Origin of the sequence: Shewanella violacea DSS12, from assembly GCF_000091325.1 — a bacterium.
Classification (GTDB): domain Bacteria; phylum Pseudomonadota; class Gammaproteobacteria; order Enterobacterales; family Shewanellaceae; genus Shewanella; species Shewanella violacea.
The window spans coordinates 4,440,706-4,498,376 of sequence record NC_014012.1 but is presented as its reverse complement, the minus strand read 5'-3'; the positions used below and the strand labels follow the sequence as shown (position 1 = coordinate 4,498,376).

Annotated in this window: 50 protein-coding genes and 1 tRNA gene (1 of these 51 running past the window's edge); 29 read left to right on the top strand and 22 right to left on the bottom strand. The window is 45.5% G+C overall.

The features are described 5' to 3' along the window. Both SVI_RS18525 and nhaC read left to right on the top strand, forming a co-directional pair. Positions 1–1,829: the 3' portion of an aminotransferase class III-fold pyridoxal phosphate-dependent enzyme gene (locus tag SVI_RS18525; protein ID WP_157608729.1), read on the top strand. The gene continues 571 nt to the left of window position 1, outside the view; 1,829 of the gene's 2,400 nt are visible here — the last part of the coding sequence; its start codon lies beyond the left edge, outside the window; the stop codon is at positions 1,827–1,829. A 219-nt stretch (positions 1,830–2,048) separates the two neighbouring features. After that, positions 2,049–3,542, top strand: a complete 1,494-nt coding sequence (gene nhaC / locus SVI_RS18520) for a Na+/H+ antiporter NhaC (RefSeq protein WP_172634446.1) — start codon at positions 2,049–2,051, stop codon at positions 3,540–3,542. A gap of 391 nt (positions 3,543–3,933) precedes the next feature. Here nhaC and fre read toward each other — a convergent pair whose 3' ends face one another. Then, positions 3,934–4,644 (bottom strand): NAD(P)H-flavin reductase, encoded by a 711-nt coding sequence (gene fre / locus SVI_RS18515; RefSeq protein ID WP_013053185.1) that lies wholly within the window; start codon positions 4,642–4,644, stop codon positions 3,934–3,936. 191 nt (positions 4,645–4,835) lie between these two features. Further along, complete coding sequence (gene ubiD / locus SVI_RS18510; RefSeq protein WP_013053184.1) at positions 4,836–6,305, bottom strand: 4-hydroxy-3-polyprenylbenzoate decarboxylase; 1,470 nt, start codon at positions 6,303–6,305, stop codon at positions 4,836–4,838. A 229-nt stretch (positions 6,306–6,534) separates the two neighbouring features. On the opposite strand from ubiD, the gene SVI_RS18505 reads away from it, so the two are divergent. Next, on the top strand, positions 6,535–7,065 hold the full coding sequence (locus SVI_RS18505; protein WP_013053183.1) for a hypothetical protein: 531 nt from the start codon (positions 6,535–6,537) through the stop codon (positions 7,063–7,065). Positions 7,066–7,218: 153 nt separating this feature from the next. After that, a complete protein-coding gene (locus tag SVI_RS18500) occupies positions 7,219–8,202 on the top strand; it encodes a chemotaxis protein (protein ID WP_041420089.1) in 984 nt (327 codons plus the stop codon). Here the strand turns inward: SVI_RS18500 and SVI_RS18495 are convergent, their stop codons facing one another. Then, positions 8,203–8,727 (bottom strand): GNAT family N-acetyltransferase, encoded by a 525-nt coding sequence (locus SVI_RS18495; RefSeq protein ID WP_013053181.1) that lies wholly within the window; start codon positions 8,725–8,727, stop codon positions 8,203–8,205. Positions 8,728–8,854: 127 nt separating this feature from the next. Here SVI_RS18495 and SVI_RS18490 point away from each other — a divergent pair, with 127 nt between their 5' ends. Continuing rightward, positions 8,855–10,294 (top strand): aminotransferase-like domain-containing protein, encoded by a 1,440-nt coding sequence (locus tag SVI_RS18490; RefSeq protein ID WP_013053180.1) that lies wholly within the window; start codon positions 8,855–8,857, stop codon positions 10,292–10,294. 47 nt (positions 10,295–10,341) lie between these two features. On the opposite strand, the gene SVI_RS18485 is transcribed toward SVI_RS18490, so the two are convergent. Together SVI_RS18485 and lepB are read right to left on the bottom strand one after the other, a co-directional pair. Further along, a complete protein-coding gene (locus tag SVI_RS18485; RefSeq protein WP_013053179.1) occupies positions 10,342–10,839 on the bottom strand; it encodes a TlpA family protein disulfide reductase in 498 nt (165 codons plus the stop codon). A gap of 122 nt (positions 10,840–10,961) precedes the next feature. Then, a complete protein-coding gene (gene lepB / locus SVI_RS18480; RefSeq protein WP_041420088.1) occupies positions 10,962–11,612 on the bottom strand; it encodes a signal peptidase I in 651 nt (216 codons plus the stop codon). Positions 11,613–11,812: 200 nt separating this feature from the next. Between lepB and SVI_RS18475 the strand changes: the two genes are divergently transcribed. From SVI_RS18475 to SVI_RS18465, 3 genes are all read left to right on the top strand, one after another. Beyond that, positions 11,813–12,754, top strand: a complete 942-nt coding sequence (locus SVI_RS18475) for an ABC transporter substrate-binding protein (RefSeq protein WP_013053177.1) — start codon at positions 11,813–11,815, stop codon at positions 12,752–12,754. A gap of 180 nt (positions 12,755–12,934) precedes the next feature. Beyond that, on the top strand, positions 12,935–13,621 hold the full coding sequence (gene yjjG, locus SVI_RS18470) for a pyrimidine 5'-nucleotidase (RefSeq protein WP_013053176.1): 687 nt from the start codon (positions 12,935–12,937) through the stop codon (positions 13,619–13,621). A 138-nt stretch (positions 13,622–13,759) separates the two neighbouring features. Beyond that, positions 13,760–13,850: transfer RNA gene (locus SVI_RS18465), tRNA-Ser, on the top strand. 399 nt (positions 13,851–14,249) lie between these two features. On the opposite strand, the gene SVI_RS18460 is transcribed toward SVI_RS18465, so the two are convergent. Further along, the gene (locus SVI_RS18460) at positions 14,250–14,726 is read right to left on the bottom strand and encodes a DUF3859 domain-containing protein (protein ID WP_013053175.1); all 477 of its coding nucleotides are present in this window, start codon (positions 14,724–14,726) and stop codon (positions 14,250–14,252) included. Positions 14,727–14,803: 77 nt separating this feature from the next. Between SVI_RS18460 and SVI_RS21720 the strand changes: the two genes are divergently transcribed. Beyond that, positions 14,804–14,974, top strand: coding sequence for a hypothetical protein (locus SVI_RS21720; RefSeq protein ID WP_005496049.1), 171 nt, complete (start codon positions 14,804–14,806; stop codon positions 14,972–14,974). A 240-nt stretch (positions 14,975–15,214) separates the two neighbouring features. Next, entirely contained in the window at positions 15,215–16,150 is a 936-nt protein-coding gene (locus tag SVI_RS18455; protein ID WP_013053174.1) for a carbon-nitrogen hydrolase family protein, read from the top strand. 308 nt (positions 16,151–16,458) lie between these two features. Here the strand turns inward: SVI_RS18455 and SVI_RS18450 are convergent, their stop codons facing one another. Further along, positions 16,459–16,926 carry an Rsd/AlgQ family anti-sigma factor gene (locus SVI_RS18450; RefSeq protein WP_013053173.1) on the bottom strand — a complete coding sequence of 156 codons (468 nt, stop codon included), beginning with the start codon at positions 16,924–16,926 and terminating at the stop codon, positions 16,459–16,461. 502 nt (positions 16,927–17,428) lie between these two features. Between SVI_RS18450 and hemE the strand changes: the two genes are divergently transcribed. Further along, positions 17,429–18,493, top strand: coding sequence for a uroporphyrinogen decarboxylase (gene hemE / locus SVI_RS18445; protein ID WP_013053172.1), 1,065 nt, complete (start codon positions 17,429–17,431; stop codon positions 18,491–18,493). Positions 18,494–18,598: 105 nt separating this feature from the next. Here hemE and SVI_RS18440 read toward each other — a convergent pair whose 3' ends face one another. The 4 genes from SVI_RS18440 to SVI_RS18425 form a co-directional block, all read right to left on the bottom strand. Further along, the gene (locus SVI_RS18440) at positions 18,599–20,065 is read right to left on the bottom strand and encodes a sensor histidine kinase (RefSeq protein WP_013053171.1); all 1,467 of its coding nucleotides are present in this window, start codon (positions 20,063–20,065) and stop codon (positions 18,599–18,601) included. A gap of 62 nt (positions 20,066–20,127) precedes the next feature. After that, positions 20,128–20,868, bottom strand: coding sequence for a response regulator transcription factor (locus tag SVI_RS18435; protein ID WP_013053170.1), 741 nt, complete (start codon positions 20,866–20,868; stop codon positions 20,128–20,130). 79 nt (positions 20,869–20,947) lie between these two features. After that, positions 20,948–21,676, bottom strand: a complete 729-nt coding sequence (locus tag SVI_RS18430; RefSeq protein WP_013053169.1) for a spondin domain-containing protein — start codon at positions 21,674–21,676, stop codon at positions 20,948–20,950. Positions 21,677–21,686: 10 nt separating this feature from the next. Next, positions 21,687–22,388 carry a spondin domain-containing protein gene (locus SVI_RS18425; protein WP_013053168.1) on the bottom strand — a complete coding sequence of 234 codons (702 nt, stop codon included), beginning with the start codon at positions 22,386–22,388 and terminating at the stop codon, positions 21,687–21,689. A 352-nt stretch (positions 22,389–22,740) separates the two neighbouring features. Between SVI_RS18425 and SVI_RS18420 the strand changes: the two genes are divergently transcribed. Together SVI_RS18420 and SVI_RS18415 are read left to right on the top strand one after the other, a co-directional pair. Continuing rightward, positions 22,741–25,317: a putative bifunctional diguanylate cyclase/phosphodiesterase gene (locus SVI_RS18420; protein WP_013053167.1), complete on the top strand. Its 2,577-nt coding sequence runs from the start codon at positions 22,741–22,743 to the stop codon at positions 25,315–25,317. A 111-nt stretch (positions 25,318–25,428) separates the two neighbouring features. Then, positions 25,429–26,232, top strand: coding sequence for an SDR family oxidoreductase (locus SVI_RS18415; protein ID WP_041420087.1), 804 nt, complete (start codon positions 25,429–25,431; stop codon positions 26,230–26,232). A 93-nt stretch (positions 26,233–26,325) separates the two neighbouring features. On the opposite strand, the gene purD is transcribed toward SVI_RS18415, so the two are convergent. Both purD and purH read right to left on the bottom strand, forming a co-directional pair. Continuing rightward, positions 26,326–27,633, bottom strand: a complete 1,308-nt coding sequence (gene purD / locus SVI_RS18410) for a phosphoribosylamine--glycine ligase (protein ID WP_013053165.1) — start codon at positions 27,631–27,633, stop codon at positions 26,326–26,328. 188 nt (positions 27,634–27,821) lie between these two features. Then, positions 27,822–29,444, bottom strand: a complete 1,623-nt coding sequence (gene purH / locus SVI_RS18405) for a bifunctional phosphoribosylaminoimidazolecarboxamide formyltransferase/IMP cyclohydrolase (protein ID WP_013053164.1) — start codon at positions 29,442–29,444, stop codon at positions 27,822–27,824. 322 nt (positions 29,445–29,766) lie between these two features. Between purH and zntR the strand changes: the two genes are divergently transcribed. The 3 genes from zntR to SVI_RS18390 all read left to right on the top strand — a co-directional run bounded on the left by zntR (position 29,767) and on the right by SVI_RS18390 (position 33,886). Further along, positions 29,767–30,246 carry a Zn(2+)-responsive transcriptional regulator gene (gene zntR / locus SVI_RS18400; RefSeq protein WP_013053163.1) on the top strand — a complete coding sequence of 160 codons (480 nt, stop codon included), beginning with the start codon at positions 29,767–29,769 and terminating at the stop codon, positions 30,244–30,246. A gap of 2 nt (positions 30,247–30,248) precedes the next feature. Continuing rightward, on the top strand, positions 30,249–31,610 hold the full coding sequence (locus SVI_RS18395; protein ID WP_013053162.1) for an SO_0444 family Cu/Zn efflux transporter: 1,362 nt from the start codon (positions 30,249–30,251) through the stop codon (positions 31,608–31,610). A gap of 302 nt (positions 31,611–31,912) precedes the next feature. Further along, entirely contained in the window at positions 31,913–33,886 is a 1,974-nt protein-coding gene (locus tag SVI_RS18390; protein ID WP_013053161.1) for a S9 family peptidase, read from the top strand. A gap of 123 nt (positions 33,887–34,009) precedes the next feature. On the opposite strand, the gene SVI_RS18385 is transcribed toward SVI_RS18390, so the two are convergent. Both SVI_RS18385 and SVI_RS18380 read right to left on the bottom strand, forming a co-directional pair. Beyond that, a complete protein-coding gene (locus SVI_RS18385; protein ID WP_013053160.1) occupies positions 34,010–35,041 on the bottom strand; it encodes a DUF4382 domain-containing protein in 1,032 nt (343 codons plus the stop codon). 236 nt (positions 35,042–35,277) lie between these two features. Continuing rightward, positions 35,278–36,003, bottom strand: coding sequence for a YebC/PmpR family DNA-binding transcriptional regulator (locus SVI_RS18380; RefSeq protein ID WP_013053159.1), 726 nt, complete (start codon positions 36,001–36,003; stop codon positions 35,278–35,280). 471 nt (positions 36,004–36,474) lie between these two features. Between SVI_RS18380 and SVI_RS18375 the strand changes: the two genes are divergently transcribed. After that, positions 36,475–36,930, top strand: coding sequence for a GNAT family N-acetyltransferase (locus SVI_RS18375; protein WP_013053158.1), 456 nt, complete (start codon positions 36,475–36,477; stop codon positions 36,928–36,930). 69 nt (positions 36,931–36,999) lie between these two features. Here the strand turns inward: SVI_RS18375 and SVI_RS18370 are convergent, their stop codons facing one another. Continuing rightward, complete coding sequence (locus tag SVI_RS18370) at positions 37,000–37,245, bottom strand: hypothetical protein (RefSeq protein ID WP_041420086.1); 246 nt, start codon at positions 37,243–37,245, stop codon at positions 37,000–37,002. 221 nt (positions 37,246–37,466) lie between these two features. On the opposite strand from SVI_RS18370, the gene SVI_RS18365 reads away from it, so the two are divergent. Next, on the top strand, positions 37,467–38,351 hold the full coding sequence (locus SVI_RS18365) for a radical SAM protein (protein ID WP_013053156.1): 885 nt from the start codon (positions 37,467–37,469) through the stop codon (positions 38,349–38,351). A 41-nt stretch (positions 38,352–38,392) separates the two neighbouring features. Here SVI_RS18365 and SVI_RS18360 read toward each other — a convergent pair whose 3' ends face one another. From SVI_RS18360 to SVI_RS18345, 4 genes are all read right to left on the bottom strand, one after another. Then, positions 38,393–39,334 (bottom strand): LysR family transcriptional regulator, encoded by a 942-nt coding sequence (locus SVI_RS18360; protein ID WP_013053155.1) that lies wholly within the window; start codon positions 39,332–39,334, stop codon positions 38,393–38,395. Further along, on the bottom strand, positions 39,331–40,290 hold the full coding sequence (locus tag SVI_RS18355; protein WP_013053154.1) for a LysR family transcriptional regulator: 960 nt from the start codon (positions 40,288–40,290) through the stop codon (positions 39,331–39,333). Before SVI_RS18355 ends, SVI_RS18360 begins: the two co-directional genes overlap by 4 nt. Before the next feature lie 611 nt (positions 40,291–40,901). Continuing rightward, positions 40,902–41,906, bottom strand: a complete 1,005-nt coding sequence (locus tag SVI_RS18350; protein WP_013053153.1) for an outer membrane beta-barrel protein — start codon at positions 41,904–41,906, stop codon at positions 40,902–40,904. Between the two features lie 1,432 nt (positions 41,907–43,338). After that, positions 43,339–44,172 (bottom strand): mechanosensitive ion channel family protein, encoded by an 834-nt coding sequence (locus tag SVI_RS18345; RefSeq protein ID WP_013053150.1) that lies wholly within the window; start codon positions 44,170–44,172, stop codon positions 43,339–43,341. A gap of 234 nt (positions 44,173–44,406) precedes the next feature. Between SVI_RS18345 and SVI_RS18340 the strand changes: the two genes are divergently transcribed. After that, positions 44,407–44,871 (top strand): hypothetical protein, encoded by a 465-nt coding sequence (locus SVI_RS18340; RefSeq protein ID WP_013053149.1) that lies wholly within the window; start codon positions 44,407–44,409, stop codon positions 44,869–44,871. Between the two features lie 110 nt (positions 44,872–44,981). On the opposite strand, the gene SVI_RS18335 is transcribed toward SVI_RS18340, so the two are convergent. After that, positions 44,982–45,194, bottom strand: a complete 213-nt coding sequence (locus SVI_RS18335; protein WP_013053148.1) for a YdcH family protein — start codon at positions 45,192–45,194, stop codon at positions 44,982–44,984. 326 nt (positions 45,195–45,520) lie between these two features. On the opposite strand from SVI_RS18335, the gene udp reads away from it, so the two are divergent. Next, positions 45,521–46,279 (top strand): uridine phosphorylase, encoded by a 759-nt coding sequence (gene udp, locus SVI_RS18330; protein WP_013053147.1) that lies wholly within the window; start codon positions 45,521–45,523, stop codon positions 46,277–46,279. 76 nt (positions 46,280–46,355) lie between these two features. Here udp and SVI_RS18325 read toward each other — a convergent pair whose 3' ends face one another. Then, a complete protein-coding gene (locus tag SVI_RS18325; protein ID WP_013053146.1) occupies positions 46,356–47,108 on the bottom strand; it encodes an ion channel protein Tsx in 753 nt (250 codons plus the stop codon). A 414-nt stretch (positions 47,109–47,522) separates the two neighbouring features. On the opposite strand from SVI_RS18325, the gene SVI_RS18320 reads away from it, so the two are divergent. The 9 genes from SVI_RS18320 (at position 47,523) to cysE (ending at position 57,225) form a co-directional block, all read left to right on the top strand. After that, positions 47,523–47,993, top strand: a complete 471-nt coding sequence (locus SVI_RS18320; RefSeq protein WP_013053145.1) for an NfeD family protein — start codon at positions 47,523–47,525, stop codon at positions 47,991–47,993. 38 nt (positions 47,994–48,031) lie between these two features. Continuing rightward, positions 48,032–48,979 carry an SPFH domain-containing protein gene (locus SVI_RS18315; protein WP_041420085.1) on the top strand — a complete coding sequence of 316 codons (948 nt, stop codon included), beginning with the start codon at positions 48,032–48,034 and terminating at the stop codon, positions 48,977–48,979. Next, positions 48,976–49,917, top strand: coding sequence for an SPFH domain-containing protein (locus SVI_RS18310; RefSeq protein ID WP_041420084.1), 942 nt, complete (start codon positions 48,976–48,978; stop codon positions 49,915–49,917). Before SVI_RS18315 ends, SVI_RS18310 begins: the two co-directional genes overlap by 4 nt. 142 nt (positions 49,918–50,059) lie before the next feature. Next, on the top strand, positions 50,060–50,413 hold the full coding sequence (locus tag SVI_RS18305) for a RidA family protein (protein WP_013053142.1): 354 nt from the start codon (positions 50,060–50,062) through the stop codon (positions 50,411–50,413). 101 nt (positions 50,414–50,514) lie between these two features. Next, a complete protein-coding gene (uvrD, locus tag SVI_RS18300; RefSeq protein ID WP_013053141.1) occupies positions 50,515–52,680 on the top strand; it encodes a DNA helicase II in 2,166 nt (721 codons plus the stop codon). A gap of 123 nt (positions 52,681–52,803) precedes the next feature. Continuing rightward, entirely contained in the window at positions 52,804–53,667 is an 864-nt protein-coding gene (gene ubiA / locus SVI_RS18295; RefSeq protein WP_013053140.1) for a 4-hydroxybenzoate octaprenyltransferase, read from the top strand. A gap of 542 nt (positions 53,668–54,209) precedes the next feature. Continuing rightward, a complete protein-coding gene (locus tag SVI_RS18290; RefSeq protein WP_013053139.1) occupies positions 54,210–54,767 on the top strand; it encodes a signal peptidase II in 558 nt (185 codons plus the stop codon). A 151-nt stretch (positions 54,768–54,918) separates the two neighbouring features. Next, complete coding sequence (locus SVI_RS18285) at positions 54,919–56,022, top strand: hypothetical protein (RefSeq protein WP_013053138.1); 1,104 nt, start codon at positions 54,919–54,921, stop codon at positions 56,020–56,022. A 417-nt stretch (positions 56,023–56,439) separates the two neighbouring features. Beyond that, positions 56,440–57,225 (top strand): serine O-acetyltransferase, encoded by a 786-nt coding sequence (gene cysE / locus SVI_RS18280; protein ID WP_013053137.1) that lies wholly within the window; start codon positions 56,440–56,442, stop codon positions 57,223–57,225. The last annotated feature ends 446 nt before the right edge of the window (positions 57,226–57,671 follow it).

Here is a 57,671-nt window from a genome sequence, read left to right as displayed (position 1 = left end):
TCGAGCAACAGGTGATCCCTTTCATGGATGAATTGCCACAGGGGGTGATCCACAATGATGTGAATGACTATAACCTGTTACTCACCAGCGCTAGCTTAGATGCTGAGGTGATAGGCTTGATAGATTTTGGTGACATGGTGCATAGCCATCAAATCAATGAGCTGGCCATCGCCTGTGCCTATGCCATCTTAGGCTCAGATTCGCCGCTGACAATCATCCAGGCCATAACCTTGGCTTATCACCAGCAGCGCCCGCTTAATGGCGCCGAACTCTGGGTCTTGCTGCCGCTGATTGCCGCGCGCTTAGCGGTCAGTGTGTGTAATTCTTCCGAAGCCATTCTTACCGAGCCGGATAATGAATACCTTTTGGTGACGGCTGAACCTGCCTGGGCAGCCATAATTAGCTTGCTTAAACTGGATGCCAAGAGCGTCGGCTTTGAGTTGCAGCGCCTATGTCTGACACCAAATAAAGGGGCACAAGCTAGCTGCTTACCGGTAAATGAGTCCGGTGAAAGCGGCGCTGATAACGCCTCATCTGAGCGACGCAGAGACATTCTCAGCCAGAGAGCCAAGCGCTTATTTAAGACCTTGAGTGTCTCTTATGAGCAGCCGTTAATTATCGAGCGCGGCCAGGGGCAGTTTCTACTGGATGAAAACAATATTGCTTACTTAGACATGGTCAATAATGTCTGTCATGTGGGTCACTGTCATCCAGCTGTGGTTGCTGCCGGACAGGCACAAATGGCCAAACTTAACACCAATACCCGTTATCTCAATGACAATATACTCGATTATAGCCAGACCTTATTGGACACCTTTCCCGAGTCTCTGTCAGTGGTCATGTTCGTCAACTCAGGCAGCGAGGCTAACGAACTGGCCATGCGTTTGATGCGCTGTAAGACGCAATCCGATGAACTTGTGGTGGTGGATGGTGCTTATCACGGCAATACCAACAAGGCGATTGAGATCAGTCCCTACAAGTTTAATGGCCCGGGAGGTGAAGGGGCGGCGGAGCATATTCATATAGTGCCTGTGCCAGATCCCTATCGCGGCCCGCATAAAGGCATGTCAGTAGAGTCTGGCCTTGCCTACGCCGAGCCGGTGCAGCAGGTGATTAGCAAGTTACAACGAGAGGGTAAGCAGTTAGGCGGTTATATCTGTGAGTCTTTGCAGGGTGTTGGCGGCAACTTGATTATGCCAAGTGGTTATCTTGACGCCGTTTATCAAGCGGTGCGCGCGGCCGGAGGGGTCTGTATTGCCGATGAAGTGCAGGTGGGCTTCGGGCGTGTAGGCACTCATTGGTGGGCATTTGAGACCCAAGGTGTGGTGCCGGATATTGTCACCTTAGGCAAGCCTATCGGTAATGGTCATCCCATGGCGGCAGTGGTCACCACTAAAGAGATAGCCGCGGCCTTCGTGACTGGCATGGAATACTTCAATACCTTCGGTGGCAACCCAGTTTCATGTGCTATCGGCAAGGCGGTACTCGATACCATAAAGGCTGACAACCTTATGCTAAATGCCCAGGATACCGGCGACTATATGCAGCAGTGTCTGGTTAAGTTACAGCAAGAGTTCGACATCATAGGCGACGTCAGGGGGCTAGGTTTATTTATCGGTGTTGAGCTGGTGAAGGATGAAAATTTGACCCCGGCGACCCAAGAAGCCCAAGCCTTAATCGAGTGGTTTAAGTCACGTAATATCTTGCTCAGCCTCGACGGCCCTTTCAGTAATGTGCTTAAAATTAAGCCGCCAATGGTTTTTAATAAAGATAATGTCGATTATTTTATCAGCCAGTTTGTTCTGGGGTTATCTCATTTAAATGCATAACTAGTGGGTATTTACCCTTGTGGTTGAATATTTAGGCGTTAGCTAGGCAGGGAAGCCTAGACAGTCTACTTGAGGTCCACGCTCACAGATTATGTGATCTGGATCTCATTGTTAATTTTATGTAACTATGTTCGACCCGGACTAAGAATAAACCATCGGATGAATGGTATTCGTTTATCGATCTAGTTGGGCCTGAGAATACATAACCACAAGGAACAAATGATGACCTCGACATCAGATCCCCAACCAAACACCCACAAGCTCCCCAGCCTGTTCGACGCCCTCATTCCCATCTTTGCCCTAGTGCTTATGCTGGCTGGTGCCGTCTACCTGTACTCGTCTGACAGCTCTTATGGAGCAAACCAGATCGCTCTTATCATGGCCGCCTGTATTGCCTTAGTGATAGGCGTGAAGAATGGCTATAGCTGGAAGGAGATGGAAGCGGGGATCGTCAAGAGTGTCGGCGTGGCTACTGGTGCCTTGTTGATCTTATTTGCCGTGGGATCTTTGATCGGCACTTGGATACTCGCGGGTACAGTGCCGACCATGATCTATTACGGCATGTTGGTGCTCAATCCTGAATATTTTTATGCCGCATCTTGTCTCTTATGTGCCGTCGTTGCCCTGAGTATAGGCAGTTCATGGACTGTGGCTGGTACTTTAGGTATCGCCTTGGTTGGCGTTGCTGCAGCCATGGGATTAAGTGTGGAGATAACTGCCGGTGCCATCATCAGTGGTGCCTATTTTGGCGATAAGATGTCGCCCATGTCCGATACTACTAATCTGGCTCCTGCGGTAGCGGGAACCGATATATTCAGTCATATTCGTCACATGGTATGGACCACAGTGCCGAGCATTATCATCGCCATGATAGGCTTCTTGATATTAGGTTTCACCAGTGAGGCCAGCGGCGAGGCGAGTGATCTACAATTGACCATGGATCTACTGCAAACTCAGTTTAATCCTGGCGCTCACCTCTTGTTACCCCTGCTGGTGGTATTGGTGTTGGCGTATAAGAAAGTCCCCGCTTTTCCCACTGTCATTCTCGGTACTCTCGCAGGTGCGTGTTGCGCGGCCCTATTCCAGTTTGATGGCATCATAGCTTTTGCCAATGATGATAGCTTGCCGCCAATTGTAGCCATGGTTAAAGGGATCTGGACTGCCATGTTCGATGGCTATGTGGCCAATACTGGCGATGAAGTGCTCGATAGCCTGCTCAGTAGAGGTGGCATGAGCAAGATGATGAATACTGTGTGGTTGATCCTTTGCGCCATGGCATTCGGCGGTATTATGGAAGTTACCGGTCTGCTTAAGCGTATATTGCAGAGTATTCTTGGCTTAGTGACTTCTAGCGGTAGCCTGATAATTACTACTTTGGCGACCTGTATCGGTGCCAACCTTATCACTGCAGATCAGTTTATCGCCATCATCTTGCCGGGACGTATGTTGAAGATTGAATATACTAAGCGCGGCCTTGCGGCAGTTAACTTGAGTCGTGCTCTGGAAGATTCTGCAACCATCACCAGCCCACTCGTGCCATGGAATACTTGTGGTGCATACATGGCCAGTACATTAGGTGTCGCCACCATAGCCTACCTTCCTTATGCCATCTTTAACTTAGTCTGCCCCTTAGTCAGTGGCACCTATGCTTACTTCAACTTTAAGATAGAGAAGCTAGAAGATATGCCAGCTCTCGAAGAGGTGAGTGCGTAAACAAGGTTTTTAGACATTAGCGCTTAGACCAATCGGTTTGCAACAGACTGGTCTAGGTGCTTAAGCCTGCAATATATTTCCCTCTGTAATCCCCCCGTAATCCATCTCCTCCAAGTGCTTTATTATCGTATCTATAAGGATGAAAATACTAAGATTTGGAATGCGTATCTGAAGGGCGATATTGCCATCTGGAGTAAAGATGAAGGACTTGGGTTATAGAGGAGTTCCTAGGTTCTAGCGCTTAGAACCTAGGAAGGATAACAAATTGATAAGGATAAAAACTTGTCGGCTTGTTAGTGTTTCTCGTAGCCAACTTGTTGGCGTCCTCGAAGGCGTTTTCAGCCGTCTAGCGGTGAGCGCGTGAACGGCCTAGTAGCGACATTGTTCTGTTTTACTTTATAAATGCAAACGCATCACCGTAGAGATGCTCTTCCTCTACCCCTATGGCGCGGAAGACTTCTCTGGCTGCACCCACCATGTCGAAACGGCCGGCAATATAGATATCATAACCATGCAAGCTAACGAAGTCGGTCTTGATCTGGGCTAACAGGTTAGCCTTCTTACCTTTCCAATCTCCGCCCGCTTCTTCCAGTACAGGAACGAAATGCAACCAGGGATGGGCATCGTGCCATTCACGGGCTATTGTCTCGTAATACATGGCATCGGCGTTGCGACAACCCCAATAAAGGGTGGTTTCGATCTTCTGCCCAAGTGCAATCTGCCCTTCGACGATACTCTTGATATAAGAGAATCCAGTGCCACCGGCGATGAGTAATCTCGGACGTTGGCTCTCGTGACGAAGGTAAGCTTCACCGCCTGGTGCTTCAATTTCAATCAGCCCATCGTTTGCCAAGCACTCTTTCATGCGCTCGACTACCTGCATAGGGTAGCTTTCGCTAACAGCGGCGCCGATATGCAGTTCGATATATTCTGCATTCGGTGCGGAAGCAATTGAGAATGGGCGTTTATCTTTCTCACCCATGACAACACAGAGGTACTGACCGGCTTTGAAGTCGAACGCTGTTTCAGGTTTTAGAATTATTTGATAAACCGCATCATTGAATGGGGTAACAGTTTCGATTTTACAACTTATGGTGTTCATCTAACGTCCTTTTCGACCCCACTCTGCGGGAGTTTTACTATTTTATTGTTCGAAGTTAACAGTATAAATTGGTTAAGAGCACTTGCTGTATAACCAAGTTAAAACAGATACATTAATCATAGTCATTTCCGGCAGATTAAGCGGGAAATAGCCTAGATGCCAGCAGTTTGGCTTAAAGCCCAAACCGCTGCTTAAGTATCTAAGCCTAAGTCGGCCCACATATCATCGACTTTCTGTTTTACAGCTTTATCCATCACGATAGGTGTGCCCCATTCACGATCAGTTTCGCCTGGCCACTTGTTCGTCGCGTCCATGCCCATCTTAGAGCCTAGTCCTGTGACCGGGGAAGCAAAATCAAGATAGTCGATAGGTGTATTCTCTATCATCACGGTATCGCGTTTCGGATCCATACGTGTGGTTATAGCCCAGATAACATCGTTCCAGTCACGACAGTTAACATCTTCGTCCACGACTATGATGAACTTGGTATACATAAACTGACGCAGGAAGGACCAAGCACCCATCATTACGCGTTTAGCATGACCCGGGTACTCTTTACGAATAGAGATAACTGCCATGCGATAAGAGCAGCCTTCGGGGGGTAGATAAAAATCTATGATCTCCGGGTACTGCTTGCGCAGGATAGGCACAAATATTTCATTGAGTGCCACACCTAACATGGCTGGTTCATCCGGTGGACGGCCTGTGTAGGTGCTATGGTAAATGGCATCTTTTCTGTGGGTGATATGGGTCACTGTGAAGACAGGGAATTTATCTGTCTCGTTGTAATATCCTGTATGATCACCATAAGGGCCTTCTTCGGCCATCTCTTCTGGGTCGATATAGCCTTCTAAGATGATTTCGCTGGTGGCTGGCACTTCTAAGTCACAGCTTAAGGCTTTACAGACTTGGGTGCGCTCACCGCGGAGCAAGCCTGCGAAGGCATATTCACTCATGGAATCTGGTATTGGCGTTACCGCAGCTAAGATAGTTACCGGATCTGCACCTAATGCCACGACAACTGGGTAGCGTTCGCCTGGGTGTTTCTCTTTAAAATCTTTAAAGTCTAATGCACCGCCACGATGATCTAGCCAGCGCATAATCAACTTATCTTTACCTAGCAATTGCTGGCGGTAGATACCCAGATTCTGCCGTTCTTTGCGAGGGCCCTTAGTGATGGTCAATCCCCAAGTCACTAGAGGAGCAGCATCTCCTGGCCAACAGTGTTGAATTGGCAGCTTAGTCAGGTCTACTTCATCACCTGTTTTAACCACTTGCTGACAAGGAGGATTACGCACTGTCTTAGGTGGCATATTCAAGGCTTGCTTGAATTTAGGCAGCTTAGAGACAGCATCTTTGAAGCCGCGAGGTGGCTCAGGCTCTTTAAGGAAGGCCAGCAGTTCGCCGACTTCACGCAGTGCTAGAGGATCTTCCTTACCCAATGCCATGGCGACACGTTTAGGTGTGCCGAAAAGATTAGCCAGTACAGGCATATCGTTGCCGACGGGATTCTCGAACAGCAGAGCTGGACCTTTGGCACGAAGCACTCGGTCGGAAATCTCCGTCATCTCAAGATGAGGGTCGACGGGATGGCTGATACGCTTTAGTTCACCCTGGCTTTCCAGGTGTGTGATAAAACTGCGCAGATCCTTAAAACTCATTGATACTTGCTGCCATAAAAATGTGATATGGCGCGCACTATAGCATTTTTAGTACGCATGTTTAACTGCTTAACTTTATATAGAGAAAGATATTAATTAGTTAAGCAAGGGGTTAATTATGATGACGTTTAAATAGCGCTTCAACAGGTGTAATACCAATTGCATTAGGTATAAAATAGAGCATGAGCTAATTTTTCATTCTATTTAAGGGTGAGTTTTGGAGGCGGTAATGAGTAACATCACGGGCGTAGGGCAGGTTATATTGCTGTCTGGTTTACTGTCTCTTTCTAGCTTAAGCGCACAAGCAAGTGATCGCTTCGATTGGAGCAGTAATGTCTGGGCTCAGCCTAGCTGGAGCAGCAGTTGGGGCACTGGAATTGGTATAGGTATAGGAAGCAGATCACCTTACTGGGGTAATCCTTCTTGGAATCACAGTTGGAACCATGGTTGGAATAGTGGTTGGCATAACACCTGGCACCGTCCTTATTGGCGTAACAGTTGGCGTTATCCTTATCGATATAATAATCCTTATGACCAGGAGTATTATCGAGACAGTCGCCAAGTAAAAAGACCGCCTACTCCACCAAAAGCTATCTCTGCACCTGTGCGAGTCACCACCAGTGTGCAATATGCATCCGGTCTGAAAAGCCTACCTGAAAATGCACGAGTGATGCAAAAAGATGGCCGCACCGTCTATGAATGGCAAGGTGTCGAATATGTCTTCGATTGGGCCACCCAGACCTATAAAGAGCTGAAGTAGCCGTCTCGTTTACCAGCTAGCTGAATCCTAGGGCACTAATAACACACTCTCAAGCTTTCACTTAGCTTCATTCCCTTCCTATACTCATAGTTAGCGCTATTTCTATATAGCGCTACTTTTCATTTAATCAGATGGCATCTTCGAGTATTGAGTATGAATGACATTAAAAAACCAGATATCCTCACGGAAAGTGGCACTAATGAACTCGAAATTATCGAGTTCCATCTGCATAAAACCTTGCCTAGTGGTGGCTACAAGGTTTGTCACTACGGAATTAATGTCGCCAAAGTCAGAGAGGTTATCCGTGTTCCGGACACCGAAGATTATCCTAATGCCCAATCTCATATGATAGGGGTGTTCTCATTACGTGATAATTTAATCCCACTGGTGGATCTTGCTAGCTGGCTGGGGATCCCCACATGCGAAGATTTGACCCAAAAAATTGTGATAGTTACCGACTTTAATAAGATGATTAATGGTTTCTTGGTCGATAGCGTCTTGAGTATTCACCGGGTATCCTGGGAACATGTGGAGTCTCCGAGTCAGTTTTTAGAGTCGGGTGAGCAGGATTGTGTCGTTGCTGTGGTTAGGCGCGACGATTATCTGATCATGATCTTGGATTTTGAGAGGATTATTTCCGATATAAATCCAGAATTGAGTATGGATAAATATGATGTAACTCAAGATAAAAATGTAATCATCGACGACAGCATGCTAGCTAAGCGTCAGGCTAAAACGATTATGGTTGTCGATGATTCGGCCTTCATACGTAAGATGATAGAGAAGACCTTGCAATCATCTGGCTATAACATTTTAGATGCCAAGGATGGTCAGGACGCACTGGAAATTCTCGAAGACTTCGTCCGCCTCGCAGAAGAGGAGGGAGGCACAGTCACTCATTTTGTCGATGCGATAGTGTCTGATGTTGAGATGCCCCGTATGGATGGCCTGCATTTACTTAAGCGATTACGCGACAGCTCTTACTATGCCAAGACCCCAATAGTGATGTTCTCCTCCTTGATGAGTGAAGGTAATCGCTTGAAGGCGCTGCAGCTTGGTGCCAATGACACCATCACTAAGCCCGAGATTGGCCGTATGGTTGCTATGGTTGATGGCCTAGTTTTAGAGGATAAATAGCTAAGCTCTAGGCTTTAAAAAAATCTCATATCGATTGACGGTAAACTCAGCCTTTTGATATTGACTGATATAACTCATTCCCAGCTTGAGCAGTACATTGATGGAGCTTAGGTTTTCGGCTACAGCGTCTCCGAGTACCTGGTTTAGGTTCATGTGCTGTTTTGCATATTCGATACAGGCCAGATTGGATTCAGTGGCATAGCCTTGTCCCCAATGGTCAGGGTGGAAACGGTAGCCAATGTCGACAGCTTGTATACGGTTGTCATTCTTGAAGCCACAAAAGCCAATCACTTCATCGGTCGATTTTAGCACCACAGCCCAGCGGCCATAGCCAAACTGCTTATATTCTTTTAGCCAGATGTCAGCAATAATATCTTCAGCATCTTCAATGCTGCTACACATGCCTGCATCGCCAGTGAAGCGGTTCACTTCCTCGGGAGCATTAAACTGGTATACAGCTTTGGCATCAGCGAGATTAAACTCTCTAATGATTAGTCGTTCTGTCTCTGCTATTACTCTACTCATATGGTCACCTTTACTTTTATATCTGCTGTGAACAGCTTAACTGTATTGCCTTTTACTTTATCTGGAGCCTTAAAGCCAAAACAGATACAGTTGAACTCAATAAAACCCAATACAGATTTTGAATGCCATGGCAGAGTTTAAGTATCAGAAAATAGTCGATGAAATCATTCGTGCTATCGAGTCAGGCATATTTTCAGATAAATTGGGGCGCAACAAACTTGAGTCTGTGCGTCGTTATGCCAGAGATAAAGGTGTTGGGGTATCGACTGTGACTCAGGCTTACTATGAGCTTGAAAGGCTAGGCTGGATCTATTCAGAGCCTAAACGTGGGTATTTTATTGCTTCTAGGAGAACGCTTAATCAACCTGATTATGGCTCTAGTATCAAGCGGGTTCATGGGGAATTAGATCTCGCTAGTGCGGTGCAGTATTCGTTTAACGACCCGGATATCTTGCCTTTATCTTGTACGGCTCCCAGTACTGTTATCGATCAAGAGCTCCTACTTAACCGTTTGCATAAGCAGGTATTGAGGCATCGCCCTTACAAACTCTTGATGCAAGATCCTATCGAAGGGATCCCAGAGCTAAGGCATGAGATATGTCGTCATTTACTCGGCTCAGGCCAAGTGTTTGAGAAAGATAAGGTGCTGGTAACCAATGGCAGGCAAGAAGGCTTGTTGCTGGCGTTAACTGCCGCTAAATCGATTGGCAAGCTTGTTGCCGTTGAATCACCCGTGTCATTTTATTTTCAGGCCATCTTAAAACAATTTAATGGCGATGTGATTGAAGTGCCCATGCAGTCAAATTATACCTATGAGTTGTCGCTACTCTCAAAGGCTCATAAAGAGCAAGGCTTCGATACTTACCTGGTGAACCCTAACTTTGCCGACCCTACCGGGCGGGTGTTATCAGTAGAAGATAAGCGTGCCTTGATAGAGTGGGCTATCGAGCATGATGTCACTCTTATCGAGTATGATCGTGGCGAGCTCTATTTTGGTGGCCGTCGACCTGTGACTATAGCGAGTCTAGTGACTCAAACTTGCCCCTGTAGGGTGATAAGCATAGGTGATTTCTATGACACCATCTCACCAGCTATCAGTTTAGGCTATTTGCTGTGCAGTAATACTTTCGTGTCTTGCCAGTTTGCTAAACAAACAGTTGCCGAGGAGCCAAGCATAGCCCTGCAATACATGGTGGCAAACCTAATGTCTTCGGGGGAATATAAGACCCTATTGAGGAAACTCAGGGCGCAGATGAATGTGAATTATCAGCAGGCGAGAAGTTTGATGCTCTCTGTGCTCGATGATTCTGTCTATATGAGTCAGCCTGCTGGTGGGCCTTGTATCTGGTTGAAGCTACCCGAGGGTTATTCTAGTGAGAAGTTATGGGCAAGAGTGATTAAGGAAAAGTTATCGATTGCTCCTGGTGCTATGTTTTCTTTTACACATGAATATGACGAGTATTTTAGGATCTCTTTTGCACTGCCTTGGAATGATAAAATGAAGTATGGATTAGTCCGACTAGCCGAACTAATCCAAGAGTTCATCGAGGTGGAAAAAGAAAGCTAACTGCTGTCAGGCTAGGTCTGCTCTTACCTCTGTACTTATCGCTGCTCTTACCACTGCACTTCGGCTAATGGATCTTCACCTTCGGCTATTATGGTCTTAACTATGGTGTTATTAGCATCGAGTAGAATGAGTCTGGGGATCCCTGCATTAGCAAACTTGGCATAGATGGCTCGTTTGGCGTCGGCAATTAGAGGGAAATTAATCTCATACTCGCTGGCAAACTTATCTAAGGCTTGCTTATTATCTTCCCGGCCTATGGCTATGATGTCGACATTTGGGTCTAGGTTGAGATCTGAAGCCTCTAATGCTTTCATGGCTCGTTGAGAATCTGGACACCAGGTGGCAAATAGCACCAGTAGCTTGGCATTGCTAGATTCCTCTAAATCGATCTTATTACCTTGGGTATCGGTGAATTGGGTCACTGGAACCATCTGCCCTGCTTTGACATAGGTTAGGTATTCAACTTGTTCATCTCCAGGCGTTGTAGCACAGCCTGAAAGGAGTAGGGTCATCGAGAAAAATATAGCCGAAATAAGCTGTTTCATCACAAATCCATTTAATAAAAGAGCTCTTAAAATAGCAAAAATCGGCTTTTTTGTGTAGATGTTTACACAAACTCTTAGTGACTAAAGATGTGCTCCCCAAGAGTCTAGAAACTAGCACCTTGTTATAGCGTATGCATGAATCGCTGGGGCCTAAATCGGTAGTAGTTATCATAGTCGTTAGAGAAGGCTACTGTTTTTGCTCTGCCAGTTATCTCGGCTCGTGGTATAAAGCCTATTACTCGAGAATCGGCACTTGCATCACGGTTATCCCCCAGAGCCAGATAGTAGTCATCAGGCACAGTGACAGGACCAAAGTTAGCCAGACGAGAAGGGGTGTCATGGACTCGAATCATATGCTCTAGCCCCAAGAGATTCTCTATACTATCTGTGTTTGAGACAAGCTTGTTTCGAATTTCATAATCCAGCACTTGGCCATTGATAATGAGCCTGTTTTGTCTCATCTCAATCACATCCCCAGGCACACCAATCACACGCTTAACCAGTTTCTTATCTGCCTTGACTGAATCGAAGATGATGATCTCACCACGAAGAGGATCAGCAATCTTAACTATGGATAGATGGGTAAAGGGGACGCGGATATCGTAGGCCATCTTATTAACCAGCAACCTATCTCCTTCGAGAATGGTTGGCTTCATCGAGCCTGTAGGTACCGAGTTCCAGTCGGCTACGGCGCTTCTAAATACCAACATGAGAACAATAAAGAGTAAAAAAAAGCGGTTTTCTTGTAGTCGTTTAACGAGTCCCTTCAGCATCAACTGATTCCTTATCCATTATGTATTCATTAGCTGTGACAGATGTTTGTCATAACTAGTTCCGGATGGTGTGGTAATTGATGGGAATCAAAAGTAAGTAGATATGTATCCTTGTTGCTAGTGAGCAAGTCAAAGGGAATATTGCGCTTTGTAAACATAGATTCTATGATCAAAGCTGCGATAGTAAATTAGGCTCAATAATGGGTAAATTTAGCAGAATCTTATGCTTGCTTGGGGCTGTATTGGCTTCTATCAGCATGGGGGTATCCGCTAAGGTGGTGTTACTGCTGGAGCTAGACTGGTCTAGTCAAAAAGTACTGACTCATGTGGTTGGCGAGCTTATGCAAAGCAAGGGCATAGAGGTGGACTATGTCTCCTTCGCTGCCGATGGCCAGTGGTATCAATTGGTTTATGGTCATGCGGATGTGCAGATAGAAGTCTGGCAGGGAAGTATGGCGGCTCAATTCGATAAGTTGGTCAAGAATGGCAAGATCATCGATGGTGGTACTCATCAGGCATTAACCAGAGAGGGTTGGTGGTATCCGGATTACGTGGAAGCATTATGTCCGGGCCTTCCCGACTGGACGGCGTTGAAAGCTTGCTCCGCTCTTTTCTCCGATGATGAAGAGTCACAAGGGATCTATATCTCTGGTCCTTGGGTTAAGCCAGACAGAGCCAGAATTCGCGCCTTGGGTTTAGACTTTCGAGTTAGGGAGATACCGACCGGGGATGAACTTTGGCAAGTGTTCGTTCGCTTGTTCGAGAAGAAAAAAGTATTCGTCATCTTTAATTGGACCCCTAATTGGGTCGAAACCCTTTATAAGGGTAAATTTGTTGAGTTTCCAGAGTATAGCGAGGCATGTGAATTTGAGCCTGCATGGGGAGTGAATAAAAAATACCTCTGGGATTGTGGCAACCCCAAGGATGGTTGGCTGAAGAAGGCGACCTCTAAATATTTAGCGGGAAAGTCTTTATGCGCCTTAGACATAGTGAGGAGTTTTTCACTGTCTAACCAAGAGATAGCCTTAGCCGCAGCCTTAATCGATATAGATCACTTGAGTGTTGAACAGGCGGCAAAACAATGGCTTGATGTTCATAGTGAAAGGCTAGAGCAATGGCATGGCCATGCCTCCTGTAACTGAGTCTCAGTCTGTCTGTTATATCCAAGAGTAAATTATCCCACGGTATATTCTTATGGCCTGGTTTCCCTTTACAAGGGCTTGCTAGGTGATTATTGTCGCCCATGACAAATGCCCTAACCTTAATGTTTTTCCACGTTATGGGCATTGATATAATTAGATTTATCCGGAGAGTTTATAGCTATGAAGTACCAATGGATCTTATTTGATGCCGATGAAACCTTGTTTCATTTCGATGCCTTCAAAGGCTTGCAACTGATGTTCTCTAAGTTTGGTGTCGACTTTACCCGCAATGATTTTCAAATATATCAAGAGGTGAATAAGCCGTTATGGGTCGAGTATCAAGATGGCAATATCTCAGCCCTCGAGTTACAAAATACTCGCTTCGAGTCTTGGGCTGCTAAGTTAGCGGTTACGACTCAAGAGCTTAATAGCGGCTTTCTGGCTGCCATGGCGGATATTTGTAGCCTATTACCCGGTGCTAGGGAGTTAATCGATGCATTAACGGGTCGAGTCGAGATGGGGATCATTACTAATGGCTTCACCGAATTGCAGACCATACGCCTAGAGCGTACAGGTTTATTAGGCAGCTTTTCTCCTGTGGTTATCTCTGAGCAAGTGGGCGTAGCAAAACCCGATGTGGCGATTTTTGAACATGCCCTCACTCATATGCAACACCCACCGAGAGATAAGGTATTGATGGTGGGTGATAATCCACATTCAGATATACAAGGCGGTTTGAATGCTGGTTTCGATACTTGTTGGCTTAACAGTGAAGGCCGAGATGTACCTGAGGGGATCATTCCTCACTATCAGGTGAGTTCATTAGCTGAATTGCAAAATCTGTTACTGGATAAAACCAAAGCTTAAAATTAAGCCACAGATGACAAAAAAACATCAGTCAGAGTGTTTTTTTAGGGTTTATTGCACTTTATGATGATTTCTTGTCCAGTCGAGCGTTTTGCCTCTTTACATCAAGGTCAACAATCCCTATTATCAGCGGCGTTCGGAGAGATGGCAGAGTGGTCGAATGCACCGGTCTTGAAAACCGGCACGGGTTTATAGCCCGTCTAGGGTTCAAATCCCTATCTCTCCGCCACATTCAGATGAAGCCCCTAGCAGAAATGCTAGGGGCTTTTTCGTGCAAAAAGACGAAGGGCTCATCACTTCTTATTAGAGAGAGTGATGAGCCTTTTTTCGTTTAGGAATATAAATTTTTTGAGTCACAGGTTTATAGCGTGTGAATGTAGGGGTCAAGCCCTTATCTCTCCGCCACATTCAGATGAAGCCCGTTATCGAAAGATAACGGGCTTTTTCGTTCTTGTTTTTTAGAAATAACAATTTGCCCCCTCAGGGTTCCTATTGTTTAAAGTCAGCTATCTCTGCGCCACATTAAAGACGAAGGGCTCATCACTTCTTATTAGAGACAGTGATGAGCCTTTTTTCGTTCAGGAAAGAAATCGTTTGATAGGGAGATGAACCTTAGGGTTCCTATTGTTTACAGCCTGCGTTTTTTCCTAAATGAGGCGACCCTTGCTACCTCGAGATCTATTTTGATCTTAGTATCTCCTTGCAGCGGCTTATCATCTGCAGTGTGTACTTTGAAGGTCTTCTCGGCTATGACCTTGCCCTTAAGCTCTAAGGTCATGCGCCATTTACCTAGTTTGTTGCGCTCAGGCGCCCAGATTGTATCGCCAAGATAAAATTTCCAATCATTTTCTTCTACATAGACCTCACCATCGAAAGGGGGCCTAATATTGCCGTCAGCATCGGGAATATCTGGATGATAGATACAATATCTGAGTTTCTGGTTCTTGGCCTTTTTGATCCGGGTAATAAAACCAAATTCAATATCAATCTCTGCGGGTACGTGAACAGTAGATTTAGTTAATCTGGGCAGGGCGCCATCATGCTCATCCCATTTGGTGAAGATTCCGCTATGAATAATAGTGACGTCGGGTTTTAGTTTAGACATGGTGAGCTGCTTTTGAATTCCTGTCATGTTAGTTTATCAAAATATTTAGCTAAGTATGTACGGGCAATCAGGAAAATATGACTAAGAAAACCCTTAAATTTGAGTATGAGAAAGAGACTAAAAATAGCGTGCGCTATCAGGAGATGCCGGAGCCGGGTCAGGCACCCGTTCTTGGAACCCTCTATGTGCAGAAATGGTTTGCCACAGACAGTAAGATATTAGAGATCACCATAGAGAAGAAAGACTAGTTATCTAAGATATTGAAATTCTCTGCTTGGGTACCTTAGTGGTGCCCGACACTGAAAATTCAGTATTCCTCATAGGCTGCAGAGCACTGCATCAGCCACTATCTATTATCCATTTCTCATTTCTAATCTCATTTCTAATCTCATTTCTAATGGCTTTAACGTGGAATACTGGCGTTATAGCCCTGTTCGGCTAGCTTTATAAGGTGCACCAATTGCCTGTTTCTGCTTGCTGGAGTCTATATGTCTAGGGTAGCCATAGTTCAAGAGTCTTCAATTGTATTAAATCGTGATAAAACCATAGAAAAAGCCGTGCTGCTTATTCATGAGGCAGCCTTGTCTGGTGCCGAACTGGTGGTATTTCCCGAAGCCTATATTTCCGGATATCCAGCATGGATCTGGCGGCTGAGACCCGGTATAGACTGGGGGACTAGTGAGGCTCTGCATGGGTTATTACTCGAAAGCTCAGTCAATATAGACACAGGTGATTTGGCACCATTGTGCGATGCGGCCAAAGCTAATCAGGTGACTGTGGTTTGCGGCCTCAATGAACGGGGTAATGAGCGCAGTAGGGCGACCCTATATAACACGGTCGTCATCATTTCTGCGGAGGGCAAGCTAGTCAACCGACACAGAAAGCTGATGCCTACCAACCCTGAGCGTATGGTGTGGGGATTTGGCGATGGTTCTAGCCTTAAGGTGGTTGAATCGCCCATTGGCAGGTTGAGTACCTTACTCTGTTGGGAGAACTATATGCCTCTGGCTAGGTACGCTCTATATGCACAGGGGGTTGAGATTTATATCGCACCTACCTATGACAGTGGCGATGCTTGGCTGGGGACTATGCAACATATAGCGCGGGAGGGACGCTGTTGGGTGATCTCTTGTGGTGTGGTATTGGAACACAAGGATCTCCCCGATGATTTTCCCGATAAAGAGAGCTTGTACCCAGACATTGATGAATGGATAAATCCGGGAGACTCTGTGATTATCGCCCCAGGTGGTGCGATTGTTGCTGGGCCCCTGAGAAAAGAGAAGGGCATACTCTACGCCGATATAGATATTAAGTTGGTGGCAATCTCTAAACGGGCATTAGATGTGGTGGGGCATTACTCGAGACCGGATATATTCACTCTTAACGTTAATACCCAGGTTCAGAATTCGATTAAGATTAAATAGAGGATAATATTTGATATTTGATCTGTTTATTGCTGACGCTGCATTGAATTATTTCATCAGAGCCTCTAAGGGAAGCAGGTTTTAAAGCGCAGCTTATAGGCCTGTAGCGTGACTGAGGATCTGGTTCCCTCAAATTGTGATCTGGTTATCTTAACTTCGGGTGAGGGCGACGCACTAATCAGCTAGCCTATTGAGAAAGCTGTAATTCCCGAGGAAGGGTAAAAGAAAGCCAAGAAAGACGGGGAGCTTGGCTGGTATTTACTCTGCACTTATCACTTATAGATTATAGCGGATATCTGTTTCGAGAATTATGAGTGCTTAGTGTGCAGCACTTCCAGTAGTTCATCTTCTAATTCGAAACGGGTTTCCATTGCGTGTCCCAGTGATGACAGATCTTTATCGAGTTGATAGAGGATTTGGTCATCGACGGATTCAGTATATTTTTCATTAAAATCTAAGGCTGAATCTGTGGTTTCACTTATTCGTGGCACCAGGTTTCGCGCAAGAGACTGACTCGATGTGCCATTTCTCTCACATGCGGTCACGACTCGGTCATAAACTTCGAAATGTCCTTCTGAGACGTAATCCACTAACAAATCACAAAACTCTTTCACTGTCTTAACGGTAGGCAGTGCTTTTTCAGTGGATTCATAGGGAGGGATACCGGCAATTTGGCAATAGTTGATCAGTAGCTGTCGACGATTATCAAGCCAATGATCGATAAGAGTGTTAGAGCCGCCCCACTTTCTTTCAGCTTTTTCGAGTTGTTTTAACATAATTATTCCCGTTTAAAAGTGCTTCCCTGACTTCTAATGTAGGTGACAAACAGGGTATTAATCAACCATTTTCGCTGATATATGTGAGATATTACTAAATAGTTAAGCTGGCTGTTTTTTATGCGGAAAACTGAAGGGGGTAGGGAGTTGAATCCCCTAGAAAATAAAATGCCCAGCGATAGAAATCTATCGCTGGGCGAGTAAAGGTTTTGCTGGCTCGATGTGACGAGCTTCTTGATTGTTCTTGCTAGCGCAGGCTTTTTATACCAAAGCTTGGGGGCGGGTGCAACTTTTTTCTGTCATATGGGGAACAATAATGTGACTTGTCATCAGAGTGTTTTACTTTATGTGCTCTAAAAGTGGGTTAACACGGCTCATTGGGGGAATATCTTACCTAGAGGGCTTTGTCATATAAATACTCAGATTAAGGTTATTTTATTAATCTAAATGCTAAACTAGCGATCCAAGCGGATATCACTATAAGTTTAGGAAGCAAGCCAAGATGGCAGAACTAAAAAATGATCGTTATTTACGTGCGTTATTGCAACAACCTGTCGACAGAACTCCTGTTTGGATGATGCGTCAAGCTGGTCGTTATCTTCCAGAATATAAAGCCATACGTGCTCAGGCCGGCGACTTTATGTCTCTATGTAGGGATAAGGATTTAGCTTGTGAAGTGACGCTTCAGCCATTACGTCGTTATGACCTTGATGCCGCTATCTTATTCTCCGATATTCTGACCATTCCAGATGCCATGGGCTTAGGTCTATATTTCGAGACTGGTGAAGGTCCACGTTTCCAGCGTCCGACCGACACTATTGATGCCATCAAGAAGCTATCGATTCCAGATCCGGAAGATGAGCTAGGCTATGTGATGCGTGCGGTAAGCACTATTCGTCGTGAACTTAAGGGCGAAGTGCCTTTAATTGGTTTCTCAGGTTCACCATGGACACTCGCCACTTACATGGTTGAGGGTGGTTCGAGCAAGACATTCGAGAAGATCAAGAAGATGGCCTACGAAGAGCCAGCCGCACTGCACATGCTGTTAGATAAGCTTGCAGATTCTGTGATCCTGTATCTGAATGCACAAGTGGCTAACGGCGCACAATCCTTAATGATTTTCGATTCCTGGGGGGGCGCACTGTCTCACCATGCCTACCGTGAATTCTCACTGCGTTATATGCAGAAGATAGTCGATGGCCTGACTCGTCATGCCGACGGTCGCCAGGTTCCGGTTACCTTGTTCACTAAAGGTGGCGGTCTATGGTTAGAGTCTATGGCTGAGACTGGTTGTGATGCACTGGGCCTAGATTGGACCGTAGATATTGGTGACGCTCGTCGTCGTGTGGGCCATAAAGTTGCACTTCAGGGCAATATGGATCCTTCGGTACTCTATGCTTCACCTGAGCGTATTCATCAGGAAGTGGGTCAAATCCTGGCTAGTTACGGCGAAGGAGCCGGCCATATATTTAACTTAGGCCATGGTATCCATCAACATGTAGATCCTGAGCATGCTGGTGCATTCATCAAGTCTGTACATGAGTTGTCGCCTCAATACCATAAGTAACTTATTGCTAGCTCTTGGCGATAAGCCATTAGCGATAGGTTATTGAAGAAGACTCGCCTCCTAGGCGGGTCTTTTTTGTTTCCGGGCTTATATTGCAAACCTGAATTAAATTTTCTGCAACTCTATCTGAAAACAGCTGCCCTCTCCCGGGGTGCTGTCTATATCAATATTACACTTAAGTAGGCCGAGTAATTGCCTCACAATTGCCAGTCCTACACCGAGTTGAGGCAAGATATCATCATGTTTAAAGCTAGGTTTATTGCGCATCTGTTGCAGTGCCTGTAGCTCATGTTTGTGCATGCCTGAGCCGTTATCGGATACGCTGAGCCAGATACCATGATCTTCCGAATTTATATTGGCTGTGATTAACTTGATACTTATGATGCCACCCGATGGCGTGTAGCGAATCGCGTTATCCACCAGGTTAGATAAGACTCGCATCAATAACTGAGGGTCGGTAAAAATCGATAGCCTCTCGTCTACTTCGAAGTCGAGCTGAATATTTTGGCTGGTGGCGCGAGGGGTAAAGTATTGCTTTAACTCCCCTAGTAATAAACTCAATTTGGTCTCTTTAAAATCTGGGGTTATCTGGCCGTTTTCCAGTGCTGCGAGCTCCAACATCTGACTCAGAAGTTGCTGTATATATTTACCCGAATTGGCGGCGACTTCGATAAGGTCACTGCTGCGTTCATGGGCAGGCAATAATAACCAAGTATCTATATATCCCTGCAGTGAAGTGAGCGGGGTCTTAAGGTCATGTGACAGATGCAGCATGAAGTCATGCCTGGCCTGTTGCTGGCGGTTGATGGACTTGTGTTGCTCGCTGATTTCATTGAGTAAGCGTTTTATATGTAAGCTTAATTGACGGATCTCTATGCTCCCCCGGTAATCGTGAGAGAGGCTTAAGCCATCGGCGAGTTTCTGGGTCTCTACCAGACGTAGATCTTGCTCAAGCTTAGATAGAGGGGCGGTCAGGTATCTGGCTAAAAGTGCAAATAACAGTAAGGCGAATATACTCGAACCTATGAGCATGCCGCCCAAGATCCGCGGTGCCTGATGCTCACTGACCAGAGATTGCCACATATCAAAATCTTCTCCCCCTATGATGACATAGAGGTAACCTGTGATCTTGCCTGAGGCATCTTGCAGATGGGCAGCGGAGAATATCTTATCGCTATCGAGTGAGCGAGGGTCCATGCCCTTAATTGGCAGTTCATCACCTTGGATGAACGCCTCTATGGCTTGAGTCGATATCTGTGGGCGTTTGATTTTCTCTTGGTTCGCATCATAGGCAATAACCTTACCTAGAGTATCTAAGGTGTAAATCTCGAAGCTTGGACCCAGAAGCATAAAGTCATGAAAGGCCTCTTTCAATGCAGCATCTGAGGTGATCCCTTGAGACAGTAAGGGGTTAATGTGTGCCATATGCAGGGCTAACTCTTGGTGCAGAGATTGCTGTACCTGATTACGGCTAAAGTCTTGGCTAAATTGAAACCATTGCCAAACAGCTAAGATTAAGATGAAAACAATCACACTCGCCGACAAGAGCAGTCGACTAAATAAACTTTTCATAGTTTAGCCCTTAAGTTTAGCGAGTCCATAATCCAGACTTATTAATGGTTAATGGTTAATGGTTAATGGTTAATGGCTTGGCTTGGTGGTGAGAATTTATATCCTACTCCCCACACTGTTTTGACGAGATCTGCGGTCGATGCACAATGGGATAACTTGGCCCTTAGACGGTTAATATGGCTATTGACCGTATGTTCATATCCGCTGTATGAGTAGCCCCACACGGCCTCGAGTAACTGCATGCGGCTGAAAACTTGTTTGGGGTGTTTCGCCATAAATAGTAAGAGATCAAACTCTCTGGCTGTTAGCTCCAAGTGGGTATCGAAGGCGATCACTTCTCGTGTGGTGCAGTTAATGGTAATACCATAAAAATCCAGCCGTGATTCCTGCTGTTCTTCAATCAGATGGCTCCTGCGTAGCAAGGCTTTGACCCTAGCTCTCAGCTCTAATACGCTGAATGGTTTCACTAAGTAGTCATCTGCTCCAGCTTCTAATCCGAGTACGATATCGGCCTCTGAATCTTTTGCCGTCAACATCATGCATGGCACAGTTTGGCCCGACTCTCTCAGTTGTTGGCACAACATGATGCCGTCTCCGTCGGGAAGCATGCGATCGATGAGAATGAGATCGAATTGCTTAATCTCTAATGTTTCTCGGGCATGTTTCAATGTGGTGCTATGGGACACACCATAGCTTAAGGTATTTAGATTGAGCTTGATTAAGTTAGCCAGATCAGGCTCATCTTCCACGATCAATATGTGGTGGCTATAGTGTTCACCAAATGCCTTCTGTGTTCCATTCATTTTGAGTCACCCAAAGCAGATCCGTAAATCAATAGACCTGACTTGGGCGGTATTTATTTCGAACAATTATTTTCTATGCTTATCTCAGTCGTTCGATTGAAATAGTCAGCACAGGATTATCAAACCTATGGGAGGCCGATAATACCGAATTGGCTAATCCATCGTCGGCGCTGATGACACCTGGATGAGCATGAACCCTGTCGACATCGTCTCGCGCGGCATTAAAGCCTTCTCCGCTGTCTGCTGGTCCGGGTATGGTCCCCTTGGCTTCGGAATTGGCTTCGGTGCCTGCATCGTAAGCTATGGAGCTGAATTTCACTGTGGTGTTAACCGCTAGATCCACCAGAGAAACGCTATTTACTCCGGCAAAGGCGTCATTGGTATTAACTAACATGGTTAACACAGAGATTGAGGCGACCTCATCCGGACTAAGCTCAAGCTCGATACTCTCTGTCATTCCCGGGGCTAAAATCCCCAGACCCTTGATGAGAGCATCGACACCATCCATATCGGCAAAGCCTGTACTATCTCCAGATTCGGCTAAGGTTTCTAGGGGAAGGCTGGCCGCCCCGCCGGTTTGCCATGCGGTTATGTCTGCATTATGTCTTAACAAGGCGAGGGGAGACATGGGCTGATTAGCGGTTAAGTTGGTGACTGTGACTCGATAATCTTGTGTGGCAACCTGAGTCGGCGTCTGTGTATTTATGGGGCTATAGTCATTATCTGAACATGCACTCAGTGTAAATAGACTGGCTAACACCATAGATGCTGTGAGTCGCTTATGGGTCATTTGTTTGATTATTCTCATGATGTCCCCCTTATTTAACGACCACGACGACTCTGGCGACCGGATTTAGCCATCTGTGGATGCGGCTATCGACGTCACTCATGCCACCAGCGATATCGGTATCGCCTAGTACACCTGGATGAATATGGACCTTGGTATTACTGCTGGTGTCCATGACTCCTGTGCCGTTGGCGCCGCCATCACCTCCTGGTGCTGCTGGGATCCCAGGGGTACCAGACATGCCGCCACCATTAATTATTTCATCGTTTGCTTCGGTGCCAGCATCATAAGCATTGAGGTTAAGGGTGTAGGTGCCCGGTGCGGTCGGTATCTCCCATGCGTCTAGACCTATGAAAGCATCGTTGGTGGGTAATACCATGGCGACTATCGACAGATGGGTCATAGTCTGGGTATCTAGCATTATGTCGCTGGTTTTGCTGCCTGCCGCCAAGAGGCCCATGGCCGGATTCTCCACCGTGAGTTCATTATTGGCCATAGCTGCCGCGACTAAGTCACCTATGTCTCCTCCCTCTGCCATCTTCTGCAGCGCTGGGCTGGCCACCTCACCGGATTGGAAAAGATGACTCGTGCCAGCATGAGCTGTGATGAGTATGGGAGTAAAGTGGTTACCATGGGTCAAGTTGGTGAGGCTTATCTCTAAATCGGCGGCAGAGGCTGGAATGCTTATCATGCAGCCGAGAATGAACAGGGCAGTGGTATGGTTTAGATTCATGGTGTATCTCCTTGTAGACGAATCGATTAGCTATCATTTGATTGTTACAAAGTGATGTCACCGGGTGGTCGCGAATTAATCACAAGTTAGATGAAAAAGTATCACGAAAGCGTCACGTCTCACTTCTGGGTAAATTCTTATATTTCCCCTATTTATTGCTCAGCTTAATGAACTAGATCAAGATATGGGGCGAGTAATAAATGCACTCTATTGCTTACTTTAGCAACGGGTAAAGCAAAACGGGTTTTCTCTGTGGTGTAAATGGGGTATTTTGCATGCCGAAGTTATGGAAGTGCTAATAAACTTAGTGAGTTCCGCCGTTAATTTTAAAAGTTTATCGCTGTGAGAGAAGATGCATATAGGCAAAAAACTGATCGTCTTTGTTGTTGGCTTCTGTATACCTGCAATGATTGCTGTTTCCTACTGTTCAAGCATCTGGTTCGATCATCGAATCGAGTCTTTAAAGCTGGACCTAGTGAGTACAGAGTTAGTCAGCATAAAGTCTCAGCTGGATAAAGATATCAAGCAGTTAGACTTGTTCGCTAATATCTATGCTGCGCCCCAGTCGGAGCTAAGCTCCCTTAAGAGAGCCGCCTTAGCTGAAGCTTGGCGAACGAGTAAGATATCTGAGCATCTCAGGGTCTACCATCTCGATGGTGGACAGCTAAAATTATTTTCTCCTCGCTATGATGACCCTATGTCATTCGAGCTTAATTCTATTCCCGGCTATCTGTTACACGGGAGCTCTCCTCATTCCGGGGTGTATATGGATAAAGGCATCGGCTATATCGTGAGCGTCGTGCCGAACGAGCCTGATAGTCCGGTCATGTTGGTGAGGCGACTCACTCCTGAATACCTATCGAGTTATGCCTTACAAGGCTTAGTGAGCCAGGTCATTATTGCCCAAGGTGTGCGACAGGCTAATCCGCTTAGAAATACCTCTGTCATCGAACTGCCTAGCCTGATCTATGATAAGCCCGTGCACCTAGAGATCACTTTCTCTGACAGTGTTTTCAGTCAAGGGAAATTACAACATTATCTGGTACCGTTTTGCATAGTTTGTGTGGGGATATTAATACTCATTGCAGGTTATATTTGGTTGAATTTAGGCCTTATACGTCCGTTTCATCGCTTGATGACACAGCTGGAGGGGATTAATCCTAAGGCTAAGACTTATACGCCTCTGATAGCTGGTGACAGTCCCGAATTTGTGCTGATAGCTGATAGGGTTAATCATCTGCTTGCCAAGATTGTTCAACTGAAAGAGCATGCGAAATCTAGCTTAGGGTCGATTTCTGAGGCAGTTATATTGACCGATGCCGAGGCTAAACTTGTGTATTTGAATCCCTTGGCCGAGAGGTTACTCGGGGTCAAAGGGCCCGATGTCCTTGGGGAGAAAGTCGATGTTTTGCTCAAAACGGATAGGAATATTAACCAAGACTTGTTCGATCTAATGGCTAGCCGGGCACGGCAACCGATACTGAGTAAGCTTAAGCTGCAAGGCGAGTCGACACGGATCGTGGAGCGTAGCATCAGTACGCGGCTTAATCATAAGCAGCTAGTGGTGGGAACGGTTATTCTGCTCAGAGATATTACTCAGGAGGAGCTGCTCAAGCGTAAGTTACATCACAGAGTTAATCTAGATCCAATCACTTCCTTACTTAACCGTCGAGCCTTCGAAGATAAGCTGGAGGCATTTAGCCTTGGGGCTCAATCGATCGCTATCTGCTATTTTGATTTAGAACAGTTCAAGTTAATCAATGATTCCTGCGGTCATAGTGCAGGAGATAGGATGTTGGTTATGGTGGCAAGGGCGATGCAATCTTGTTTGACCCAAGATCAGATGTTAGCCAGATTCGGTGGCGATGAGTTTGGTTTAGCCATTCGGGATCATAGTGCCTTAGAGGTCGCTCAATTAACCAAACGCATAGTTGCCAGTGTGTCGATGCAAGTGCTGCAGGATAAGAATAATGCCTGTCATTATAAAGTGGGTGTCAGTGCTGGGATCGCCATAGCCAGAGCCCCTTACATCTCGGAGAAAGAGTTACTCAAAGATGCCGATATTGCCTGTTTTGCGGCAAAAGGTAAGGGCAGTAATCAGGTTCACTTCTATGATGATAAAGATAAAGACCTGATTTTCCAGCGCAATGCGCCTATGTGGGCGGTAAGGATTGGCCAGGCTATAGAACACAATGAACTGCTGCTCTACTACCAACCGATTAAAGGCGTGGGGCCCGGTAAGCATAGGCAACGCATGGAGATCTTGTTGCGTATTCAGGAGCCCAATGGGCGAATATTAGCACCGGCTCAGTTTATTGCCGCCGCAGAGCAATTTAAATTGATGAGCTATGTTGATAAAGAAGTGATCAGAAAGGCTTTTCTTTGGCTATCTATGCATGAGGAGATCTGGGAAGACCACTGTATCTCTATTAATCTATCGGGCAATAGTCTAGGGGCTGAAGGCATGGTGGACTACATTATCCAGCAGTTCGAGCGTTTCGCCATACCCAGTGAGTGTATCTGTTTTGAGATCACCGAGACCAGTGCGATTCAGAATAAAAAAAGGGCGATGGAGATGCTCGAATATCTGAGAAAGCTTGGCTTCTCCTTCGCATTAGATGATTTTGGTAGTGGCTTCGCCTCCTATGGTTACCTCAAGGAGCTGCCAGTTGATTATGTGAAAATAGATGGTTGCTTCGTGAAAAACTTAGCCACTAACGCTAAAGACTACGCCATCGTTAAGTCTATCCACGATATCTGTGGTGTTATGGGCATAGAGACAGTTGCCGAGTTTGTGGAAAACCAAGATATTATCGATAAGCTACAAGAGATTGGAATTAACTATGCTCAGGGCTATGCCATAGGCCGACCTCAACCCCTATCCAGTTATCAGCCAAGCCAATCTGTATCCCGGCGTCTGATAGCATAAAGTGATGAATAATCCGTCTCTGAACTCGATGTGTGGTTTTATCTATGTTATATACTTAGAGTTAGTATCACGATACCAAGCTCACTAAATAGTATTATTCAGGGAATGAATATGGAAGGTCTGTCAGGAAAAGTCATCATAATCACAGGAGCCTCAGAAGGGATTGGACGAGCACTTGCACTTGCTTTAGCCCCGTTGGGTTGTAAGTTAGTTTTAAGCGCGAGAAATGAGTCCAGATTGCTCTCACTCGCTCACGAGGTTGCCAGTCAAGGACATGAGCCTTTCGTTTTTGCCGCAGATGTCACCAGTAAATCTCAATGTCAGCAACTCATAGATACCAGTATCGAGCATTTCGGTCGCCTCGACATCTTAGTCAACAATGCCGGCATGACCATGTGGTCTAAGTTCGATGCTCTTATCGAGCTGGATATTCTTGAGCGTCTCATGAAGGTTAATTACTTAGGCCCGGCCTATTTGACCCATGCAGCCTTGCCTGAGCTTAAGAAAAACCAAGGTCAGGTGGTTATCGTCGCCTCGGTTGCAGGTCTTACCGGAGTGCCAACCCGCTCCGGCTATGCCGCCTCAAAGCATGCGGTCATAGGATTTTTTGACTCCCTCAGAATAGAGCTTGCCGATGACAATGTTGCCGTTACCACCATCTGCCCAGATTTTGTCGTCTCAGAAATACATAAACGTGCCCTCGATGGTCAGGGGCAGCCTTTAGGCGAGTCGCCTATGGAGGAGTCGAAGATACTCACGGCACAGGAGTGTGCCAAGATGATGGTGCCTGTGATATCCAGTCGAGGTCGATTACTTATTACCTCCATGAGAGGTAGATTGGGACGCTTGGTTAAGTTGTTTGCGCCGCGCTTGATAGACAAGATAGCAAGAAAAGCTATCGCGGCAGGGCATTAGGCTCGCTCAACCGATTGGTATTATAATCAATTCACAAAAAAGCCCTCTCGATGAGGGCTTTTGATTGTTAGCATGAGTCTTCTAAACCGCTGCTTAGTCGCTAGCTTTCTCTAACTCTCTAGAGATAGCGCGGTAAGCAATATCGGTACGGAAGTAAACATCATCCCAATGGATAGTCTCGACTAAGGCGTATGCGCTGGCTTGAGCTTCGGTCACTGTGTTACCTAGTGCGGTTGCACAAAGAACGCGGCCACCATTAGTCACCACATTGCCATCTTTCATGCTGGTACCCGCATGGAAGATTTTAGCGTCATTGTTGCCAAGATCTAAACCTAAGATCACATCATGTTTACGGTACGCTTCAGGGTAACCACCGGCGGCTAAGACAACACCTACGGCTGCGCGAGAATCAAACTCGGCGGTAACCTTATCCAGCTCGCCACGTGTCGCAGCAAGGCAAAGCTCTACCAGATCGGACTGCAGACGCATCATGATAGGTTGAGTCTCAGGGTCGCCGAAACGACAGTTGAACTCTAATACTTTAGCGCTGCCGTCAGGAGAAATCATCAAGCCTGCATAGAGGAAACCTGTGTAGACGTTGCCTTCAGCCGCCATGCCATCAACGGTTGGGCGGATCACATTATTGATGGTCCAATCATGTACGGCTTGAGTTACCACGGGCGCAGGAGAATATGCACCCATACCACCTGTGTTTGGGCCGTTATCGCCGTTATCACGAGCCTTATGATCTTGGCTGGTGGCCATAGCGAGTATGTTGTTACCGTCAACCATGACGATAAAGCTGGCTTCTTCGCCCTTTAGAAATTCTTCGACAACCACACGAGATCCGGCTTCACCGAACTTATTACCCTCGAGCATATCTTCGATAGCTGCATCGGCCTGTGCCTGATCTTCGGCGATAATCACGCCTTTACCTGCCGCTAAACCATCGGCCTTGATCACGATAGGGAAGCCAGTGCTTGCTGTCATGTTGGTGACATAGGCTTTAGCCGGTTCAATTTCGGTGAAATTTGAATAAGCAGCCGTGGGGATATTATGACGAGCTAAGAAGTCTTTGGTGAAGGCTTTAGAAGACTCGAGCTGCGCCGCTCCTTTAGTCGGGCCGAATATGGGTAATCCGGCTTCATTGAAGGCATCAACAACACCCATAGCTAATGGCACTTCCGGGCCTACTATGGTGAGCTCAATCTGCTTATCTTGGGCAAAAGCAACCAGAGCCGCAATGTCTTCAACATTAATAGCTAGGTTCTCTAACTTAGGTTCAATCGAGGTGCCGGCATTACCCGGTGCGACAAATACTGTGTCAACTTGAGTCGATTGGGCCGCCTTCCATGCAAGTGCATGTTCACGACCGCCTCCACCTATAACTAATACATTCATTTTTTTATCCTTTATCGCTGCTCCATCAGCTCTTTAACTGCGTCAAACATACTCATTTACTAGCGTAAACTCCGTGTGTTTTCCTTGTTCTAGAACTGATGGCTTTGCGCTAAATATTAAAAATTTCAATTCTGTTCGAAATTCTAGGATCTAGGTAAGAGTTCCTAGGAACTCTGACCGTGTTTCAATTAATGACGGAAGTGACGCATTCCGGTGAATACCATGGCCATGCCGTGTTCATCGGCAGCGGCAATGATCTCTTCATCACGAATTGAACCACCTGGCTGTATGATACAGCTGATACCGGCAGCAGCTGCCGCATCGATACCGTCACGGAATGGGAAGAAGGCATCGGATGCCATCACTGAATCTTGCACTTCCAAGCCTTCGTCAGCGGCCTTGATACCGGCAACTTTAGCGCTGTAGACTCGACTCATCTGGCCCGCGCCCACACCGATAGTCATGCTGTTCTTGGCATAAACGATGGCGTTAGACTTAACGAACTTAGCCACTTTCCAACAGAACATAAGATCTTTCATTTCAGCTGCAGTGGGCTGACGCTTACTGACAACTTTAACGTCATCGATTGCGACCATGCCATGATCGCGATCCTGTAGAAGTAGTCCGCCGTTGACACGTTTGTAATCTAGGCTCTTAGTCTTAGCGCCCCATTGACCACATTCTAGTAGACGAAGGTTTGCTTTAGCTGCAATGACATCACGCGCAGCCTGACTAACTTTAGGTGCGATAATGACTTCGACAAACTGACGCGCAACGATAGCGCTGGCAGTTTTCTCGTCGAGTTCACCATTGAAGGCTATGATGCCGCCGAAGGCTGAAGTCGGATCGGTTTGGTATGCACGGTTGTAGGCATCCAGCAAGTCACTACCTATGGCTACACCACATGGATTGGCGTGCTTGACGATGACACAGGCCGGCTCGCTGAACTCTTTAACACACTCGAGTGCAGAATCAGTATCGGCGATGTTGTTGTAAGACAGTGCCTTGCCTTGTAGCTGAATTGCGCTGGCAACTGAGGCCTCATCGTCCTGGCCGTTAAGAGAAGGGGTGTCGACATAGAAAGCGGCCGTTTGATGGCTGTTTTCGCCGTAGCGTAGATCTTGTTTCTTGATGAGTTGAGTATTGAAAGTGCGTGGGAATTTGGAGCCCTCAGCACATAAAGTGTTCTCTGAGCTGTTAGCTAGATTATGGGCCGGAACCATGGTGCCGAAGTAGTTAGCTATCATGCCATCATAGGCGGCTGTGTGTTCGAATGCGGCAATCGCTAAGTCGAAACGAGTCTCAAGGGTCGTGCTGCCTTCATTATTAATCATCTCTTTGATCACGCGGTCGTAATCTCGAGTATTAACTATGATGGTGGTGTCTTTGTGGTTTTTAGCCGTAGAGCGAACCATGGTTGGGCCACCGATATCGATATTCTCGACGGCATCAGCCAAAGTACAGCCTTCTTTAGCGACTGTTTCCGCGAAGGGGTACAAGTTAACGGCCACAAGATCGATAGGCTTTATGTTGTTTTGTTCCATGACAAGTTCGTCGATACCGCGGCGCGCCAAGATGCCACCGTGCACTTTAGGGTGCAAGGTTTTGACACGACCATCCATGATCTCAGGATGTCCGGTATGATCCGAAACTTCAATGACAGGCACACCGTTGTCAGCCAAAAGGCGGGCGGTGCCACCAGTAGATAGCAGTTCTACGCCCTGAGCATGTAATGCTTTAGCAAACTCAAGGATTCCGGTTTTATCTGAAACGCTTAACAGCGCGCGACGAATGGGTCTGGCATTATTCATTTTGGGTACAGTGTCCAGTAGTTATATTTAAGGATCTTTCGGAAAACTCAGTGGCATCAGGTGTAAAATGCCGCACCACTTTCCAAAAGTCCCTCAATTCTAGCTGCGTTGATGAGCCCCAATTCGTGCGCGCACATTTTACCGTAAAATGGCTTCATAGGCTTTTTTTTTCTGTGCGATTTCACAATACGCACAGGAGAACAAGCACTGCTCATAAATAAGTCTCATAATAACCCTTGACCTTAGATTTAACTCTAAGGTTTATACTTCTCTTTAAAAGGGCCTTAACTTAGAGCCAATGTGTGCCAAATGGAGCCGAAACATGTATCGAATTGGAGAGTTGGCTAAACAGTGTGAAGTGAAAGCCGATACCTTGAGATTTTATGAGAAACATGGCTTGTTATCGCCATCTTCACGCACAGATTCTGGATATAGGATCTATACAGAAGCTGACGCCGAAAGATTGCGATTTATTTTGCGGGCCAAGGCGGTGGGCTTCACCTTAGCCGAGATCAGCGAACTACTCTCAATTGAGTTAGATAAGTCCAACTGGGCTTGCGCGGATGTGAAGGGCATGGTGGATAGTAAACTCGCTCATGTTGAGGCCAAGATCGCCGAGCTAAAATATTTTCAGGTATCGCTGCAGCGATTATCCGCAGCCTGTTGTGGTGGCCCCGAGAGTGCCGAGCATTGTTCCATATTGGAAGCGCTCGAAACCAATACAGATAATATTAAATGTGAGAATCATGACCATCATCATGATGATTCTCAGTACACCAAAAATTGCCAAAGTAAGGGTTAACTATGTTGTTTGCGAATTTTATGGATCTATTTCTGGATTCGGCGCCCTGGTTACTGCTGGGATTGTTTTTGGCTGGCATGCTGAAGATGTTTGTGCCCATGGAATGGATGCAGAAGCAGCTTGGCGGTCATGGATTTAAGACTACGGTCAAGGCGGCTATTATAGGTGCTCCCTTGCCCTTGTGTTCATGCGGAGTTATTCCGGCTGCTGTCGGCCTGCGACGCTCAGGCGCCTCAAAGGCTGCCACGACTTCCTTTTTAGTCTCAACCCCAGAAACCGGCATAGATTCTGTGGCGGTATCTTATGTGCTACTTGGCCCCTTTATGGCCATAGTAAGACCCATAGCGGCTGTCGCGAGTGCAATAGTTGCCGGACTCTTAGTGGGTCGTGACGATAGGGATGAGCCTATTGCAGACCAATCAAGCGCTAAAGCTGGGGCTAAACAGGTTAGTGCTGCATCTACATCTTGTTGTAGCAGTAAAAAAGAGCAGCTTGAACCTAAGGCTGAGAGCTCTTGTTGTAGTTCAGCTTCTAAGGCTGGAACTAAGCCTGAGTCTAAGCTGGCTCCCGTTGTGACTATGACGCCTATAGCCGATGGTGCAAGCCTGTTGGCGACGCCTATGGCAAGCCCAGCTTCGGCAACAACAGTAGGCTCATCTTGTAGCAGTAAAGCTCAAGCGCCAAAGAAAGAGTCTTCATGTTGTAGCTCAGCCAAGAGTGAGTCGGCTGCCAGTGATGATGAAAGCTGCTGTGAGTCGACTAAGGACATAGCCGCCGAGCTTAAAGGCACACCTGTGATGAGCCGTATCGGCAAGGGCCTGCATTTCGCTGCCACTGATCTGGTACGAGATATCACCATCTGGTTGTTGATCGGCCTGTTCTTCGCTGCATTAGTGCAGACCTATGTACCGGCAGATTTCATGGCGCAGTGGGGCGACGGTATCTTAGCCATGTTGGTCATGGTGGTTATCTCTGTGCCTATGTATATCTGTGCAACTGCATCGACACCTATAGCAGCAGGCCTGTTGTTGGCGGGGGTATCACCCGGCGCCGTATTGGTTTTCATGTTGGCAGGACCTGCGACGAACATAGCCACACTGGGTGTGGTGGTCAATGAGCTGGGTAAACGTGCATTATTAGGTTACTTAGGTGGCGTGCTCGGAGTGGCGCTAGTTTCAGGCATCATAGTTAACTATCTGGTAGATACTTTCGGGTTTGTGGTCATGCCTCAGGTTGGCGAAAATCACCATCTGCTACCGGATGTTATCGTATATAGTTCAGGCATCTTGTTAGCCATTCTTATGGCGAAAGTAATGGTAGAGAAACTGCCTAAGAATTGGTGGCGCAGAGACTGTTGCTCATAAGTCAGTACCATCACTAGGCTGATATCAAGATAGATATGACATCTAGTTAGTATTAAGGCACTCACATGAGTGCCTTTTTTGTGCCTCGAATTCAGACGGTCATATGGCAATAAAAATTTACACACTAGGATTAGTTTTTCGGCTCTTTTTCAGCTAGGTTAGTTGTTGCCCTAATGTCACTGCTTACTTCGAGCTTGGCTCGAATACCATGCTCCAGGATGATGGAGCTGTAGGACTGGGGTTTGTATGACGTGGGATGTGAAGTACATGGAATTTATGACTAGTTGATAAAGAGGAACACAATGAAAAAGTCTCTTCACCTTAGTGTATTGGCCCTGGCTGTGAGTCTAGGCCTGGTCGCTTGCTCAAATACCAGCACAGATAGAACTCCAACTCCAGCAGATAAGCTGCAAATAACTCAGCAGGCTGGACAGCAATATGATGCTCAGACCTTCTTCGAGACGACCACCTATTTTGGCTCTTCTTTCTCGGAAAATGGTGAGTCAATTTTAATTGGCTCGGATCAGTCGGGTATCTTCAACTTGTATAAGCTCGATGCGGCGACAGGGGCACAATCGCCCTTAACCACATTTAAAGATACCACCTATCCGGTTTCCTGGTTCCCCAATGATGACAGGGTACTCCTGACTCAAGATAATGCTGGCAATGAACTGTATCATCTGTTTGTGCGAGAGCTAGATGGCAAGATCACCGATATTACTCCGGGTGATGAAACCCGAGCAGGCTTCGTTAACTTCACCAATGATGGCAAATATTTCTACGCCATGACTAACGAGCGTGATGCTAAGTTTATGGATCTGTATCGTTATGATGCTAAGACTTATGAGCGAGAGCTAGTATTCAAGAACGAGCTAGGCTTTAATATTTCAGAAGTCTCGAAGGATGGTCGTTTCGTCTCCCTGTCTAAGACACATACCAACAGAGATAGCGATACCTACCTGTTAGATTTTAACAAGCGCATCGTTAAGCCGACTATCATCAGCAAGCATTCAGAGCCAGCCAACTATAATCCTATGACGTTCTCAGCCGATGGCAGTGCCCTGTATTACAGCACGGATGCCAAGGGAGAGTTCTCTCAGGTGTGGAAATACGATATCGCCACAGGAGAGCATAGTCTGGCGGTTAAAGATGACTGGAATGTCAGTTTCGTTTACTTCTCTGAGTCGGGCCGCTACCGAGTTTCCGGCGTCAACGCCGATGCCAGCACTAAGATCAGCATCTTAGATACTAAGACGGGCAAAGCCCTTAAGCTACCTCAGCTTCCCGATGGCGATCTCAGAAATGTGAACTTTTCTAAGGATGAGCAGACCCTCGCCTTCTATATCAACTCGGATACGTCGCCGTCGAACCTGTTTGTATGGCAGCTAGGTACGGATTCCGTCAAACAACTCACACAAGCGCTAAATCCTAAGATTAATCCAGATGATCTCGTCGCCAGCGAAGTGGTACGTTTCAAAAGCTTCGATGGTCTCGATATCCCGGGATTACTGTTTAAGCCTAAGGGTGCCAGTGCTGATAATAAACGACCCGCAGTAGTGTTTGTCCACGGTGGACCAGGTGGTCAGAGCCGCACAGGCTACAGCGCCATGCGCCAGCATCTGATCAACCATGGCTACGCCGTGTTTGCGGTGAATAACCGTGGTAGCTCAGGTTATGGTAAGACCTTCTTTCATCTCGATGATAAGAACCACGGTGAGAATGACTTGCAGGATATCGTTTACGGCAAGAATTACCTGCAGACATTAGATTGGATCGATAAAGATAAGATTGGCATCATGGGTGGCAGCTATGGTGGCTACATGACTGCGGCAGCTTTGGCTTTCGAACCCGATGAGTTTAAGGTGGGTATCGATATCTTCGGGGTGACCAACTGGGTGCGTACACTGGAGTCTATTCCACCTTGGTGGGAGTCATTTAAGAAGGCCCTCTATGACGAGATGGGCGATCCTGCCACAGATGCGGAGCGTCATCGCGCCATCTCACCTCTGTTCCACGCGCAAAACATCACTAAACCCTTGATGGTCATTCAGGGAGCCAACGATCCTCGCGTACTAAAGATCGAGAGTGATGAGCTGGTGGAGAAGGTGAAGCAAAATGGTGTGCCGGTAGAATATGTGGTGTTTGACGATGAAGGCCACGGATTCAGCAAGAAACACAACCGTGTCACCGCCTCTGAAGCCTATGTGAAGTTTCTCGATACCTATCTTAAAGGTGCTGGGCTGAAAGTACCCGGTGAACGAGTGGCGACAAAATAGCTTAGTTTATTGGTTAATATAGACATCGAGTATTAGCAGTATTAAGGCACTCATATGAGTGCCTTTTTTGTGCCTTTAGATCCGAACTGCCGACTTTACCTAGTTGTATTATGCCAATAGGTATTAGATAACTGGCGGGATAAAATCATAGACTGACACTTCGCCTACAATCACGTCGACATTGTCAGTTGTGGCTTGATGAATGAAAAATACCGGATCACTGGCGTCACCTTGCTCCGTTTCAGGATCATCATTGTCGGCGACACAGGTAAAGCCTAGCTGATAGCTACCGGCTTGGATAAAACCAAATTCATAGCTGTAACTTATGATCTCCTCTGCCTCTGATACTGGGTTAGCCCTAGAAGCTGCTAGTGGAGCCGTGAGTGTGGCTAGGGGTCTGAAGTCTTCCATCGCCGCGATCAAGGTATCTTGAGGATAGAGATACACGGCTAAGCCAAGATCACTATAGCCTGGCTCTGTCATTTCACACAGAGCCAGTACATCTAAGTGAACACTACCCGAAATTGCGCCGACTTCAGTAATATTAACCAGTTGTACCGAAGTGGGTTTAAGCGTCCAGTAGGCTTTATTGCCATGGGGGGCTTGTAAGCCTTTGGCTAGGTTGAACTCGGCAACATATCTGTTGCTATCTGCGGTAATAGTGACGGCTTTATTTAGAAATAGTCGCCCCGTGTCGGGCTCTTCTGCACCTACACCACCACAGGAACCGTTACTGTTAGTGACTAGCCCCGCAACAGCCTCACCAACTTTTACATGGGAGCTGGTTTCATCGGCGACTTCTCTGTTCTCCATATAGATACACATCTGGTATTCGCCTAGGGGGACGCTCTCATCTGTGACTAAATTGGCCACAGTTTGTCCTTGTACTGAGAGTAGGTCGACCTGATTGGCATTGCCTTCGCTGTCGGATACATCGAATGAGATTGAACCATCTTCACCTTTTAACACGACTTGTTTAAAGGCGATATTAACCTTATCGGCTAAGGCTGGGTTATCTGATACGCCCAGGCTAAATGTTCCGCTCGTGGGGGCGGGCGTGTCTGGCGAGCCGCTATTACTATTACTGCCACCTCCACCACAAGCTGTGAGTATTCCAGTCAATAAAAGATAGGGGATAATTATTGTGTATTTCATGAATAAGCTACCATTTTTCTGGATTAGGCTTCTTCTCATATTCTCTAAGCATATTTGAGAATATGTGTAGAAGCTTTTGGGTAGTTCAAGTTTAGATGAGATCGGGAGACTTGGAGATTATGAAGATGCTATGGATATTTTTTGAGGCTTGTTAGTGCTGGATGAGCAGCAACTTGAAGTGGTTCACTGAAGTAGTATTCGCTGTTATTAGATTAATAACAGCGAATACAGCAAAGTTACTCTGGTAACTCAGCGTTGTGATAGACGTGCTGTACGTCGTCACAATCTTCCAGGGCCGCTAAGAACTTTTCAAATTGCTCAATCACTTCAGGATCTGTGATGTCAGTAAACGTTTGCGGCACGAAGGTGATCTCTTCCACTTCGAAGCTAATATCCGGTGTCTCTTCGGTCAAAGAGGTCTTCACCTTAAAAAACTCTGTGTGTGGAGCAAAAACACTGACTATACCGTCTTCAACTTCGATATCGGTAACATCCACATCGGCCATCATCAGGGTTTCAAGTACGGCTTCTTCATCTTCACCCTTGAAGGCAAATACGGCTTGATGGTCAAACATGTGGCCAACCGTACCCGGTCCACCTATTTTGGCATCATTTTTAACGAAGGCTTGACGCACTTCGGTGAAGGTACGCTTACCATTATCGGTTAAGCAGTCAACTATGACCATGGCGCCACCTGGGCTGAAACCTTCGTAACGGGCTGTGACATAATCTTCGCCGCCACCGCCTCTGGCCTTCTCGAGAGCGCGCTCGATCACGTGAGCCGGAACCTGATCTTTCTTAGCCTTGGCGATCATCTGACGAAGTGGCAGATTGCCGTCGGGGTCGAAGCCACCATTCTTAGCGCAAACGTAAATCTCTTTACCGTATTTTGAGTAAATTCTGGTTTTTTGGCCAGCAGTTTTAGCCATAGACTCTTTGCGGTTTTGGTATGCTCTTCCCATCTTGATCTATCTCATTATGCTTAAAAAATTGTCTGCAATGTTAGCAGCTTTAAAGCCATTTTTGCAGGGCAGGAGTTTTTAATTTGAGACGCAGGCTCAGATTTAATTTAAGTGGGTCATTATTAATACCGAAATAAGCGAATTTTACACCGGGTCTCTCTTCTCTATATGAGATTTTTCAGTCAGAGGAGGGCATATGTTACCTGCAGGTTTAGATATTATCGCTATTATAGTGCATTCACTTTTTCTGCTTGGGTTCGCTTGGAGTAGTGAGTGTTGGCTATGTTTTGCTTTGACGTCAAAGCTACAAATGGATCATCGAGGGGTTTGCACAGTATTTAGTTCAAATTTAGTCTGTTGTTGACTGTAATACCAATCGGTATAAGTGTTACAGCTAACTTAAGATCCAATTGCGCATTTCGATTTATGCGCCTGTGATAGACTGATCTTTTACCCTGCCGGAGAATGGAAATGCAGTGGAATGAATTGGCATTTAATGCACTCTCAGTCGATGAATTATATGAGCTACTTAAGCTCAGAGTCGATATTTTCGTTGTGGAGCAAAAATGTCCCTATCCGGAGCTGGATAATAAAGATCGACATAGTGAGACACGACACTTACTTGGACGAAATCCTCAGGGTGATCTTGTGGCCTATGCGCGAGTATTGGCCCCAGGTGTGAGTTATCCTGAGACTAGCATTGGCCGTGTTGCTGTTGCGGAGCAGGCCAGAGGCTGTGGTGTCGCTCACCAGCTGATGCAAGAGTCCATCAAGCTAGCTAAGCAATATTGGCCTGAAGAGAATATTCAGCTAGGGGGTCAGGAATATTTGAAGAGTTTCTATCAGAAGTTAGGCTTCGAGCCTGTGTCTGAGGTGTATCTAGAAGATGGCATACCACATTTGGATATGCTGTATAACAAGCAGTAAATAAAAGGAACACGCGCTTATTGCTAAGTCGCATGTTCCTTTTTGGGTATTGCCGCAATAAATTGAGGGTTATTCCCTTAGTTGAACCTCAGTATCGTAATCCACTTCACCTTGATGGTTTATACTCGCCATCTGGTTCTGTTGTGCGATCACGGCTAATGGTCCAGAGGGCAAATGGCGTACAAACAACAGCCGATATCCAAATCGATGCAGACTGTATAGTGCCATCTTCTGCTCGGCGCTCATTGAGTGCCAATGTTCGCTTTGCTCTAGGTCGGTACTTCGCCTATCTTGCTGTTGTTGTGCTATTTGCATATTTTTATCTTTACGTATGCAGGCCGATGCTGCCTGTCTTTCTATGCACTAAGTGCATTTATCTAGTCCCGAGTAGAGATTAGACGAAGTGTTATAGTAACAGTTTATTTATGAACAAAAAATGAGCTGTATCATCATATGCTTATTTTCGAATAGGTAAAAGTGATTTTTGAGATATATCTCACAATTCATTAGGTATGCATTTATGAGAAGAGGTTAACTTGCTGAATTATATAGAGCCTGTGTTTCGCCCACCATCTGAGTGGAAGTCACTTATTTTGCAGGTGACTAATGGCTGTAGTTGGAATAAGTGTAGTTTCTGTGACATGTATACGGCACCACAGAAACGCTTTCGCGCCCAGAAACTGGATAAAGTCGCCGAGGATATTAAGACTGTGGCTAGAAGGGGAGTGAGCGTAAGCCGTGTTTTCCTGGCCGACGGTGACGCCATGAGTCTGCCTTTCTCTAGGCTGGAAGAGATCTGTCTCTTAATCAGGGAACACTTGCCTCAGGTCACTAGGATAAGCAGTTACTGCTTACCGAGAAACTTGAAAAATAAGAGCGCCGAACAACTGCTTAGATTAAGAGAACTAGGTCTCTCTTTACTCTATATCGGCTGTGAGAGCGGCGATGATGAGGTGCTCAAACGTATCGAGAAGGGTGAGACATATGCGTCTTCTCTGGAGGCACTGCAAAAGATTAAAGCTGCCGGTATGAAATCTTCTGTGATGATTCTCAATGGCTTGGGTGGATCTGAACTTTCAGAGCAACATGCTATAAACTCGGCTCGCTTGATGAATGCTGCTCAGCCTGAATATCTCTCGACCTTAGTTGTGACGCTACCTCTGGGGACAGAGAAAATGGATAAGGCGTTTGACGGCCTTTTTCAGTTGCCGGATCAAATGGGTTTGTTCAGGGAAATGCGCACCTTGTTACAGCATTTGGAGCTGACTAAAACGATATTTCGTTCGGATCATGCATCGAATTATTTGGTACTCAAAGGTGTATTAGGCAAGGATAAGAGCGAGCTGCTTGCCCTAGTCGAAGGTGCAATACATAGACCCCAAGAGACGATTCTCAGGCAGGAATGGCAGCGGGGGCTCTAGCTGCCTAAGTTCGGCTCATCCAGGCGGATTTTGGATTCTTGTTAACTGCTAGGGTTAGGGTTCAACCTGATTGAGTCGGTCAGGCTCAGGCAGTAGTCCTTAAACCATTGGATTAGTGGGTCTTTATGGACTCTTGCATGCCAATATAAGGCACTTTCTATGGTAGGCATATCTTCATGGTGAATGAAGGCTAGCTTATTTTTCCACTCGGTATTGTGGACAATTGTATCGGAAAGGAAAGCGATATGTTTTCCTGCTAATAGTCCATTTCTGAGTACCAGCATAGAACTACTGGAAAAGCTGATTTTACGAGTCAGATTGTGGGTCTGCACTAATTGATTCACCTGTGTCTCGGCGGCACTTGAGGATGAGTATTCTGCGGTATCGAAGCTGAATATCTCCTCTAGGCTAGGGTTGACCAGCTGATTGATGGGATGCTCTAGGCTAGAGACGATACAATACTTTTCTCTGGTGATATTACGACCGTATATGTTGGCAGGGGGGCTGACTTTACCACCGGCACATAGGTCTATTTCACCGGACTCTAACATGGCAAACATATCTTTCGGTTGGTGTAAGAACTCCAACTCGACGTTAGGGGCTGCTTCCATAACCATCTCAAGGATCCTGGGAACAATTTCGGAAGTCTTGCTGTCGACAAATGCGATGCGGATAACACCATAAACTTCTTTAGGATCGAAGGTTTTCTGTAATATTAATCGACTGCTCATCTCCAGCCATTCCAGTAAATTAGGTAATAAAGCCAGCGCCTTCTCCGTCGCTTTAATCCCTTGGCCATGTTTAATAAATAAAGCTTCATCGAATAAATTACGTAGCTTCTTTAAATTTTGACTCATGGCGGGCTGGGAGATATCGAGGCGTTCGGCACTCTTAGAAACGCTCTGTTCCTCGATTAATACTGCGAGACTCAAGAGTAAGTTAAGATCGCAACGTTGAATTATTTTTAGATCCGAGTGGTTCATTGGCTGGCATCTTTATCGGTTAACTGTTCAATAAGAATCGACGAAATAAGCTTTCTAAACCATTTCTGTAATTTTCTATTTCGATTATGCATGTTCCAGCACACTTTAAGTTCCAAGTCGATAGGTTCACCGAGCCAGATAAAATCTTCGGCACTACGGCCATTCAGCGCCCTAGTTGAGAAATGGGGCACAAGAGTCGCCGTTTTTGGGGCGGTCAAGGCCTGTATCATAGTGCTTAAAGAACCAGAAGAAAGAGAGTAAGAGGCGTCTTCGGCATTGATGGTCTTCAGCGCATTGATGACATGGATCTGATTATGTTCCTGATACAGGTATCTCAGAAGTTGAAATGGACTTTCATCACTGAGACTGTCACCTCTATGTAAGCTTTCACTAAGCTGAGCGGCATCCTTGTCTAATGTAACCATCTGCCAAGGGTAACGAGCAATAACTCTACTCTTTATTGGTTTGGGCACATTGTCATAGAAACCGACAATAAGATCTATGTGGTCTCGTCTGAGCATCTTAAAGCCTTGAGTCATCTGGGTGACATATTCAAGCTCAATGCCAGGGGCAAAGGTGTTTAAGTCTGCAATTAAACGTGTGATACAAAGCTGAGCGATAACGTCATTCATCATGACTTTAATTCGTCCCTGCGCCGTGGCCGGGTTGAATTCATCTCCCTCTAGTATGCTAATGACGCGATTGAGCAGAGGCTTGAGATCTAGCTGTATAGCTATAGCTTTGTTGGTGAGTGTCATGCCGTTGTGGCCTTTCACTAACAGGGGATCTTCGAACATTAATCTTAGACGTTTGAGTACCTGGCTCATGGCCGATTGGGATAGCCCAAGCTCTTTTGCTGCTTTTGTTACATGGGCTTCTTTTAATAGCACAGATAAGGCGATCAGCAGATTCAGATCACATTCTTTAAGTAGATTGAAGTTTCTTTTTAATGGCATTAAGCAGCTCTAAGCTAAGATCTTACAACTGATTGACTATAGATGAAAAGTTGCTTTCAGAATAGGTATAAGACGTGAAAAAGGCCGATCCTTGGCCTTAGGGGTCACAAATTTGTGTCTTAACCAAGTGTATTGATTAAGAGTGATATATCCATTAGCGATACCAGCAGAAGCATCCGCTTTCCGTTTCGCTGTACATATACTTAAGTATATGTCGTCCTTTTCTGCACCTGAACTCGTGAGAGCGCTCTTTCCCTTTAGCTTAAATCCTTTTATTCATGGCCTAAGTATCCTTTACCTTGGCTCAGACATCCGGTCTGATCACATGTGTTATCCGTATCTGGTACAAAATTCATATCAATTTAACTTCAAGCCAGAACATCCGGTTCTGGAAGCATCCTACTTGAATGAAGTCATACGTCCATGTTCAATATCACCCATTATCCTTAATAGGTTGGCCTATTGGCCTCTGGTATTCCTTTCCAGAAATAACGCATCCTTTCTATGCTCAGATACTCAATCCTAGAGTAGTCGGGTCCATATTCTCTGGCAAAATTTGTGCGCTAACACACCAAAGGCCTATCCATGGCCCTCAGAGTTACATCTCAAGTCTAAGATGCAATAACTTCAACTTGTGTTTCACTTGTTAGAGTGATGATTACGCGACGCTCTTGAGCGCGGTCTTGGCTTGAGCTAGCGTGAGAATCTTGCTCACCAGATGCTTGATGACCTAGCTGCTGAACTTCAACACCGTGAGAAACCAAGTAATCTTCAACATGCTGTGCACGTGCTTCAGAAAGTTTCTGGTTATAGCCTGCATCGCCTCGGCTATCAGCTTGACCGATAAGCAAGATAGTATCGTTGTCATTTAGCTTAGAAACACGAACTACTTCGTCAAGCTTAGCTTGAGCTGTAGTGCTTAGTTCTGAAGAATCAAAACCGAACAGTACTGCTGTGCTCTTCTGCTCAACTTTAGTTTCGTATACTGGCTCTGGAGCGATTACAGGAGCAACAACTGCTGCAACTACTACGGCAGGCTTGATACCGAAACGGTAAGTCATTTGAACGCCTACAGTTTGTGCATCCATATCTGCAGTGTTCCACTCAGTCTCATCGATACCAGCAAAACGACGGTACTTAGCTGAGATAGCTAGAGAATCTGTGATGTTGTAACCAACGCCTGCACCGAAGTAAGCTGCAGTATCAGTTGCACTAACATAATGGTCAGCAGTCATCTGGTGTGCGATGTGGTATTGGTAAGCACCGGCTTCGCCAGTTAGGAACCATTTTTCATTCAGTGGAAGAGTACCAACTAAGCCAAGTGTGAAACCGTCGACTTCGATGTTTTGTCCATTGTCAGTACGCATGTGAGCATCATCAAGTGTACCAAGGTCCTGCCAGCCAGCTTCTACTGCGAAGTATTTGTTTAGCTGGTAACCGACAAGAGCGTTCCAAGCTAGGTCGCTGTCGTCACTTAGGTAATCGCCAGTTACATTAACTGCTTCGTAGTTTGCTTGGCCAAGACCAGCTCCTACGTACCAAGTGTTGTCGACGTCTGCAGCGTTTGCATATGAGAAAGTGCTCATCAGTGCGATAGCTAGTAATGTTTTTTTCATCGTGGTGCTCCCTAATGGAAATTTCAAAATTATTATGTGTTTCGTTTCTATGGGGTGCATTTTGTGGGAAACAACAGATTTGATCGATAGAGTATTCCTTATAATGATTATTCGAATTTGTTATGTATGGGCTTAAAGCCTTGCCTAGCTTAAGGTTGGCTTAAGCTAACTTGTTATTTTATTTTCGTCATCTATTGGTATGAATGAATAGGATAAACTCTCTGAATTTGCTTATGTTGCTGTTTTTAATGGTGTTAGTTGTTATTGTGTCTAACTTGATTATATCTGTGATTAAATCTTATGCTTTATTTATTAGTAAATCTGAATTTATTATTAATAAGGTAAACGAATTAACCCCCGATATGCCCCCTATGTAAATAGACTTTCTAAGTAAACTTCTGCTACTTGGCATGGGATTTTGATGCCCATAGTCTTGTGTACCTTTCTATCTGGTTAGATTTCTATGTACTTATTTACCAAGCATGGGGTTTAGATACCTGCAGCATTGAGTACCTTAGATATAGCTAGCTTGCTATATGAGCTTCTCGTCCGTGACATGGGATTTCGATGCTGGCAGTGTTGGCTGGCTTATATATAGCTAGCTTTCTATGTGTTCTTCTCGTCCGTGGCATGGGATTTCGATACCAGCAGCATCGAGTGCCTTATATATAGCTAGCTTGCTATATGAGCTTCTCGTACTGGGGATGGGATTTCGATACCAGCAGCATCGAGTGCCTTATATATAGCTAGCTTGCTATATGAGCTTCTCGTACTGGGGATGGGATTTCAGTGTCTGCAGCATGGAGTGCCTTATATATAACTAGCTTGCTATATGAGCTTCTAGTACTGGGGATGGGATTTCAGTGTCTGCAGCATGGGCTGGCTTATATATAGCTAGCTTTCTATGTGTTCTTCTCGTCCGTGGCATGGGATTTCGATACCAGCAGCATCGAGTGCCTTATATATAGCTAGCCTTCCTTCCATGTGTACTTCTCTTACTGGGGATGGGATTTCGATGTCTGCAGTATGGGCTGACTTATATATGGCTAGTTTGCTGTGTGAACTTCTTGTACTGGGAATGAGGTTTGATGTCTGCCACATTGGCTGACTTACATATGGCTAGTTTGCTGTGTGAACTTCTAGTACTGGGAATGAGGTTTGATACCTGCCACATTGGCTGACTTATATATGGCTAGTTTGCTGTGTGAACTTCTTGTACTGGGAATGAGGTTTGATGCCTGCCGCATTGGCTGCCTTATAATAAGGTCAGCTTTCTACATGTACCTCTAGTACCGGGCATGGGCTTTAGATACCGGCAGCATTGGCTGCCTTATGTATGGCTAGCTCTCTTATATGTACTTCTCGTAGATGACATTGTGACATAGGATTTAGATACCGGCAGCATGCAGTGCCTTATATATGGCACTGCATTCTATGTGTACTTCTCGTATATGGCATTGTGACATGGGATTTCGATTCCAGCCGAGTGGAGTGCCTTATATATAGCTAAGTTCGTTTGGTACTTATCTTGATAATAGGTTTGTGTCGGCACCCAGTATCGTATGCCAATTTCGATACCTATATTGTTGAAGCCATTGATGCCCACGTGAGCGCCCTTATCCTGATATACATTAGGGCTCGCAGCTAAGATCTCTTTAGCCAATTCAGTGACCCGCTCTGGATCTGATTGATAACTGATGTTGAACTGAGTTTCTACTAGCTTGTTGGCGAAGGAGTTATGCAGTATTTCGCCGACAATATGCTTGTTGGGTATATTTATCTGCTCCCCTTCCTCATTGGTTAGTATTGTCATCCCCAGGAAGATATCTTTAACTACACCAGTTACCCCTTTCACCGTGATGGTATTACCAACTATAAAAGGTCGGGTCACTATGATAGTGATACCTGCCGCATAATTAGACAGCATGCCTTGTATTGCCAAACCTGCGCCGAGAGAAGCAGCACCTATAGCAGCAACCATAGGCGTGATACTGATCCCTAGTTTGCCTAAGGAGATGATGGTCACCATGATGATAATCAGTATGCGTACCAGGTTACTGACGAAACTGCTGAGGGTGAGATCTATGCCATGCTTTTCAAATTGTCTAGTGACTAGATTTGAGACTTTAGCAGCGATCCAGAGGCCTATTAAGAAGATGAAGAGTGCGCCGACGAGGCGGAAACTGTATTGAACTAAAAATTCGGTGATCAGCGAATATACATTTTGTAGTTGCTGGATCTCCTGTTGTAGATGATCTTCCTTCATAACTTGTCCTTTATATAACAGCAGAGCTAGATGCTGAGGCTGGATGATCATGTTACCCATATCTGTTGCGGTTTGTAATTATATCGTTGAAAATTTGTGGTTTTGTTTTTTCATCTTGTGCAATTTGAGATTCAATGTGAATAATTTCATAAATTGGTGTGACGCTTGCGGTGATATAACTAGGGGGGGAGTGATACTCTGTTGCCTCATATGACGTAATTCAGGAACTAAATTATGAGAGTGCTTATTTTTGCCATCTGTACCCTATTTGCAGGCTTTGCTCAGGCATCTTTTTATGCCGAGGGCGAGCTTATCTCCTCATTCCAACTGCAAGATCAGTTTGAAAATGAAGTGGCAGTATCTTCTGGCACTCAGATCCTCTTGTTTAGCCGCAGCATGAAAGGTGGCGATATCATCAAGGAAACCTTAGAGCGGCTGCAAGCTGATGATGAGCAAGGTCTGGATAATTTAGTCTATGTGGCGGATATCAGTGGTATGCCTTCATTGATTGCCAGATTCGTGGCTATTCCTCAGATGAAAGATCTGCCTTTTTCCATGGGGCTGGATAGGGAGGGAGATCTGACTAAGATGCTGCCGGATGAGGAAGATAAGGCGACATTGATAAGATTAGATAAGCTTAAGATAATCCATGTGCAAAGCTTCGATTCGAGTGAATCCCTGATCCAGGCGTTGAGATAAGCTAAAGGGATCACAAGTCTACTAATGATAAATGTCGAATAAAACTGCTACTAAATAAAATGGGCGCTCGGCGCCCATTCTTAATGAAGTGTCATGGTAAGACTCCTAGATCACCCAGCTTTCTTTAGGATAGATAATATCTCTTCCTTAAGGTGTAACTTGCTCTTTTTTAATTCATGGATCTGATTATTTGAATCGCTGGCGCTGTGCTGTTCAAGCTCCTTTATCTGATGATCTAGCGCATTATGCTTGTTAAAAGCCTTTAGGAAGTGGGCGTCGTCGCTTTTAAGTTGAGTCATTAGTTCTCTGTATTCTGGAAACATAGCGTATCTCCCTTCTGCTGTTTTTTTCCTCTGTTTCAAGTTTAAATTAGCTCAATTTTCTATCTATGGATGTGATCTGAGTCAACTAGACTAAAATTAGTTAATTTGATCTGGTCTGTTTCTGAATTAGTGCTTATAGCTGAGTTCAATAGCTATCTAGGCTATAGATACTCGAAAACCAAATAATCATTCCTGTAACTGGATTACAGCAAAGTATTTACCTGCCGCCAGAAAAAGTGTGATCTAGTTAACCTTATCCATTTCGATACTAGGTTAAAGTCAAATTTATAAGAATTTTATAAACAAAATTGAAAGGGGTTTTCACAATGTCTGATGTATTTCATTTAGGCTTGACCAAAAAGATGTTAGATGGTGCAAATTTGGCGATAGTGCCTGGAGATCCAGAGCGGGTTAAACGCATTGCCGAATTGATGGAAGGGGCGACATTTCTAGCCAGCCATCGTGAATATACCAGTTACCTGGCATATATAGACGGCAAAGCTGTGGTTGTCTGCTCTACTGGTATCGGTGGACCTTCTACCTCTATCGCAGTTGAGGAGCTAGCTCAGCTGGGAGTGACGACTTTCTTGCGTGTAGGCACTACAGGTGCAATTCAACCACAAGTTAATGTTGGTGATGTGATCGTGACTCAGGCATCGGTCCGTCTCGATGGTGCAAGCTTGCATTTTGCTCCTATGGAGTTTCCTGCCGTTGCTAACTTTGAATGTACTACCGCTATGGTGGCAGCGAGTCGCGAAGCCGGTCTAGAGCCACATATTGGCATTACAGCATCTTCTGATACCTTCTACCCAGGTCAAGAGCGTTACGATACGGTTTCTGGTCGAGTGACACGTCAATTCAAAGGGTCTATGCAAGAGTGGCAAGATTTGGGTGTGTTGAACTATGAAATGGAATCATCGACGCTATTCACCATGTGTGCCTCTCAGGGCTGGCGTGCAGCTTGTGTTGCGGGTGTTATCGTGAATCGTACTCAGCAGGAGATCCCTGATGAGGCTATGATGAAGAAAACTGAGGTGAGTGCCATCTCGATCGTTGTTGCGGCGGCGAAGAAGCTACTGGCTTAATAGATTTTACTTAGCCGGTAATACAGATATAAAAAAGGCGCCTTAGGCGCCTTTTTTATTATCCATTTAATCTGGATTAAAAATGGTACTTGGCGATCACCGAATAGGTGTTCTGATCTATGCCGTTAACGCCATATTTGTTCTGCCAGTAATCATACTCGAAACCCACAAAGAGTTTATCTTTCTTATGCTGGCCAAAGATGACTGCACCGAGATCGTATTTTAACTGAGGATTGAAGTGGAAATTTTCTTTATAACCCTGATTATCCGTTGCGAATACCCAATCGATAAAGCCATCGAAAACGATATTGGAATTACCTAAGGGAAAATCCATTCTAAATGCAGGTGTTACCTGCCAACCGTCGCTAAGGTTACCACTGCCGATAGCATGACGACGATAGGTGTTAAGAGTAAAGTAGCTAAAGTAAGGGATTTTTATATCCATACCTAGGCCGTATAGGAAGCTCTTGACCTGTCCCTCACCTTCCTCGAAGGTCATGGCTAATGACAGATCTGTCACAGCTCCTAAGCCGATCTCTTTGCCTAAGATTTTACTCGCACTGAAGCGTGTGGATATTTCGCCATAGGTGGTACTGGTTTTGTCGACATTTGAGCCATTGAAATAAGTCACATCCTGAAATGCGAACCAATCTCCATATTTCCAGCCGCCAGCAGTCTCGAAGGTGAAGCCGGTTTGTTTATCGGAAGGAGCAAGATCATATTCCTCACCATATAGAGCAGTTACACTAGCGTCCCACCAATGTATTAAGTCATCTGCTACTGCTTGGGGCGCTGCCAACATCGCCAAGTAAAGCCATTTTTTGTTCATCTCAAACCCTTTTTATGCGTCTCTAAGCTATTTTTTTATTTATAATATTAAATGTTTATTGTTTTACAGAAAATTAAACTTACTCGTTTAAGTTAGATTAAGCGTATTAACTAAGGTAACAATAATCAATGATTTGGTTATATTCTATGATTTTACAACAGTTATTAAGCTATTGATTGATATTATTTTAATAAAACCAACGAAAAGTTAGCGTTTTATAATTCTTATGTAAAAGTCGATGTAATTTATGTCATTCTAATCTATAAACTTCTTTACCTTGATTAATACTGTTATTAATCAATGCGTTGACTGATGTCCTTATAAGTGATTAAACTCTCGCGACATATTATGTCGCGAAGCGTGCGAACTGCTGATATAGTGGTTTTCACGGAAATCATGATTTCAGGGGGAAATATGGAATTTTCTAATCCCATACTCATTTGGGCCTGCCTAGGTGCTTTTTTAATGCTGGCAGAGATAATAATCCCGGGAGGTATAGTCATCTTACTCGGCGGTGCATGCCTAGTCGTTGCTGGAGCCCTGGCTGTGGGCTTAGTGGATGGCATTGTTCAGGCGCTGACTCTATGGTTTATCGCATCTATTGTCTTATTATTGGGCTTTAGACAAGTGACCCAGAAATTGGTCGGTGGAGATGCTCATGTGGCTAATACCGATGAGGAACTGGAACTCTATAACCAAATAGCCTTAGTTAAACAGGCGATTGGGCCGGCGCAGAAACAGGGCCGTATCGAGTTTCAGGGAACTGAATGGTCAGCACTAGGAGATGGCAGCGAAATAGCTGCCGGGACTCGAGTGCGTATTATCTGCAGGGATAATATTGCCTTTGTCGTTGAGCCCTATGAAGGGGCCGAATACACCAAATAAGCTAAAAACCGATTAATCAATAAGTAAGGATGGAATCTATGTTTGTGTTTACCCTATTTGTGCTATTTATCTTTTTTCTCCTCTATAAGTTAATGTTGATCGTCCCCATGCGCGAAGTTAATGTTATCGAGCGTTTAGGAAAGTTTCGTGCCGTACTCCAACCTGGATTTCACTTCTTAATCCCCTTCTTCGACAGGGTCTCATATAAGCATGAGATCAGAGAGCAAGTTTTAGATGTGCCACCCCAGAGCTGTATCTCGAAAGACAACACTCAACTTGAGGTCGATGGCTTAGTCTATCTCAAGGTGATGGATGGCAAGCTTGCCAGTTACGGCATCGAAAACTATCGCTTGGCAGCGGTTAATTTAGCCCAGACAACCATGCGTTCTGAGATAGGTAAATTAAACTTGAGTCAGACGTTTTCAGAGAGAGATAAACTCAACGAGTCTATCGTACGTGAGATAGATAAAGCCTCTGCCTCATGGGGTATCAAGGTTCTTAGGTATGAGATAAAGAATATTACTCCCTCGAGACACGTTATTCACACGCTAGAGAAGCAGATGGAAGCTGAACGAAGTAAGCGCGCCGAGATCACCTTAGCCAGCGCCGAAAAAGCGGCAATGATCAACTTATCTGAAGGTGAGAGACAAGAAGCTATCAATGTATCCGAGGGCCAGAAGCAGAAGCGTATCAACGAGGCTAAGGGCACGGCTCAGGAGATCAGCATAGTCGCCAAGGCGAAAGCTGAAGGTATGCAGATGTTGTCGACCGCATTAACTGTAAATGGTGGTCATGATGCAATGAATATGCAGTTAAAAGAACAGTTTATTAGTCAGGTTGGTAAGATTTTGGAGACCGCCGATGTCTCGGTTGTGCCAGCAGAGATGGCTAAATTGGAAGGTTTTTTTGAGGGGATGGAGCAGGTGACACATGCCGTAAGCTCCTCTTCGGCAAAGTCTAATACAGTGAAAGGAGCTCGCTCATGATTGCAGGAATAGATACAGATCTTATCGTGTTGGGGATTTGGGGACTTATTTTCGCCGTCTTCATCATCAAATTATTTCAATCTATTCGCCTGGTGCCAACGAAATCGGCCTATATTGTCGAGCGTTTAGGTAAATATCACTTAACCTTAGATGCAGGCTTTCATGCCTTAGTTCCCATCGTCGATAAGGTGACTTATATACATGATCTAAAGGAGGAAACTATAGATGTTCCGCCTCAGGAGTGTTTCTCAAGTGATGAAGTTAATGTCGAGGTCGATGGGGTTATCTATATCTCTGTGATAGACCCAGTTAAGGCCAGTTACGGAGTCACAGATTATCGTTATGCAGCTATTCAATTAGCCCAGACGACGACGCGTTCTGTCATAGGTACTCTAGCGCTGGATCGTACATTCGAAGAGCGTGATGTGATTAGTGCTAAGGTGGTTGAAGTGCTAGATCAGGCGGGAGCTACCTGGGGCATTAGGGTTCATCGTTATGAGATCAAAAATATTACCCCACCAGATACAGTAAAAAAAGCCATGGAGATGCAGGTGAATGCCGAGCGTGAACGCCGTGCCTTGCTAGCCAAGAGTGAGGGTGAGAAGCAGAGTAAGATTAATCGTTCTGAGGGTGTTAAGGCTGAGATGATTAACCTTTCTGAGGGGGAGATGCAACGTCGCATTAATGAAGCTGAGGGTAAAGGTGAGGAGATCTTAACGATTGCTCGGGCAACCGCTGAATCTATCGAGTGTATGGCTGAAGTTATCTCTGCCCCAGGCGGGCTGAATGTGATGCGTATGCAATTAGGCGCTCAATACCTTAAACAGCTCGATGGTCTGAGTACTAGTGCCAGCAAAATTGTGTTACCTGGCAATATGATGGACTTTGATTATTGGATGGACAGCATAGGTCTGAAGGATGAGTCGTTAAAAAAATAATTTTTAGCTAATCTTTAGCCTGCATTATCGACGGCGCACTCCATTGGAGTGTGCCGTTTTCATTTTCATCTATCAAGGGTCGATACCGGATGTTTTTCTCGGTAAGATAGCCCACTTTGAATTCTTCTTATTAGGCATTGCTATGACAATCGAACGTTTAGAAACAGGTACCCGTATGAGCCGAATCGTAAAGCATAATGGCACGATTTATCTGTGTGGTCAGGTATGCAAAGATGCTAACCAAGGGATCACTGAGCAGACGGCTAGTATGCTAGAAAAGGTTGATGCTCTGCTTGAGCAGGCTGGAAGTGATAGAGAACACATTCTTTCTGCGACAATTTATATCAAGGATATGCAGTACTTCGCCGAGATGAATACGGTATGGGATAGCTGGGTTGCCGAGGGACATGCACCGGCTCGTGCCTGTGTTGAGGCTAAGATGGCCCGTGATGTCTTGTTAGTCGAGATCTCTGTGGTGGCGGCAGAAAAGAGCTAAAATTAGATTTTAGTCACTCGAGTCGAGGTCCTGGGGACTAGATTCTAGGATCTCATCCCCTGCTCCTGTTATACTGCTTCCTCGATTTTTTGGAGGCAAGAATGGACGTATCTTCTTTACTAGACGGCCTGAATGATGAACAGCGCGCAGCCGTAGGGGCACCCCAATCCAGCATGTTGGTATTGGCAGGAGCTGGCAGCGGCAAGACTCGGGTATTGACCCATAGAATTGCCTGGTTGATGCAGGTCGAACAGCAGAGTCCATATTCAATTTTAGCGGTAACCTTCACCAATAAAGCGGCGGCAGAGATGCGCGATCGAGTTGAGAAGGTCAGTGGCAGCAATATGGGTCGCATGTGGATAGGTACCTTTCACGGTCTGGCGCATCGCCTATTGCGTACTCATTATAAAGACGCTAATTTGCCCCAGACGTTTCAAATCATCGATTCAGATGATCAGCTACGTCTAATCAAACGTATTCTTAAGAGCCTTAATTTAGACGAGAAGCAATATCCGCCTCGTCAAGCTCAGGGCTATATCAACGGTAAGAAAGATCAGGGATTAAGACCTAAGCATATCGATGCCGGTGGCTTCCCTATAGAGCAAAATCTTTTACAGATTTATCAAGTTTATCAAGAGTCCTGCGATCGCGCCGGTTTGGTGGACTTTGCTGAAATTCTACTGCGTGCCCACGAGCTATGGCTCAACAATCCCCATGTTCTTAAACACTATCAAGACAGGTTTAAGAATATTTTGGTGGACGAGTTTCAGGATACCAACGCGATTCAGTATGCTTGGATCCGTGTGCTGGCGAGCGCCGGTGCTAACGTGATGATCGTCGGCGACGATGATCAGTCAATCTATGGTTGGCGTGGTGCCCAAGTTGAGAATTTACACAAGTTTCTTGTGGATTTCCCCCAGGCTAGCACCATACGTCTGGAGCAGAATTATCGTTCCACAGGCCATATCCTTAAAGCTTCCAATGAGCTGATCGCCAATAACCCTGATCGTTTGGGCAAGAAGTTGTGGACTCAAGATAAAGATGGTGAGCCCATATCAGTATATTGTGCATTCAATGAGATGGATGAAGCGCGATTTATTGTTGGGCGCATCAGTGATTGGCACGATATGGGCGGAGACCTCAGTGGTTGCGCAATTCTGTATCGGTCTAACGCCCAGTCTCGAGTACTGGAAGAAGCCTTGCTTCACAAGGGCTTAGCTTATCGTATCTATGGTGGCTTGAGATTCTTCGAGCGCCAGGAGATTAAAGATGCCATGAGTTATCTGCGTCTTATCAATAATAAAGATGATGATGCGGCATTCGAGCGTGTGGTCAATACTCCTGCTCGTGGCATTGGTGGGCGTACACTAGATATCTTACGTGCTACCGCAAGACAGCAGAAGTTAACCTTGTGGCAAACCTGTTTGCGTGCCATAGAAGAGAAGCTACTCAGTGGGCGCGCGGCGAATGCCGTACGTGGCTTCATGGATCTCATTGTTGAGATGCAACAAGATACCCAAGAAATGACCTTGCATCGTACAACTGACCATATCATTGCCAAGTCAGGCCTTAAGGCCATGTATGAGGCAGAGAAAGGCGAAAAGGCGCGCTCTCGAGTGGAAAACCTCGATGAACTCGTGACCGCAGCACGTACCTTTATCATGCCCGAAGATATCGAAGATATTGGCGAGCTTAATGCTTTCCTATCTCATGCGGCATTGGAAGCTGGTGAAGGACAGGCGGATGCATTTACCGATGCGGTGCAGCTGATGACATTGCATTCGGCTAAAGGTTTGGAATTCCCTGTGGTATTTATGTCCGGCGTCGAAGAGGGAATATTCCCCAGTCAGATGGCTATGGATGAAGGAGATAGACTCGATGAAGAGCGTCGCCTCTGTTATGTAGGCATGACTCGGGCCATGGAGAAGCTTTACATCACCTATGCCGAGACTCGTCGAATCTACGGCCGGGAAAACTTCGCTAGGCCATCACGCTTCATCAAAGAGATCCCCACTGAGCATGTGGAGGAGATCCGCCTTAAGACTAAGGTGAGTACGCCTAAAAGGCCCAACACATCTTTTACTCGTAGCATAGTGGTGAATGATACGGGCTTTAAGGTCGGCCAAGGGGTGATGCATCCTAAATTTGGTGAAGGTAAGGTGACTGATACTGAGGGCAGTGGTTCCCAATCCAGAGTACAAGTGAATTTCTACGATGTCGGCAGTAAGTGGTTGGTTGTAGCCTATGCTCGACTGGAAACTTGCTAAAACCAGCTGCAAAGCGGCTGAATACTTGAATGTGTCGGTCATAATGCCATTTATGGCTTATTAATAACGTTAGATAAAGATCGTTAAATTAAGCGCTTGAGCGGTATTGGGAGAGCCTGAATGATGAGTTTTTTAAAGGGTAAGTTAGACGTATATATGCGGCTTGCCCGTATGGATCGCCCAATAGGGACCTTGCTGCTGTTGTGGCCGTGTCTGATGGCACTGATATTAGCGGCCGATGGTATGCCGGATCTCAAGGTTCTGGTGATCTTTATCTTAGGTGTGGTGGTGATGCGGGCTTGCGGCTGTATCATCAACGATTATGCCGACCGTGAGCTCGATTCTCACGTAGACAGGACTAAGTCACGACCTTTGGCCAGTGGTGAGATCTCTAGCAAAGAGGCCTTGCTACTCTTCGGGGTAATGGGGCTTTTTGCCTTCGGCTTAGTGCTGATGTTGAACCCTTTGGTGATTCAACTCTCCTTCGTTGGCATCATATTGACTGTCATCTACCCCTTCACTAAGCGCTTTACCAATATGCCGCAGATGTTTCTCGGCGTGGTATGGAGTTGGTCAATTCCCATGGCGTACGCGGCGCAAACAGGCAGTGTTCCCGCCGAGGCATGGTGGTTGTTTTTCGCCAACTGGTGCTGGACCGTGGCCTACGACACCATGTATGCCATGGTGGATCGAGAAGATGACTTGCAAGTTGGCATCAAGTCTACGGCTATCCTGTTTGGTAAATACGATAGACAGATCATCGGCTTGTTTCAGCTCGCCGCATTAGCCTGTTTTATAACGGCGGGTTGGGCGGCAGACCGCGGTTTGGTATATGGTATAGGTTTGATCACTTTCGTTGGCTTTAGTCTCTATCAACAGAAACTTATTTATGCCAGAGAACGCGCCCCTTGCTTCAAGGCATTTTTGAATAATAATTGGGCCGGCCTAGCCCTGTTTGTTGCCTTAGGTGCCGATTATTTAGTTTAATATTTCATAAGACATTGAGTCTAGTGGCTCAATGTCTATCCCACCTTAGCTTTCCTGCTCCATCCTGCTCAGATCTCTATACTTAACCTAGAAAATTGCAGTTGTTTCTATGTCTATTACTTCATCATTCTGACATGTAATGGGATTAGCTTGGCACTCATCATTCAGACATTCATTGGAATTGGATAGGAGCTCATCATTCAGGCATGTAATGGAATTAGATAGGAGCTCATCATTCTGACATGTAATGGGATTGGATAGGAGCTCATCATTCTGACATCAATGGGATTAGATTGGCACTTATAATGAGGGCATATAATGGAATGTGTCACTACACTTATGAATCGTGAGACATGTTTCTCTATCTGATTTTATTCGATGTCTTAACGCTATTTTGCCGCAGAAATTAGATGTGCATCCCGTTTTAGAGGTTCGCTTGGTATAGCTCTGGATAGTTAGTGTATCATCTGGTCAAACCCTCGCGTGTCTAGTGGTGATTACTGCTTGGGTGAATGGATTTAGTTATTTATATGGAGGGAATCATGACTTATTCTGGTACGGCTTTCGAAGCGGGAGAGTGGCAAGTCTTTGAGATTATTTTGGCTGCCAGTGTCGCAACGATTATCATTTTCTGGTTGATCTTGACTCATTTCAAGCGTCAGGGATTTATGTCTTGGTGTCTGGTGCTTCTAGTCAGTGGCGGAATGACGAGTCTATGTGTGTTTAGTCGATTGAATGCCATGCAGCTAGAAAGCTTGTTGTCTCTAGGGAAGAACATAGAGATTATCGATGGCAAGTTTCATTATGGAGAGTATCGCTTTCCCTATATGGCGGAGCACGGAATAGATTATCGTGAGATCAGCTTGGATGAAAGAACCATTAAGCTCTATCGTTCAGGTTACATGCCAAATACGCATTGTTATCGTGATTTTTATAGCGACAACAAATTCAATGAAAATGTGAAAATGCGTCTTTATATTCATTGGTTCGAGAGTAATTATAAGTTTCAGAAACAGACTTATAAACTCAGGGCGCCCTGTATCATCAAGATTGAGCGGCTTAATCGCGCTGGTAATATTCCGGTTACCACAGCTATCTAGTTCTAGTTGATCAAAGAAAATTTTACTTATCTAAGCCTAATCCCCCTGCAGCCTAGTCAGTATGAGTAAATATATCATTTCCTCGTAATGGTTACTCAGTGAACAGAAAGTCATGTAGCATGATGGCAATATCTGTTGGCTGGGGCTCTCTATGAGACGTAACATAAAATTTAGGCTGATTTTTCTTATCAGTGCAATCATCAGCTATGCATTAGGTTTTCAGTTACTTCCAGACTCCCTTGATGGGAGCAATCGTCAGCTCATTGTATCGGCCTTTTCAATTCTCTACTTCTGTGTACTGCCGGTTATTTATTGGTATTGCATCATCAAGGTCGGTGAGCAGAAGCTATGGAAGATGCTGCTCATATTTAGCTTGAGTAGCTTAATGGCCAGATTTAGTTTTCCGGCTGAAATAGCCAGCTACTTCGAGTTTATTGCCTGGCTGCGTTACCCGATAATAGCCATACTATTGGTTATCGAGCTATTTCTGATGGTGAGTATCATCAAGGCTTTGTGGCAGGCGCGTAACTTATCTGGTGATCCCAGAATCCATATCTTAGATACCTTTCAAGAAGAAGACGATAAGAAACGTTCTCTGGCATTAGTCTTGGCATCTGAGCCTGCGAGCTGGTACTACGCCACTCCTTACTTGTCGCGAAATCACGTCGGCGCTATCACCAAACTCAAATTACGTTCCGCAGCCAGATGGCATTGGTTTATGATGACTCTAGGTACTCTTGTTATGGCAGCCTTGGCTTATGTGATCATCTCTTCCTGGAGTGAACTTGTGGCCATTATCGTGGCGAGCATTACTGGCTATGGTGTCATTATGCTTGCAGCTAATTATCGAATATCTCGCCATTACTCTATCTATGGACATCAAGATAAGCTGGTTATCAATAATAGTGTCTGGGGCTTTATGTCGATAAACCTTGAGGATATAGCGAATGTTGAATTGGGTAGCTATCCAAGAAAGAGTGATAAGCAAGGCCTGCATTTCGGCTACGGTAACACTAGCAATACCAAGTTGAGCTTTAGTAAGCCTCAGACTTATTTTGGTGGCATGGGCCAACTCTCCGAGCGAGTCGATGTGATCGATATGCATGTATCTGACCCCCAAGTATTAGCCGCATATATTCAAGAGTATGGTGAAAATATTTCAGCTCAAGATGATGACTCTCAGCGTCAGATGCATGACTGTGAGACAGCTTGTGAACCCGGTGATTTTCCCGCTCAGGCTGATTCGGGTATCTGAGTAATAAGTCGTTAGTAGAGCTATTTTATTTACAGAGTTGCACTGTTTTTTCACCTGTCAGTGGAGTTAATTCACTTACCAGCTGAGTATTAAATGTTTACGCTTGGATACACTTCCTTAAGGGTCACTCTCGTTAGGCTTTGCAGCTTGAATGACTCGCTAGTCATTCTTATGCTATCCCCCAAGATGCTAAAGTCGTTGTTGCTGCTGGTTTAGCACTGAGGTTCGTTGACTCGATCATCAAGTCATGTTGCGGTGATTTTTAAACCAGTAGTTTCAGTTTGTTATGGCATATAGCGATTTACTCTTATAGCTTGGTGTTTTCTTCACAGATTAGGTTAGACTTTACACTGCTAGATTTTTGCTGAAATAGCATTTTTACATCTTCTCCGTTCATTATTTAAGAGTTTACGTCATATGCGTTATGAAGTTTGGGAACAGCTTAGGGTCGAAGCCGAAGCCTTGGTTCGTAAGGAACCTTTACTTGCCAGTCATGTCTATTCATCGATACTCAATCATGAGTGTCTGGGCTCGGCGCTCAGCTTTATCGTAGCCAATAAACTCTCTGATGGGGTGGTGTCGCCTTTCACATTCCGTGAGTTGTTCGATAAGGCTTTTATCCATTGCGATCAGATGCTCACCAATGTGGCCACAGATATTAAGGCGGTGAAAGAGCGTGATCCTGCCATTGTGAGCTACCTAACGGTCATATTGAACCTCAAAGGTTTTCACGCTATTCAGGTGCATCGCTTGGCAAATTGTCTCTGGAATCAGGGCCGCACCGAGCTAGCGCAATTTATTCAGAGCCGTAATTCAGAAGTATTCGGTGTCGATATTCACCCTGCTTGTAAGATGGGCACAGGTATCATGTTTGATCATGCTACGGGTATTGTCATAGGCGAAACTGCAGTTATCGAAAATAATGTTTCCTTGCTTCAAGGGGTGACATTAGGTGGCACAGGGAATCAGCAGGGAGAGCGTCATCCTAAGATCCGTGCCGGAGTGATGATAGGCGCCGGAGCTAAGGTTTTGGGCAATCTCGAAGTTGGCGTAGGTGCTAAGATAGGTGCGGGGTCGGTGGTATTGGATGATGTTGCTCCTCACACTACTGTGGTAGGAGTGCCTGCCAAAGTCGTAGGTAAACCTGCATCTATGTGTCCAGCGGAAACCATGGAACAAACCATATACGAGTCTGACTGCTAACCTATTATTCATTATGTGGGCTAGGTGCTATTAGCTGATGTTTCCCCTCATATTAAGGTCGTGGGTGTGCCAGTAAAGTCGTGGGTAAACCAGCGTCTATATGTCCAGTAGAAACCATGGAACAAACCATATACGAGTCTGACTGCTAAGCCTGGATTGTTAGTAGTAAACCACTCACTTATCTCTCTTAAACTCGATTTAGCTAACGAGTCTTTTTAAACTACCTCTGATCATCATTAAACTCTGCTACCTGAAATATTTTAGGTAGCAGAAATCCCCGTACCTGCTCGTAATTTTATCTAAAACCTATGATATAGCTGATGCAGTATGATTTTTTCTGTGTTTCATTATGGTTAAAAGTGTTAATATTCAGTGGTGTAAGTAGGGTTGTGTTAATTGTAACTTAATATTCCAAGTATTAACTCTACACCTAGATCTTATGCTGC

Coding starts and splice junctions, on each gene's coding strand:
- SVI_RS18350 (WP_013053153.1), bottom strand. CDS start 41,906: ATGAAAAAAACATTACTAGCTATCGCACTGATGAGCACTTTCTCATAT.
- SVI_RS18490 (WP_013053180.1), top strand. CDS start 8,855: ATGGCAGAGTTTAAGTATCAGAAAATAGTCGATGAAATCATTCGTGCT.
- uvrD (WP_013053141.1), top strand. CDS start 50,515: ATGGACGTATCTTCTTTACTAGACGGCCTGAATGATGAACAGCGCGCA.
- SVI_RS18380 (WP_013053159.1), bottom strand. CDS start 36,003: ATGGGAAGAGCATACCAAAACCGCAAAGAGTCTATGGCTAAAACTGCT.
- SVI_RS18435 (WP_013053170.1), bottom strand. CDS start 20,868: ATGAATGGAACACAGAAGGCATTTGGTGAACACTATAGCCACCACATA.
- SVI_RS18415 (WP_041420087.1), top strand. CDS start 25,429: ATGGAAGGTCTGTCAGGAAAAGTCATCATAATCACAGGAGCCTCAGAA.
- SVI_RS18290 (WP_013053139.1), top strand. CDS start 54,210: ATGACTTATTCTGGTACGGCTTTCGAAGCGGGAGAGTGGCAAGTCTTT.
- SVI_RS18485 (WP_013053179.1), bottom strand. CDS start 10,839: ATGAAACAGCTTATTTCGGCTATATTTTTCTCGATGACCCTACTCCTT.
- SVI_RS18305 (WP_013053142.1), top strand. CDS start 50,060: ATGACAATCGAACGTTTAGAAACAGGTACCCGTATGAGCCGAATCGTA.
- yjjG (WP_013053176.1), top strand. CDS start 12,935: ATGAAGTACCAATGGATCTTATTTGATGCCGATGAAACCTTGTTTCAT.
- SVI_RS18325 (WP_013053146.1), bottom strand. CDS start 47,108: ATGAACAAAAAATGGCTTTACTTGGCGATGTTGGCAGCGCCCCAAGCA.
- ubiA (WP_013053140.1), top strand. CDS start 52,804: ATGAGTTTTTTAAAGGGTAAGTTAGACGTATATATGCGGCTTGCCCGT.
- SVI_RS18285 (WP_013053138.1), top strand. CDS start 54,919: ATGAGACGTAACATAAAATTTAGGCTGATTTTTCTTATCAGTGCAATC.
- SVI_RS18420 (WP_013053167.1), top strand. CDS start 22,741: ATGCATATAGGCAAAAAACTGATCGTCTTTGTTGTTGGCTTCTGTATA.
- SVI_RS18395 (WP_013053162.1), top strand. CDS start 30,249: ATGTTGTTTGCGAATTTTATGGATCTATTTCTGGATTCGGCGCCCTGG.
- SVI_RS18385 (WP_013053160.1), bottom strand. CDS start 35,041: ATGAAATACACAATAATTATCCCCTATCTTTTATTGACTGGAATACTC.
- SVI_RS18450 (WP_013053173.1), bottom strand. CDS start 16,926: ATGTTAAAACAACTCGAAAAAGCTGAAAGAAAGTGGGGCGGCTCTAAC.
- SVI_RS18345 (WP_013053150.1), bottom strand. CDS start 44,172: ATGAAGGAAGATCATCTACAACAGGAGATCCAGCAACTACAAAATGTA.
- ubiD (WP_013053184.1), bottom strand. CDS start 6,305: ATGAGTTTTAAGGATCTGCGCAGTTTTATCACACACCTGGAAAGCCAG.
- SVI_RS18495 (WP_013053181.1), bottom strand. CDS start 8,727: ATGAGTAGAGTAATAGCAGAGACAGAACGACTAATCATTAGAGAGTTT.
- SVI_RS18440 (WP_013053171.1), bottom strand. CDS start 20,065: ATGAAAAGTTTATTTAGTCGACTGCTCTTGTCGGCGAGTGTGATTGTT.
- hemE (WP_013053172.1), top strand. CDS start 17,429: ATGGCAGAACTAAAAAATGATCGTTATTTACGTGCGTTATTGCAACAA.
- zntR (WP_013053163.1), top strand. CDS start 29,767: ATGTATCGAATTGGAGAGTTGGCTAAACAGTGTGAAGTGAAAGCCGAT.
- SVI_RS18340 (WP_013053149.1), top strand. CDS start 44,407: ATGAGAGTGCTTATTTTTGCCATCTGTACCCTATTTGCAGGCTTTGCT.
- SVI_RS18430 (WP_013053169.1), bottom strand. CDS start 21,676: ATGAGAATAATCAAACAAATGACCCATAAGCGACTCACAGCATCTATG.
- udp (WP_013053147.1), top strand. CDS start 45,521: ATGTCTGATGTATTTCATTTAGGCTTGACCAAAAAGATGTTAGATGGT.
- fre (WP_013053185.1), bottom strand. CDS start 4,644: ATGAACACCATAAGTTGTAAAATCGAAACTGTTACCCCATTCAATGAT.
- SVI_RS18320 (WP_013053145.1), top strand. CDS start 47,523: ATGGAATTTTCTAATCCCATACTCATTTGGGCCTGCCTAGGTGCTTTT.
- SVI_RS18390 (WP_013053161.1), top strand. CDS start 31,913: ATGAAAAAGTCTCTTCACCTTAGTGTATTGGCCCTGGCTGTGAGTCTA.
- SVI_RS18315 (WP_041420085.1), top strand. CDS start 48,032: ATGTTTGTGTTTACCCTATTTGTGCTATTTATCTTTTTTCTCCTCTAT.
- SVI_RS18375 (WP_013053158.1), top strand. CDS start 36,475: ATGCAGTGGAATGAATTGGCATTTAATGCACTCTCAGTCGATGAATTA.
- SVI_RS18310 (WP_041420084.1), top strand. CDS start 48,976: ATGATTGCAGGAATAGATACAGATCTTATCGTGTTGGGGATTTGGGGA.
- SVI_RS21720 (WP_005496049.1), top strand. CDS start 14,804: ATGACTAAGAAAACCCTTAAATTTGAGTATGAGAAAGAGACTAAAAAT.
- lepB (WP_041420088.1), bottom strand. CDS start 11,612: ATGCTGAAGGGACTCGTTAAACGACTACAAGAAAACCGCTTTTTTTTA.
- SVI_RS18425 (WP_013053168.1), bottom strand. CDS start 22,388: ATGAATCTAAACCATACCACTGCCCTGTTCATTCTCGGCTGCATGATA.
- cysE (WP_013053137.1), top strand. CDS start 56,440: ATGCGTTATGAAGTTTGGGAACAGCTTAGGGTCGAAGCCGAAGCCTTG.
- SVI_RS18460 (WP_013053175.1), bottom strand. CDS start 14,726: ATGTCTAAACTAAAACCCGACGTCACTATTATTCATAGCGGAATCTTC.
- SVI_RS18370 (WP_041420086.1), bottom strand. CDS start 37,245: ATGCAAATAGCACAACAACAGCAAGATAGGCGAAGTACCGACCTAGAG.
- SVI_RS18335 (WP_013053148.1), bottom strand. CDS start 45,194: ATGTTTCCAGAATACAGAGAACTAATGACTCAACTTAAAAGCGACGAC.
- SVI_RS18475 (WP_013053177.1), top strand. CDS start 11,813: ATGGGTAAATTTAGCAGAATCTTATGCTTGCTTGGGGCTGTATTGGCT.
- purD (WP_013053165.1), bottom strand. CDS start 27,633: ATGAATGTATTAGTTATAGGTGGAGGCGGTCGTGAACATGCACTTGCA.
- purH (WP_013053164.1), bottom strand. CDS start 29,444: ATGAATAATGCCAGACCCATTCGTCGCGCGCTGTTAAGCGTTTCAGAT.
- SVI_RS18455 (WP_013053174.1), top strand. CDS start 15,215: ATGTCTAGGGTAGCCATAGTTCAAGAGTCTTCAATTGTATTAAATCGT.
- SVI_RS18505 (WP_013053183.1), top strand. CDS start 6,535: ATGAGTAACATCACGGGCGTAGGGCAGGTTATATTGCTGTCTGGTTTA.
- SVI_RS18355 (WP_013053154.1), bottom strand. CDS start 40,290: ATGCCATTAAAAAGAAACTTCAATCTACTTAAAGAATGTGATCTGAAT.
- SVI_RS18500 (WP_041420089.1), top strand. CDS start 7,219: ATGAATGACATTAAAAAACCAGATATCCTCACGGAAAGTGGCACTAAT.
- SVI_RS18360 (WP_013053155.1), bottom strand. CDS start 39,334: ATGAACCACTCGGATCTAAAAATAATTCAACGTTGCGATCTTAACTTA.
- nhaC (WP_172634446.1), top strand. CDS start 2,049: ATGATGACCTCGACATCAGATCCCCAACCAAACACCCACAAGCTCCCC.